At 70.1% G+C, this 57,047-nt stretch carries 49 protein-coding genes and 1 tRNA gene (1 of these 50 running past the window's edge); 26 read left to right on the forward strand and 24 right to left on the reverse strand.

All coding sequences use genetic code 11. The features are described from left to right. Positions 1 to 105: 105 nt before the first annotated feature. Positions 106 to 1,242 carry a hypothetical protein gene (locus ACQG07_RS17895; protein ID WP_426739013.1) on the forward strand — a complete coding sequence of 379 codons (1,137 nt, stop codon included), beginning with the start codon at positions 106 to 108 and terminating at the stop codon, positions 1,240 to 1,242. Between the two features lie 173 nt (positions 1,243 to 1,415). Further along, positions 1,416 to 3,944, forward strand: a complete 2,529-nt coding sequence (locus ACQG07_RS17900) for an ATP-dependent Clp protease ATP-binding subunit (protein ID WP_064294324.1) — start codon at positions 1,416 to 1,418, stop codon at positions 3,942 to 3,944. Positions 3,945 to 4,071: 127 nt separating this feature from the next. On the opposite strand, the gene ACQG07_RS17905 is transcribed toward ACQG07_RS17900, so the two are convergent. Further along, on the reverse strand, positions 4,072 to 4,998 hold the full coding sequence (locus tag ACQG07_RS17905; protein ID WP_064294323.1) for a Ppx/GppA phosphatase family protein: 927 nt from the start codon (positions 4,996 to 4,998) through the stop codon (positions 4,072 to 4,074). Between the two features lie 93 nt (positions 4,999 to 5,091). On the opposite strand from ACQG07_RS17905, the gene ACQG07_RS17910 reads away from it, so the two are divergent. From ACQG07_RS17910 to ACQG07_RS17930, 5 genes are all read left to right on the forward strand, one after another. Then, positions 5,092 to 6,468, forward strand: a complete 1,377-nt coding sequence (locus ACQG07_RS17910) for a glucose-6-phosphate dehydrogenase (RefSeq protein ID WP_426739014.1) — start codon at positions 5,092 to 5,094, stop codon at positions 6,466 to 6,468. A 248-nt stretch (positions 6,469 to 6,716) separates the two neighbouring features. Next, positions 6,717 to 7,235, forward strand: coding sequence for an amino-acid N-acetyltransferase (locus ACQG07_RS17915; protein ID WP_064294321.1), 519 nt, complete (start codon positions 6,717 to 6,719; stop codon positions 7,233 to 7,235). A gap of 260 nt (positions 7,236 to 7,495) precedes the next feature. Then, complete coding sequence (locus ACQG07_RS17920; RefSeq protein ID WP_426739015.1) at positions 7,496 to 12,409, forward strand: ExeM/NucH family extracellular endonuclease; 4,914 nt, start codon at positions 7,496 to 7,498, stop codon at positions 12,407 to 12,409. Positions 12,410 to 12,539: 130 nt separating this feature from the next. Beyond that, positions 12,540 to 13,205: a hypothetical protein gene (locus ACQG07_RS17925; RefSeq protein WP_426739016.1), complete on the forward strand. Its 666-nt coding sequence runs from the start codon at positions 12,540 to 12,542 to the stop codon at positions 13,203 to 13,205. 87 nt (positions 13,206 to 13,292) lie between these two features. Further along, complete coding sequence (locus ACQG07_RS17930) at positions 13,293 to 13,700, forward strand: SseB family protein (protein ID WP_079705172.1); 408 nt, start codon at positions 13,293 to 13,295, stop codon at positions 13,698 to 13,700. Positions 13,701 to 13,872: 172 nt separating this feature from the next. Here the strand turns inward: ACQG07_RS17930 and radA are convergent, their stop codons facing one another. After that, complete coding sequence (gene radA, locus ACQG07_RS17935; RefSeq protein WP_064294317.1) at positions 13,873 to 15,249, reverse strand: DNA repair protein RadA; 1,377 nt, start codon at positions 15,247 to 15,249, stop codon at positions 13,873 to 13,875. A 109-nt stretch (positions 15,250 to 15,358) separates the two neighbouring features. Here radA and ACQG07_RS17940 point away from each other — a divergent pair. Together ACQG07_RS17940 and ACQG07_RS17945 are read left to right on the forward strand one after the other, a co-directional pair. Beyond that, positions 15,359 to 15,448 (forward strand) — tRNA-Ser (locus tag ACQG07_RS17940). Between the two features lie 99 nt (positions 15,449 to 15,547). Then, a complete protein-coding gene (locus ACQG07_RS17945) occupies positions 15,548 to 15,820 on the forward strand; it encodes a hypothetical protein (protein ID WP_426739017.1) in 273 nt (90 codons plus the stop codon). A gap of 92 nt (positions 15,821 to 15,912) precedes the next feature. Here the strand turns inward: ACQG07_RS17945 and ACQG07_RS17950 are convergent, their stop codons facing one another. The 3 genes from ACQG07_RS17950 to ACQG07_RS17960 form a co-directional block, all read right to left on the reverse strand. Continuing rightward, a complete protein-coding gene (locus tag ACQG07_RS17950) occupies positions 15,913 to 16,200 on the reverse strand; it encodes a hypothetical protein (RefSeq protein ID WP_426739018.1) in 288 nt (95 codons plus the stop codon). Between the two features lie 24 nt (positions 16,201 to 16,224). After that, a complete protein-coding gene (locus ACQG07_RS17955) occupies positions 16,225 to 16,467 on the reverse strand; it encodes a hypothetical protein (RefSeq protein ID WP_229939431.1) in 243 nt (80 codons plus the stop codon). Positions 16,468 to 16,713: 246 nt separating this feature from the next. Then, entirely contained in the window at positions 16,714 to 17,670 is a 957-nt protein-coding gene (locus ACQG07_RS17960; RefSeq protein ID WP_426739019.1) for a ketopantoate reductase family protein, read from the reverse strand. A gap of 130 nt (positions 17,671 to 17,800) precedes the next feature. Here ACQG07_RS17960 and ACQG07_RS17965 point away from each other — a divergent pair, with 130 nt between their 5' ends. The 5 genes from ACQG07_RS17965 to ACQG07_RS17985 are packed head-to-tail and all read left to right on the forward strand — an operon-like array spanning position 17,801 to position 20,587. Beyond that, the gene (locus ACQG07_RS17965) at positions 17,801 to 18,766 is read left to right on the forward strand and encodes a nuclear transport factor 2 family protein (protein ID WP_274499474.1); all 966 of its coding nucleotides are present in this window, start codon (positions 17,801 to 17,803) and stop codon (positions 18,764 to 18,766) included. Positions 18,767 to 18,809: 43 nt separating this feature from the next. Further along, the gene (locus ACQG07_RS17970; protein ID WP_426739020.1) at positions 18,810 to 19,427 is read left to right on the forward strand and encodes a GNAT family N-acetyltransferase; all 618 of its coding nucleotides are present in this window, start codon (positions 18,810 to 18,812) and stop codon (positions 19,425 to 19,427) included. 9 nt (positions 19,428 to 19,436) lie between these two features. Further along, positions 19,437 to 19,805: a nucleotide pyrophosphohydrolase gene (locus ACQG07_RS17975; protein WP_229939433.1), complete on the forward strand. Its 369-nt coding sequence runs from the start codon at positions 19,437 to 19,439 to the stop codon at positions 19,803 to 19,805. 9 nt (positions 19,806 to 19,814) lie between these two features. Next, the gene (locus tag ACQG07_RS17980; RefSeq protein ID WP_086474529.1) at positions 19,815 to 20,078 is read left to right on the forward strand and encodes a DUF1653 domain-containing protein; all 264 of its coding nucleotides are present in this window, start codon (positions 19,815 to 19,817) and stop codon (positions 20,076 to 20,078) included. A 17-nt stretch (positions 20,079 to 20,095) separates the two neighbouring features. Continuing rightward, the gene (locus tag ACQG07_RS17985) at positions 20,096 to 20,587 is read left to right on the forward strand and encodes an SRPBCC family protein (RefSeq protein WP_124768758.1); all 492 of its coding nucleotides are present in this window, start codon (positions 20,096 to 20,098) and stop codon (positions 20,585 to 20,587) included. 13 nt (positions 20,588 to 20,600) lie between these two features. Here ACQG07_RS17985 and ACQG07_RS17990 read toward each other — a convergent pair whose 3' ends face one another. Further along, on the reverse strand, positions 20,601 to 20,918 hold the full coding sequence (locus ACQG07_RS17990) for a hypothetical protein (RefSeq protein ID WP_079705188.1): 318 nt from the start codon (positions 20,916 to 20,918) through the stop codon (positions 20,601 to 20,603). A 71-nt stretch (positions 20,919 to 20,989) separates the two neighbouring features. Between ACQG07_RS17990 and ACQG07_RS17995 the strand changes: the two genes are divergently transcribed. Together ACQG07_RS17995 and ACQG07_RS18000 are read left to right on the forward strand one after the other, a co-directional pair. Next, complete coding sequence (locus ACQG07_RS17995) at positions 20,990 to 21,340, forward strand: DUF6804 family protein (RefSeq protein WP_124768760.1); 351 nt, start codon at positions 20,990 to 20,992, stop codon at positions 21,338 to 21,340. Positions 21,341 to 21,396: 56 nt separating this feature from the next. Next, positions 21,397 to 22,680 (forward strand): FAD-binding protein, encoded by a 1,284-nt coding sequence (locus ACQG07_RS18000; RefSeq protein ID WP_426739022.1) that lies wholly within the window; start codon positions 21,397 to 21,399, stop codon positions 22,678 to 22,680. Positions 22,681 to 22,880: 200 nt separating this feature from the next. Here the strand turns inward: ACQG07_RS18000 and ACQG07_RS18005 are convergent, their stop codons facing one another. From ACQG07_RS18005 to ACQG07_RS18020, 4 genes are all read right to left on the reverse strand, one after another. Beyond that, on the reverse strand, positions 22,881 to 23,543 hold the full coding sequence (locus tag ACQG07_RS18005) for a pentapeptide repeat-containing protein (RefSeq protein ID WP_137242216.1): 663 nt from the start codon (positions 23,541 to 23,543) through the stop codon (positions 22,881 to 22,883). Between the two features lie 82 nt (positions 23,544 to 23,625). Continuing rightward, the gene (locus ACQG07_RS18010) at positions 23,626 to 23,931 is read right to left on the reverse strand and encodes a hypothetical protein (RefSeq protein ID WP_137242215.1); all 306 of its coding nucleotides are present in this window, start codon (positions 23,929 to 23,931) and stop codon (positions 23,626 to 23,628) included. A gap of 9 nt (positions 23,932 to 23,940) precedes the next feature. Further along, complete coding sequence (locus tag ACQG07_RS18015; protein ID WP_426739023.1) at positions 23,941 to 24,192, reverse strand: hypothetical protein; 252 nt, start codon at positions 24,190 to 24,192, stop codon at positions 23,941 to 23,943. Between the two features lie 34 nt (positions 24,193 to 24,226). Continuing rightward, entirely contained in the window at positions 24,227 to 25,720 is a 1,494-nt protein-coding gene (locus ACQG07_RS18020) for an SDR family NAD(P)-dependent oxidoreductase (protein ID WP_426739025.1), read from the reverse strand. Between the two features lie 192 nt (positions 25,721 to 25,912). On the opposite strand from ACQG07_RS18020, the gene ACQG07_RS18025 reads away from it, so the two are divergent. Together ACQG07_RS18025 and ACQG07_RS18030 are read left to right on the forward strand one after the other, a co-directional pair. Then, positions 25,913 to 29,536 carry an SNF2-related protein gene (locus tag ACQG07_RS18025; protein ID WP_426739026.1) on the forward strand — a complete coding sequence of 1,208 codons (3,624 nt, stop codon included), beginning with the start codon at positions 25,913 to 25,915 and terminating at the stop codon, positions 29,534 to 29,536. A 62-nt stretch (positions 29,537 to 29,598) separates the two neighbouring features. Then, positions 29,599 to 31,335, forward strand: a complete 1,737-nt coding sequence (locus ACQG07_RS18030; RefSeq protein ID WP_426739027.1) for a cation:proton antiporter — start codon at positions 29,599 to 29,601, stop codon at positions 31,333 to 31,335. A 242-nt stretch (positions 31,336 to 31,577) separates the two neighbouring features. Here ACQG07_RS18030 and ACQG07_RS18035 read toward each other — a convergent pair whose 3' ends face one another. The 9 genes from ACQG07_RS18035 to ACQG07_RS18075 form a co-directional block, all read right to left on the reverse strand. Beyond that, on the reverse strand, positions 31,578 to 31,817 hold the full coding sequence (locus tag ACQG07_RS18035) for a hypothetical protein (RefSeq protein WP_086474520.1): 240 nt from the start codon (positions 31,815 to 31,817) through the stop codon (positions 31,578 to 31,580). 113 nt (positions 31,818 to 31,930) lie between these two features. After that, positions 31,931 to 32,914, reverse strand: a complete 984-nt coding sequence (locus tag ACQG07_RS18040) for an SDR family NAD(P)-dependent oxidoreductase (protein ID WP_426739028.1) — start codon at positions 32,912 to 32,914, stop codon at positions 31,931 to 31,933. Between the two features lie 103 nt (positions 32,915 to 33,017). Then, positions 33,018 to 33,785, reverse strand: a complete 768-nt coding sequence (locus ACQG07_RS18045) for a polyprenol monophosphomannose synthase (RefSeq protein WP_079705198.1) — start codon at positions 33,783 to 33,785, stop codon at positions 33,018 to 33,020. A 77-nt stretch (positions 33,786 to 33,862) separates the two neighbouring features. Further along, the gene (locus ACQG07_RS18050) at positions 33,863 to 34,534 is read right to left on the reverse strand and encodes a class F sortase (RefSeq protein ID WP_274499481.1); all 672 of its coding nucleotides are present in this window, start codon (positions 34,532 to 34,534) and stop codon (positions 33,863 to 33,865) included. After that, positions 34,531 to 35,715: a glycosyl hydrolase family 8 gene (locus ACQG07_RS18055; RefSeq protein WP_426739029.1), complete on the reverse strand. Its 1,185-nt coding sequence runs from the start codon at positions 35,713 to 35,715 to the stop codon at positions 34,531 to 34,533. The genes ACQG07_RS18050 and ACQG07_RS18055 overlap by 4 nt, the downstream gene beginning before the upstream one ends. A gap of 2 nt (positions 35,716 to 35,717) precedes the next feature. Beyond that, positions 35,718 to 36,566, reverse strand: coding sequence for a DUF4397 domain-containing protein (locus ACQG07_RS18060; protein WP_159877868.1), 849 nt, complete (start codon positions 36,564 to 36,566; stop codon positions 35,718 to 35,720). A gap of 80 nt (positions 36,567 to 36,646) precedes the next feature. Then, positions 36,647 to 38,677, reverse strand: a complete 2,031-nt coding sequence (locus tag ACQG07_RS18065; protein WP_426739030.1) for an ArnT family glycosyltransferase — start codon at positions 38,675 to 38,677, stop codon at positions 36,647 to 36,649. Beyond that, positions 38,674 to 40,194, reverse strand: a complete 1,521-nt coding sequence (locus ACQG07_RS18070) for a glycosyltransferase (RefSeq protein WP_064294296.1) — start codon at positions 40,192 to 40,194, stop codon at positions 38,674 to 38,676. Before ACQG07_RS18070 ends, ACQG07_RS18065 begins: the two co-directional genes overlap by 4 nt. Continuing rightward, complete coding sequence (locus tag ACQG07_RS18075; RefSeq protein WP_426739031.1) at positions 40,194 to 40,859, reverse strand: GtrA family protein; 666 nt, start codon at positions 40,857 to 40,859, stop codon at positions 40,194 to 40,196. The genes ACQG07_RS18070 and ACQG07_RS18075 overlap by 1 nt, the downstream gene beginning before the upstream one ends. A gap of 296 nt (positions 40,860 to 41,155) precedes the next feature. On the opposite strand from ACQG07_RS18075, the gene ACQG07_RS18080 reads away from it, so the two are divergent. The 4 genes from ACQG07_RS18080 to ACQG07_RS18095 all read left to right on the forward strand — a co-directional run bounded on the left by ACQG07_RS18080 (position 41,156) and on the right by ACQG07_RS18095 (position 43,694). Next, the gene (locus ACQG07_RS18080; protein ID WP_079705204.1) at positions 41,156 to 41,518 is read left to right on the forward strand and encodes a hypothetical protein; all 363 of its coding nucleotides are present in this window, start codon (positions 41,156 to 41,158) and stop codon (positions 41,516 to 41,518) included. Beyond that, positions 41,515 to 42,348, forward strand: a complete 834-nt coding sequence (locus ACQG07_RS18085) for an SDR family NAD(P)-dependent oxidoreductase (RefSeq protein ID WP_426739032.1) — start codon at positions 41,515 to 41,517, stop codon at positions 42,346 to 42,348. The genes ACQG07_RS18080 and ACQG07_RS18085 overlap by 4 nt, the downstream gene beginning before the upstream one ends. Before the next feature lie 71 nt (positions 42,349 to 42,419). Then, on the forward strand, positions 42,420 to 42,593 hold the full coding sequence (locus ACQG07_RS18090) for a hypothetical protein (protein WP_161578549.1): 174 nt from the start codon (positions 42,420 to 42,422) through the stop codon (positions 42,591 to 42,593). A 111-nt stretch (positions 42,594 to 42,704) separates the two neighbouring features. Next, positions 42,705 to 43,694 (forward strand): NAD-dependent epimerase/dehydratase family protein, encoded by a 990-nt coding sequence (locus tag ACQG07_RS18095; RefSeq protein WP_274499487.1) that lies wholly within the window; start codon positions 42,705 to 42,707, stop codon positions 43,692 to 43,694. 102 nt (positions 43,695 to 43,796) lie between these two features. On the opposite strand, the gene ACQG07_RS18100 is transcribed toward ACQG07_RS18095, so the two are convergent. Next, entirely contained in the window at positions 43,797 to 45,401 is a 1,605-nt protein-coding gene (locus ACQG07_RS18100) for an AMP-binding protein (RefSeq protein WP_426739033.1), read from the reverse strand. Positions 45,402 to 45,473: 72 nt separating this feature from the next. Between ACQG07_RS18100 and ACQG07_RS18105 the strand changes: the two genes are divergently transcribed. Together ACQG07_RS18105 and ACQG07_RS18110 are read left to right on the forward strand one after the other, a co-directional pair. Further along, complete coding sequence (locus ACQG07_RS18105) at positions 45,474 to 46,376, forward strand: hypothetical protein (RefSeq protein WP_124768774.1); 903 nt, start codon at positions 45,474 to 45,476, stop codon at positions 46,374 to 46,376. 2 nt (positions 46,377 to 46,378) lie between these two features. Beyond that, on the forward strand, positions 46,379 to 47,071 hold the full coding sequence (locus ACQG07_RS18110; protein ID WP_274499489.1) for a TMEM175 family protein: 693 nt from the start codon (positions 46,379 to 46,381) through the stop codon (positions 47,069 to 47,071). A 98-nt stretch (positions 47,072 to 47,169) separates the two neighbouring features. Here the strand turns inward: ACQG07_RS18110 and ACQG07_RS18115 are convergent, their stop codons facing one another. Then, the gene (locus ACQG07_RS18115) at positions 47,170 to 47,943 is read right to left on the reverse strand and encodes a DNA-formamidopyrimidine glycosylase family protein (RefSeq protein WP_274499490.1); all 774 of its coding nucleotides are present in this window, start codon (positions 47,941 to 47,943) and stop codon (positions 47,170 to 47,172) included. 80 nt (positions 47,944 to 48,023) lie between these two features. Beyond that, complete coding sequence (locus ACQG07_RS18120) at positions 48,024 to 52,868, reverse strand: ATP-dependent helicase (protein WP_426739034.1); 4,845 nt, start codon at positions 52,866 to 52,868, stop codon at positions 48,024 to 48,026. A 152-nt stretch (positions 52,869 to 53,020) separates the two neighbouring features. On the opposite strand from ACQG07_RS18120, the gene ACQG07_RS18125 reads away from it, so the two are divergent. Further along, complete coding sequence (locus tag ACQG07_RS18125) at positions 53,021 to 53,590, forward strand: NUDIX hydrolase family protein (RefSeq protein ID WP_064294286.1); 570 nt, start codon at positions 53,021 to 53,023, stop codon at positions 53,588 to 53,590. A 106-nt stretch (positions 53,591 to 53,696) separates the two neighbouring features. Here ACQG07_RS18125 and ACQG07_RS18130 read toward each other — a convergent pair whose 3' ends face one another. Then, a complete protein-coding gene (locus tag ACQG07_RS18130; protein WP_079705213.1) occupies positions 53,697 to 54,191 on the reverse strand; it encodes a GNAT family N-acetyltransferase in 495 nt (164 codons plus the stop codon). Positions 54,192 to 54,300: 109 nt separating this feature from the next. Continuing rightward, positions 54,301 to 55,890, reverse strand: coding sequence for a DEAD/DEAH box helicase (locus ACQG07_RS18135; protein WP_079705214.1), 1,590 nt, complete (start codon positions 55,888 to 55,890; stop codon positions 54,301 to 54,303). 478 nt (positions 55,891 to 56,368) lie between these two features. Between ACQG07_RS18135 and ACQG07_RS18140 the strand changes: the two genes are divergently transcribed. Continuing rightward, a protein-coding gene (locus ACQG07_RS18140; RefSeq protein ID WP_426739035.1) for a glycoside hydrolase family 127 protein crosses the window boundary here: on the forward strand, positions 56,369 to 57,047 show its beginning. It continues 1,340 nt past the right edge of the window; 679 of the gene's 2,019 nt are visible here — the first part of the coding sequence; the start codon lies at positions 56,369 to 56,371; the stop codon falls past the right edge of the window.

The following is a 57,047-nucleotide window of genomic DNA, read 5'->3' on the forward strand; positions in this document are numbered from 1 at the left end:
GATGTGTATAAGAGACAGCTCCCTATACTGGGGTCAAGTCAGGCCCACGACGGCGTCGCCTGCTCCCGGTCGACCCTTCGCCTGACGCGATCGAAGGAGGCATCAGTGCACCACACCGATATTCCGACCCGCTCCGACATCGTCGAGCTCGCGACCGCTCGCGAGCCGGGCAGCGTGTCGATCATCCTCGCGACGAGCACCAACCCCTCGGATACGAGCCATATCCGCCTGGACCTCAAGAACCAGGTGAAGGTGGCGGTCGAGCAGCTGACGGCCGCGGGAGCAGACCGGGCGGCGATCGCGACGTTCACGCAGCAGGTCGACGACCTCCAGGAGGATCCGGACTTCCTCCGCTACCTGTCGTCGAGCCTCGCGCTGTACATCAGCCAGAGTCTCACACGCTACTTCCGTGTCCCGAACATCCTCCAGTCCTGCACGGAGGTCTCGGACCGCTTCTTCATCAAGCCGTTGATGCGTGCGCTCACCTTCCCGCAGTCGGCCTACGTCCTGGCGCTTGCGCAGAGCGGTGTGCGACTCGTCGCCGTCTCGCGCGATCTGCCGGCCACGAGCATCGAGCTCGAGGGCGTCCCCGCCGACGTTGCCGCGGCCGCTGGTGTCGACTCGATCCGGGGTCGCGGTTCCGACGGACGCAGCCCCCAGGGACGCATCCAGGGCTCCGAGGGACAGAAGGTCCGGATGCAGGAGTACGCGCAGGCGATCAACAAGGCGCTCGCCCCTATCCTCGCGAATTCGAAGGAGCCGTTGATCCTCGCCGGAGCCGAGCCGATGACCGGAATCTTCCGATCGGTGTGCACCTCGAAGCAGTTGGTGAAGCCCGAGATCGAGGGCAATCAGCAGGAGCGCTCGGACGAGCAGCTCGCCGCGGCGGCCCGCCCGATCCTCGACGAGCTGTACGCCGCCGAACTGCACGCACTGTGCGAGGAGTTCGGCACCCGCGCGTCGAACGGCCGTGCCGTGACCGACCTCGGCGACGTGGCACGCGCCGCGACGGCGAACGCGGTCGACACCCTGTTCGTCGACATCGACAGCAACCTGCCGGGCACGGTCGACGAGACCACCGGTGTCGTCACGCTCGCCGACGACGCCGACGCGACGAACTACGGCGTGATCGACGAGATCCTCCGCCGGGCGCTGCTGTCCGACGCTCGGATCCTCGCCGTCCGCGCCGACGACGTCCCCGGTGGGGGCGCCCTCGCGGCGACCGTCCGGTTCCCGGTCTGACCGAGCCTCTATCAGCCGACACCCGCAGCGCACGTGCCCGGTGCACGTGCGCTGCGGCGTTCCCGGTGGCCGCGCATCACGCCCACGGCGAACAGGGGCGAAGAGAGCTGCGGCGGTCGTTACGCTCCTACTAACGGCATCACCACCCTGCCCGGTGCCGGAGGAGAGTGATCATGTTCGAGAGATTCACCGACCGTGCGCGTCGTGTCGTCGTCCTGGCCCAGGAAGAGGCCAAGATGCTCAACCACAACTACATCGGGACCGAGCACATCCTGCTCGGCCTCATCCACGAGGGAGAAGGAGTCGCCGCCAAGGCGCTCGAGTCCCTCGGGATCTCCCTCGATGCCGTGCGCGAGCAGGTCACCGACATCATCGGCACCGGCCAGCAGCAGCCGACGGGACACATCCCGTTCACGCCGCGCGCCAAGAAGGTGCTGGAGCTGAGCCTGCGCGAAGCGCTGCAGCTCGGCCACAACTACATCGGCACGGAGCACATCCTGCTCGGCCTCATCCGCGAGGGCGAGGGCGTCGCAGCCCAGGTCCTCGTGAAGCTGGGTGCCGACCTCAACCGCGTGCGCCAGCAGGTCATCCAGCTGCTGTCCGGCTACCAGGGCAAGGAAGCAGCCCCGGTCGGCGGCAACCAGAGTGAGCAGCAGGCACAGGGCGGGTCGCAGATCCTCGACCAGTTCGGCCGTAACCTCACGCAGGCCGCGCGCGACAACAAGCTCGACCCGGTCATCGGTCGCGACAAGGAGATGGAGCGGGTCATGCAGATCCTCTCCCGTCGCTCGAAGAACAACCCGGTCCTCATCGGTGAGCCCGGCGTCGGCAAGACCGCCGTCGTCGAGGGTCTCGCCCAGGCGATCGTCAAGGGCGATGTCCCGGAGACGCTGAAGGACAAGCAGCTGTACTCGCTCGACCTCGGCTCGCTCATCGCCGGCAGCCGCTACCGCGGTGACTTCGAGGAGCGCCTGAAGAAGGTCACCAAGGAGATCCGCACCCGCGGCGACATCATCGTCTTCATCGACGAGATCCACACCCTCGTGGGTGCCGGTGCCGCCGAGGGCGCGATCGACGCGGCCTCCATCCTCAAGCCGCTGCTCGCTCGCGGTGAGCTCCAGACCATCGGTGCCACCACGCTCGACGAGTACCGCAAGCACTTCGAGAAGGACGCCGCACTCGAGCGTCGCTTCCAGCCGATCCAGGTCATGGAGCCGTCGCTGCCCCACACGATCAACATCCTCAAGGGGCTGCGCGATCGGTACGAGGCACACCACAAGGTGTCCATCACCGACGGCGCGCTCGTCTCGGCGGCGAACCTCGCCGACCGGTACATCTCCGACCGCTTCCTGCCCGACAAGGCCATCGACCTGATCGACGAGGCCGGTGCACGCCTGCGTCTGTCGATCCTCTCGAGCCCCCCGGAGCTGCGCGAGTTCGACGACAAGATCGCCGGCGTCCGCGAGGCCAAGGAGACGGCCATCGAGGAGCAGGACTTCGAGAAGGCGGCGTCGCTCCGCGACGAGGAGAAGAACCTCCTCGGCGAGCGTCTTCGCCTCGAGAAGCAGTGGCGCTCGGGCGACGTCAAGACGACCGCCGAGGTCGACGAGGGTCTGATCGCCGAGGTCCTCGCCCAGGCGACCGGCATCCCCGTCTTCAAGCTCACGGAAGAGGAGTCCTCGCGACTCGTCTTCATGGAGAAGGCGCTGCACCAGCGGGTCATCGGTCAGGAGGAGGCTATCTCGGCGCTCTCCAAGACCATCCGCCGCACGCGTGCCGGCCTCAAGGACCCGAAGCGTCCCTCGGGCTCGTTCATCTTCGCCGGCCCCACGGGCGTCGGTAAGACCGAGCTCGCGAAGGCGCTCGCCGAGTTCCTGTTCGACGACGAAGGCGCGCTGATCTCCCTCGACATGTCGGAGTACGGCGAGAAGCACACGGTCTCGCGGCTGTTCGGTGCTCCTCCCGGGTTCGTCGGCTTCGAAGAGGGCGGTCAGCTCACCGAGAAGGTGCGTCGCAAGCCGTTCAGCGTCGTGCTCTTCGACGAGATCGAGAAGGCCCACCCCGACATCTTCAACTCGCTCCTCCAGATCCTGGAAGAGGGCCGGTTGACGGATGGTCAGGGTCGCGTCGTCGACTTCAAGAACACCGTCATCATCATGACCACCAACCTCGGTGCTCGCGACATCGCCGGTGGTCCCGTCGGTTTCCAGATCGAGGGCAACGCCTCGACCGGGTACGACATCATGCGCGGCAAGGTGAACGAGGAGCTGAAGAAGCACTTCAAGCCCGAGTTCCTGAACCGTGTCGACGACATCATCGTGTTCCCGCAGTTGTCGAAGCCGGAGCTCCTGCAGATCGTGGACCTGTTCACGAAGCGTCTCTCGGAGCGTCTGCTCGACCGCGACATGACGATCGAGCTCACGCTGCCGGCGAAGGAGCGCCTCATCGAGGTCGGCTTCGACCCGACCCTCGGTGCTCGTCCGCTGCGTCGTGCGATGCAGCGCGAGGTCGAGGACCAGCTCAGCGAGCAGATCCTCCACGGCGAGCTCAACGCCGGCGACCACGTGCACGTCGACTTCGTGAACGGCGCGTTCGCCTTCACGACCTCGGCTCGTGGTGAGTCGGTCGGTGCCGGCGTCAACGCGCAGGCGTCGCTCGGTACGGGTTCGGCCACGCCGGACCTCGCCATCACGGGCGAGTAGTCCCGAGTCATCGAAGGCCCCCACTCCGCGGAGTGGGGGCCTTCGTCGTGTCTGGTCGTGTTCGTTCGCCCATCTTCGGGCGCGCGAGCACTGGAGCGCCCGAACCTGGGCGAGCGAACGGCGGCGGTCAGCCGAGGCGGTCGAGGTAGCGGAGGATGATGCCCTCGCGGAGCGCCCACGGGGAGACGTCAAGCTCGCGGACGCGGAAGGCGGCCATCGCCTCGGACAGGACGATGCCGCCGGCGACGATCTGGAAGGTCCGGTCGGCAGTGATCCCGGGGAGCGCGGGGCGGGCCTCAGCCGGAATGCGGGCGAGCCGGGGGATCCAGTCGTCGAGCTGGCTGCGCCGGAGCAGCGACCGTTCGGTGCCACCGATGCCGTCGGCCACCGATCCAGCGAGGCGTGCGAGGGAGCGGATGGTCTTGGACGACCCGACGACGTGATGGGCGTCGGGCTCCTCGGCGAACGCGGGGAGTGCTGCGGTGAGCACCTCGCGGGCGTGCAAGCGGAGCGCCTCCTGCTGTGCGGCGGTCGGTGGGTCGTCGTGGAGGAAGCCGACGGTGGAGCGTCCGGCGCCGAGCGGGAGGGAGATCGCGACATCGGGGTACTCGTCGCCGCCGGCCGCGATCTCGAGTGAGCCGCCGCCGATGTCGAGGAGGAGCATCTCGCCGGCCGACCAGCCGTACCAGCGGCGGACGGCGAGGAAGGTGAGCTTCGCCTCGTCGTCACCGGAGAGGACCTGCAGGGCGATGCCGGTCCGTTCCTCGACGAGGGCGAGGACCTCCGGCCCGTTCGTCGCCTCACGGATGGCCGAGGTCGCCATGGAAAGGAGCTCGTCGAGGCCGCTCTCGCGGGCGATCGCTGCGGCCGCACCGATCGACTCGAGGATGACCGCGACGCCCTCATCGCTGATCGATCCATCCGGCGTGAGGTATCGCATGAGTCGCAGCACCGACTTGTGCGACGACTGGGGGATCGGCCGTGCTCCCGGGTGGGCGTCGACGATGAGCAGGTGGACGGTGTTCGATCCCACGTCGAGGACTCCGAGTCGCATGCGCTCACAGTACTGCCTGCCCGCCCGGGTGAGGGGGCCCTCGGAGAGCGCAAGGCCGCGCGACCTCGTCGGCCCACCGCGTAGGATCGCCGCATGACCGCCGCCACCTCGGAATCCTCCGCCCCTCGAACCCTCGTGATCCTCGGTGCCGGGGGCGATCTCACGGCTCGACTCCTACTGCCCGGACTCGCGTCGCTCCTCGCCTCCCCGCGTGGCGAGGCGGTGCGCCTCATCGGGGTCGACCGCTCCGAGTCGAGCGACGAGGCCTGGCGGAAGCGCGTCGAGACCGCGTTCGCGGACACCCCGTCGAAGCTCGCTCAGACGATCGTCGCCGAGACCACCTACGTGCAGGCCGACGTCTCCGACCCGGCGTCGCTCGAACGCGTCCTTGCGGCCGCCGGAACGAACGTCGCCCTCTACTTCGCCCTGCCGCCCGCCATCACCCTGCTCGCGTGCAAGGCGCTGCGGAAGCTGGAGCTCCCCAAGGGCATCATGCTCGCCCTCGAGAAGCCGTTCGGCACCGACTACGCCTCCGCCCGCTCGCTCAACCGCCTGCTCCAGCACCTGGTGCCGGAGGAGCAGGTGTTCCGCGTCGACCACTTCCTCGGCAAGTCGACGGTTCTCAACCTGCTGGGCCTGCGCTTCGCGAACCGCATCTTCGAACCGCTCCTCTCCGCCGACAACGTCGAACGCGTCGACATCGTCTTCGACGAGCAGCTGGCCCTCGAGGGTCGCGCCGGATACTACGACCGTGCGGGCGCGCTGATCGACATGATCCAGAGTCACCTGCTCCTCGTCCTCGCATTCGCGGCCATGGAGCCACCGGCGAGCGTCGACGCCGAGGATCTGCGCGGCGGCATGGCCCAGGTGCTGCGGGCGACCCGTCCGTGGAAGGCGAACGGCACGGAGAGTCGGCGGGCACGCTACGGCGCCGGGACGATCGGCGACCGCAAGCTGCCCGCCTACATCGACGAGCAGGGCGTGGACCCGTCGCACCACACGGAGACGCTCGCCGAGATGACGCTCGCGATCGACAACTGGCGTTGGGCCGGTGTCCCGTTCGTGCTGCGGTCCGGGAAGGCGCTGTCGGACACCCGTCAGGAGATCGTCTTCACCTTCAAGCCGGTGCCGCACCTCCCGTCCGGCCTGCACGGCATGAAGACCCCCGCGCGCCTCCGCATCGGCCTGAAGCCGGCGTCGCTCGACCTCGACCTGATGATCAACGGCGAGGACGATCCCTTCGAGCTGGACCCGGTCGCCCTCCACGCAGAACTCCAGGCGGGGCAGCTCAGCGCCTACGGCGAGGTCCTGTCGAGCATCCTCGAGGGAGACCCGACCCTGTCGGTGCGCGGTGACGTGGCCGAGCAGTGCTGGCGGATCGTCGCGCCGGTCCTTAAGGCGTGGCGCAAGGATGAGGTGTCGATCGACACCTACCCGGCCGGTACCGCGGGTCCGAGGTCCTGGCACTGATCCGCCCCTTGTGATCCGGTGCCGTCACTCCGGTGTCCGGCGCCAGCGCGGTGCGCTGACGTGAGCGCGCCCCTCCGGACCGAGCGCGCCCCTCCGGAGGCCCGCGCTCACGCGGCTGGGTCGCGCTCACGCCGCTTCGGCAGCGCTCGCTCGAGCGCACCGCGCTGACGCCCACCAACCCGCGCTCGGTCGGGCGCACCGCGCTGGCGTCAGTAGACTTCTCGGAGGTTCTGACAGGAGGAGGCGGGATGGTCGAGCAGGCTCAGCAGGGGTATGTGGTCCGTCGCGCCCGCACGAGCGACGTCCGCCGCATCCAGGCGCTCGTGGAACCACTCGTGCAGCAGCGCATCCTCCTCGGCAAGGACGACGTCGTCTTCTACGAAGCGGTCCAGGAGTTCCGCGTCGCCGAGACACCCGACGGCGAACTCATCGGCTGCGGCGCGCTGCACGTCATCTGGGAGGACCTCGGTGAGGTCCGCACGCTCGCCGTCTCCGCAGACCACCTCGGCACCGGGGTCGGCCACGCGCTCGTCGAGCGCCTCGAGCACGACGCGATCGAGCTCGGCCTGCGTCGCCTGTTCTGCCTGACCTTCGAAACCGGCTTCTTTACGAGGCACGGCTATCAGGAGATCGGCGAGGAGATCGTCCCACCCGAGGTCTACGCACAGCTCGTGCGCTCGTCGGACGAAGGTGTCGCGGAGTTCCTCGACCTCGCGCGGGTCAAGCCGAATACGCTCGGTAACACCCGGATGCTCAAGCTGCTCTGAACCACAGCTTGAAGGTTGGCGCTCGTCGGAGTGACCGATGAGACCGTTCACAATACCTCGCTGATCAGCGATTTCGCACGTTTCCAACGCGAAGCCCGTGCTCAGATGAGCAGGCCCGGATTTACGTGCCGTTCACATTCGCGGTGGTCTTCCGTCACGCATGTCGGTTAGCTTGTGAGGCACTACCCATCGTCTGTGCCTCGAATGGGGGGTGTGTTGTCGCGCGCTCCGAACGAGGACGGCCCTCGATTCGGAGCCACATGTCGTTCAAACACCCGTGGAGGCTGTCCGCCTTCGCCGCCCTTGCCGGGCTCGTCGCCGCGCCCCTCGTGGCGACACCAGCCGTCGCCTCGACCGACGGCCTCGGTGTCGTCATCAACGAGGCCTACCTCTCGGGCGGGAGCGCGAACGCGCCCTACCTGAACAAGTTCGTCGAGCTCTACAACCCGAGCGACGCGGTGGTCGACGTCAGCGGCTGGTCGATCCAGTACCGCAAGCTCGACGGCGTCGGCGCCTCGTCCACCGTCGTGCCACTCACCGGCTCCATCGCGGCCGGCGGCTACTACCTCGTCTCCGGCTCCTCGAACGGCGCCAACGGCGTCGCCCTGCCGACCCCCGACGTCACGAGCACCCTCAGCCCCCAGGGCCAGAACGGCACGCTCGCGCTCGTCGCCTCGACCGCCGCGGTCACGCTCACCCCCGGCTCCGTCGTCGGCGACCCGGCTGTCGTCGACCTCCTCGGCTACGGCACGTCGAACACCTTCGAGACGGCCGCGTCGCCGTCCCCGTCGGGCAACACCGTTCCGCAGTCGATCGTGCGCACCACCTTCGCCGACACCGACAGCAACGCCGCCGACTTCACGCTCAGCGACACGGTCACGCCGCAGAACAGCGCCGGCGACACCCCGGTCGACCCCGAGCCCACGCCGGAGCCGACCCCCGAGCCCACCGACCCGACCACCCCGGTCGAGCCCGGCACGGCGACGATCGCGGAAATCCAGGGCACCGGTGCCGCGAGCACGATGGTCGGCCAGACGGTCACCACCACGGGCTTCGTCACCGCGAGCTTCCCGACCGGCGGCTTCAACGGCTACTACCTGCAGACCGCGGGCACCGGTGGAGCGATCGACCCCGCGACGCACCTCGCGTCCGACGGCGTCTTCGTCTACTCGCCGGCCACCGTCGGCTCCGTCGCCGTCGGCCAGTACCTGCAGGTGACCGGCGTCGTGGACGAGTACTACGGCCTCACGCAGCTGAAGGTCACCGACCCGGCCGCCGTCTCCGTGCTCGACGCCACCGGTGTCAGCGCTCCGACCGCCGCCAGTGTCGCCTTCCCGGCCACCGACGAAGAACGCGAGCGTCTCGAGGGCATGCTGCTCGACCCGGCCGGCGACTACACGGTCACCGACACCTACAGCACGAACCGCTACGGCGAGGTCGCGCTCGCGGCATCGACGACGCCGTTCGTCACGCCGACGGTCCTCGGCAAGCCCGGTTCCGCTGAGGCGCTCGCGGCCGCGGCCCGTGTGCCGGCGGAGAAGGTCGTCCTCGACGACGGCTCCACCGTGGACTTCTCGAAGGCTGAGAACACGGGCATCCCGCTCCCGTACGTGTCGACCACCGCGCCCGTCCGGGTCGGTGCCGCCGTCGACTTCACCGCACCGGTCGTCTTCGACTTCCGCAACAGCAACTGGAAGTTCCAGCCCACGCAGCACCTCACCGGCGCCAACGCCGCGGATGTGCAGCCGGCGTCCTTCGAGAACACCCGCTCCACCGCGCCTCGCGGGGTCGGCGGCGACGTGTCCCTCGCGACCTTCAACGTGCTCAACTACTTCGCCACCACCGGCGACTCGCGCACCGGCTGCACCTTCTTCACCGACCGTGAGGGCGGCAAGACAACCGTCGACGACTCCGACGCCGCCGGTTGCGGCGTCCGAGGAGCGGCGACGGCCGAGAGCCTGGCGCGTCAGCAGGCGAAGATCGTCTCGGCGATCAACGCCCTGGACGCGGACGTCGTCTCGCTCGAGGAGATCCAGAACTCCGCTTCGATCGGTCTCGACCGTGACGACGCGCTGAAGACCCTGACCGCGGCGCTCAACGCCGATGCCGGTGCGGGCACCTGGACGTTCGTCCCGTCGCCCGCGAAGGTCCCCGCGGACGAGGACGTCATCCGGACGGCGTTCATCTACAAGTCGGCCGTCGTCGAGACCGTCGGCGAGTCGCGCATCCTGCTCGACGAGCCCGCATTCGACAACGCCCGCGAGCCCGACGCGCAGGCGTTCAAGCCCAAGGGTGCGGACGACGCGGCCACCTTCCTCGTCATCGCGAACCACTTCAAGTCGAAGAGCACCTCGAAGGCCGCGACGGGCGACAACGCCAACACCGGTCAGGGCGCCTTCACCGGCGACCGCACGCGTCAGGCCAAGGCCCTCGTGACCTTCGCCGACACGGTCTCGAAGGACATCGGCACGAAGAAGGTCTTCCTCGTGGGCGACTTCAACTCCTACGACGCCGAGGACCCGCTGGACGTGCTCCGCGACGCCGGCTACATCAGCCAGGAGGCCAAGACCGGGGAGTACACCTACGCGTTCGACGGTGCGGTCGGGTCCCTCGACCACATCTTCGCGTCGCCGGAAGCAGACCAGAGCGTCACCGGTGCCGACGTGTGGAACATCAACTCCGTCGAGTCGATCGCCCTCGAGTACTCCCGCTACAACGCGAACGTGACCGACTTCAACGTGCCGGACATGTTCCGCTCGAGCGACCACGACCCCGTGATCATCGGCATCAGCGCCGACGCGAGCGAGTCTGCGACCGTCAACCTGCTCAACATCAACGACTTCCACGGTCGGATCGACGCCAACACGACGAAGTTCGCGGGCACGATCGAGCAGCTCAAGGCGATGTTCGCACCCGACCAGACGGCGTTCATCTCCGCTGGTGACAACATCGGTGCCTCGCTCTTCGCTTCGTCGTCGCAGCAGGACCAGCCGACGATCGACGTGCTCAACGCACTCGGCCTGAAGGCGTCCGCGGTGGGCAACCACGAGTTCGACCAGGGCTACGGCGACCTCGTCGACCGCGTCATGGCCGACGGGAAGAACGCGGCCTGGCCGTACCTCGGGGCCAACGTGTACGAGAAGGGCACGAAGAAGCCCGCGCTCAAGGAGTACACGATCCTCGACATCGACGGAGTGAAGGTCGCCGTCGTCGGCGCCATCACCCAGGAGACGCCGACGCTCGTGTCGCCCGCCGGCATCGCCGACCTCGACTTCGGGGACCCGGTCGAGGCCGTGAACCGCGTCGCGGCGCAGCTCACCGACGGCGACGAGTCCAACGGTGAGGCGGACGTCATCGTCGCCGAGTACCACGAGGGTGCCGGAGCAGGCACGCCGGACGGCGCGACCCTCGAGCAGGAGCTCGCCGAACAGAGCGCCTTCACCGAGATCGTCACCACGACGAGCGCGGACGTCGACGCCATCTTCACCGGCCACACGCACAAGCAGTACGCGTGGGACGCTCCGATCCCCGGCGTGACCGGCAAGACCCGTCCTGTGCTCCAGACCGGCAGCTACGGCGAGTTCATCGGTCAGATCACGCTGACCGTCGACCGCGCGTCGGGTGACGTCACCGCCTACACGGCGAAGAACGTCGCACGCACCACCGTTGCCGAGGCCGACCTGGTCAAGCAGTTCCCCGCGGTCGCGACGGTCAAGACGATCACCGACAAGGCCCTCGCGGTCGCGGCGGAGATCGGCAACCAGAAGATCGGTGAGGCGAAGGCCGACATCACCCGCGCGTTCAACAACGGGGTGAAGGACGACCGCGGCGCCGAGTCGACGCTCGGTGCGCTCGTCGCCGACTCGCTCCGTGCCTCGCTCTCGAGTGCCGACCGGGGCGGAGCCGACATCGGCATCGTCAACCCGGGTGGCATGCGTGAAGAGATCCTCGCGGGCGACATCACGTACGCCGAGGCGAACGCGGTGCTGCCGTTCCTCAACAACCTGTGGACGACCTCGCTCACGGGTGCACAGTTCAAGACCGTGCTCGAGCAGCAGTGGCAGCTCGACGCGGCCGGGAACGTCCCGTCCCGTCCGTACCTGCAGCTCGGACTGTCGTCGAACGTGCAGTACACGTTCGACCCCACGAAGGCCCAGGGACAGCGGATCACGAGCATCACGGTGAACGGTGCGCCGATCGACCCGAGCAAGAGCTACCGGATCGGCTCCTTCAGCTTCCTGCTGCAGGGTGGCGACAACTTCCGTGAGTTCGCGAACGGCACGGACACGCGCGACTCCGGTCTCGTCGACCGCGACGCGTGGATCGCCTACCTGACGGCGAACAGCCCGGTGTCCCCGGACTTCGCCCGCCAGAGCGTGCAGGTCACGAACGCGCCGACCGCAGCGGTCGCCGCTGGGAAGACGGTCTCGTTCGACGTCGCGAAGCTCGACCTCACCTCGACCGGCAGCCCGGTGAACACCTCGCTGGCGATCGAACTCAACGGCTCGCCGATCGGGACGGTCCCGGTCACCGCGGGGGCCGCGACGGTCTCGTTCACCGTCCCGGCGGGTACCGCTGACGGCGCGGCGACGGTGCGCCTCACGGCACTCGAGTCGGGGACGACGCTCACGGTGCCGCTCACGGTCGCGACGCCGCCGGTGGTCACACCGCCGACGCCCGCGCCGGAGTCCGCGCTCATCCAGGCGCTCAAGGACCTCATCAAGGCGATCACCGACTTCATCATCGGCAAGCTCGCCACGATCCACGTCGGCAAGGAGTACGCCGGCACCTGGGTCAGCGTCTGGCTGCACTCCGACCCGATCCTCGTCAGCGACGGCCTCGTGCAGGTCGACGCGGACGGCAACGTGCAGGTCACGGTTCCTGAGGACGCGCCGGTCGGTGCCCACCGCCTCGTCGTCCAGGACGCCGACGGCAACGTCATCGGCTGGCAGGACATCGTCGTGCAGGCTGCGGCGGTCGACCCCTGCACCGACCCGGGCACCCAGCCCGGTGCGGGCGGCGGGACCGGTTCGGGAACGGCCGGCGGCAGCCAGGACGGCAGCCTGAGCAAGACCGGTGCCGAACCGTGGGGGAACGCGGCGCTCGCCGCACTGCTCCTCGTCGGTGGCCTCGCGCTCGTGATCGCCCGTCGTCGCTCGGCGCAGCAGCTCTAGGCGCTCGCACCACTCAGCACCACCGAGCACCACCCAGCACCATCCCGATGCCTCGTCATCGGTCGGACCACGGTCCGCACCGACGGCGGGGCATCGGGCGTTTCCGCGCCACTGCACTTAATCTGTGAGCATGTCGAGCCTCACGAATCCCCGCGGACCGGAGCGGCCCGCCGTCTACTGGCGACGCAGGTTGATCGTGTTCGGCGTCCTGCTCGCCGTCATCGTCCTGGTCATCGTGCTCATCGTCCGGCTCGCGTCGGGTCCGGGCACCGAGAACACCGCCGCGACGCCCACCCCGACGCCCACAGCGACCCCTGCGCCGACCCCGGCTCCCGAGGCGTCGACCACCGCACCGATCGATGAGGCCGCGACCACCGACCCCGGTTCGGCGGCCGCGTGCACGGCCGACCAGATCCGCGTCGAGGCCGTCGTGAACGGGACGAGCTTCGCGGCGGACGAACTCCCGCAGCTGTCGCTGAGCGTGACGAACACCGGGCCGGCCGCGTGCACGATGAACGCCGGCACGAGCCAGCAGGTCTTCACGGTCTCGAGCGGTGATGAGCCCTACTGGACGTCGACCGACTGCCAGACGGCACCGAGCGACCAGCAGGTGCTCCTCGAGCCGGGGAAGACGGTCTCGTCGAACCCGCCGATCACCTGGGACCGCACGCGGTCGGCGCCCGACACCTGCGATCAGCCGCGCGACCCGGTGCCCGCCGGTGGCGCCTCGTACCACCTGAACACCTCGATCGGCGGCTTCGCCTCCGCCGACAGCGCGCAGTTCCTGCTCAACTGACGGAACCTGCTCGCCGAGCCGCCCCGGTCACTGAGCCTGTCGAAGTGCTCGACCCGCAGCCCCGCACCGGCCTGCGACAATGGACGCATGGCGAAGCAGAAGCGACCCGAGTTCCGTTCCGAGCCCCTGGCCGCGGCCCTCGCCGCCGGCGACATGGTTGCCGTGGCACTCGCCCTGCGGAACGGCCGCTTCGTCGTCCCGCTCATGAAGCCGGGTAACCCCGACAAGCCGACGGAGACCGGCGAGGTCTGGATGTTCCGCCAGCCTGAGACCGCGAGGCTCGCGCTGCTCCTCTTCTCCGACGCGAAGAACAAGCCGGCCGCCCTGCCGCCCTACGTCGGCCTGCACGACGGCACCTGGCTGGCAAGCTTCCTCCGCACCTACGGCGACGACATCGAGACGGTGCTCTTCGACGTCGCCGGTCCGCACTCGCTGCAGGCCTCGCCGGAGGAACTGCTGCGGGTCCTCGAGCTCGAGGCGCCGGCCGCCGAATAGCCCGACCCCGACCGCAAGTCCCGCTCTCTGCGTCGTCCGCGGTTCACAACTCCTGCACGTCGTCCTCCGAACCCCGGCAGGTCCCGTTCTGGGGCCCTGCGGGACCAGTCCGCAGGAGTTGTGAGCAGCACGCCCCCGGGGCCTGGTTCGTGGAGCAGGTGCGCGGGCGCGCTCAGAAGGCGGCGTCGAGCTCGCGTTCGCGTCGGGCGGGCCGTGCGGCCTCGGCTGCGGTCTTCGCGATGCCCAGCACCGACTTGAGGTCGTTGCTGACGTCGGAGTTGAGCAGCAGCTTGTAGCCGAGTCGGTTGCCTTCCGAGCCGCGCTGCTTCGCGACGCTCACCGGGCGCACTTCGCCGCTGAGGCTGATCTCGCCGTAGGCCGCGAGGTCGCGGGGGAGGGCCAAATCGCGGATGACGGAGACAAGGGCGAGGGCGATCGCGAGGTCGGCTGCCGGTTCGCTGATCTTCACGCCGCCGACGGTGGAGATGTAGACGTCGTGGTCGGTGAGGTCGTAGGAGTAGCGGCCGTGCAGCACGGCGAGGATCATCGCGACACGTGAGGGGTCGACGCCGTTGGTGACCCGGCGGGGGTTCGGCGCCTGCGTCTTGTTGATGAGCGCCTGGACTTCGACGGGCAGTGCGCGGCGTCCCTCCATGACGATGGTGACGCAGGTGCCGGCCACGGGTTCGTTCTGGCTGAGGAACAGGGCGCTCGGGTCGGGGACCTCGGCGATGCCGTCGCCGGCCATCTCGAAGCAGCCGACCTCGTCGGTGGCGCCGAAGCGGTTCTTCTGTGCGCGGAGGAAGCGGAGCGCGGTGTGGCGGTCGCCTTCGAACTGGCAGACGACGTCGACGAGGTGCTCGAGGAGCCGGGGGCCGGCGATCGATCCGTCTTTCGTGACGTGGCCGACGAGGAGGATCGGGAGGTCGCGTTCCTTGGCGATGCGGGTGAGCACGGCGGAGACCTCGCGGACCTGGCCGGGTTGTCCGGCGAGGCCGTCGGACTGCGAGGAGGACACGGTCTGGACGGAGTCGACGATGAGGAGCTTGGGCTGCACCTGGTCGATGTGGCCGAGGATGGTGGCGAGGTCGGTCTCGGAGGCGAGGTAGAGGTCGTCGTGGAGCGCGCCGGTGCGTTCGGCGCGGAGGCGGACCTGGCTGACCGACTCCTCGGCGCTGACGTAGAGGACGCGGGCGCCGGTCTTCGCGGCGCGGGACGCGACCTCGAGCAGCAGGGTCGACTTGCCGACGCCCGGCTCACCGGAGAGGAGGATCGCGGCGCCGGGGACGATGCCGCCGCCGAGCACCCGGTCGAACTCGGCGATGCCGCTCGACCAGCGTGGAGCCTCGTCGGCGCTTGCCTGCGTGATGGGGCGTGCGGCGCGCTCGTCGGTGGCGCGGATCGGCGTCAGTTTGCCGAGGACACCGGTGGGAGCCGACGCTTCGACGACCGTGCCCCACTGCTGGCATTCACCGCATCGGCCGGCCCACTTGGCGGTGGTCCAGCCGCATTCGGTGCAGCGGAATGCGGGGGAGGGTGCCTTGGCCATGCGGCCAGCCTAAGCGCGGCCGCCGACACCGCCGGCCCTCCGCGCCGCCTGTGGATGACCGGCATCGCTCAATTCGCGTCGGCGCTCGTCTTCTATTACACTCGACCCCGGTACCGTGTCCGAGCGGCCGAAGGTGCAACTCTCGAAAAGTTGTGTGCTTGAAAGAGCACCGTGGGTTCAAATCCCACCGGTACCGCCACGAAGAACCCCCCTCCATCCCCGAGTAACACTGGGACGGAGGGGGTTTTTCGTCGTCATGCCCGTCCGTCGGCAGGCACGGGCGGCATAGCATCGAAGCGTGCAGACGGGGGAAGACGCGGAGTTCGAGGTCGAGCCTCGCTGGAAGGAAGAGGTCGTCTACTGGGAGGGGGCCGAGGGCTTCGTCTTCGACGCCGGGTGGGGCGTGGATCCGCCCGTGCTCTACATCCCGTTCCCAGAGGAGTGGGACGCGGTCACTGCGCCATGGATGAATGGCCGACGCGATGAGATCGTGGAAAGGCTACGTCGAGAATCCCGGCATCGGATCGAGCCCGGGCCCTATCCCGGCCAGGGGCGCCGGGTCACACGCTGACCGAGCTGAGTGATCGCCTCGTCTCGAACGTGGGTACCGTTCCTACCCGAGTACGTTGCAGATCGGCGTCAGTGAACGGAGCCGCGGCTCGTTCACCACGATCGAGTCCCGTCGACGCCAGCCTGGCGAGATGAAGAGCGCGACAACCATTTCGTCGCCTGCTCTGCGACAGCGGACAGCACCAGCCCGGGCGTCATGATCAGTGCTACCGCCGCGATGCCGATGAGCGACACGAAGGCATCGGAATCCGTCGCCGCTTCCCACGCACCAGCGGGGATCTCGCGCAGCATCGCGTTCCGGAGCGTCTGCCAGAGGAGGTAGCCGACTCCGAGACCCAGCAGACCGCCGAGGGTGCGAGCGAGCGCGTACCGGTTCAGCATGCACGGAGCCTCTCGTTGAATCGATCAGGAATCATCGCGGGTCCGGGACGCCTGGATCGCGTCTGCGACCTCGTGCTCGGAGAAGCCGTCCTCGAACAACTGCGCCCGGAGCTCGGCGTCGGCACGCGCGAGCTTGCCCTGCGGCCGTCGGCGGCGCATCCGCCAGTACTGGGTGCCCAGGGCGAGGACGAGGAAGAGCACGAGCCCGGCGAGCAGGAGTCCGAGCGCCAGCAGCAGCCCACCACCCACGTCTTCAATCAGGCTCACGATGCACCCCCCCCGGATATCACGATCGTTGCACCAGGGTAGAGGAAACGATTCGGAAGATTGGGGCGTATCGACCGTGCCCAGAACGAGTGCGGCCTCTACTCGTGTCGGGCAGCGGCTCAGAGCGTCTGAGGTCCGCGTTCCCGTCGCGCTCGCTGGAGTAGGCGATATCTGACGCGCGGATTCAGCACGGCGCCGGGGCTGACGAGTCCTGCGTCCGACCGCGCGACGCCTCGCGGTGTCAGGTCAGTTCGCCGGATCCAGCCGGTCGATTTCCGCCGCACGGAGGCGCACGAGGGTCAGATCGAGCAGCGGCGTCGGGATCTCGAGATCGCGTGCACGGTCTGCCAGGTCGCCGAGGATGTGTTCGCCCTCCGTCGAGTGCCCCGCCTTAAGGTCGCGGAACAGCGATGAGGTGAAGGTCGAGCCGGGTTCGGCCAGAATCTGGACGGATTGTGCATGAGCAGCCGCGCGCGGCGGATAGCCGGCCGCGATGGCGACAGCCGCTGTCTCCGCGATCGCCGCATCGATGTACCTGCGGCCGCCGGCTTCCTGGATCCGACCAACGGTGTTGTCGAACAGGCAGGTGATGATACCTGCCGCTGCGATGAACGCCCACTTCTCCCAGAGACGCAGTCGGATGTCCTCCGCGTCGATGACGGTCAGGCCCGGCACGTCGAGCAGGGTGGCGATCGGTCCCAGCGGTGAGTCCGAGGAGAGCGACCCGATGGTGATCTCGGCCAGCGGGGCCATCTGCACGGCGCCGCCTTCCTCATCCACGGTGGCGACGATCTTCATGAGGCCGCCGGCGACCCGTGCTGGATAGCGATCGGAGAGGACGTCGAGGTGTCGCAACCCGTTGAGGAGCGGAACGATGACCGTCGTTGGGCCGACGGCGGGAGCGAGGTCTTCGACCACCGCGGCGAGTGCGCTTGCTTTCACCGCGACGATGATCAGGTCGAAGGGGCCGGTCAGCGCGTCGGCAGTGACCGCGGAAGCATCGAGCATGTGCTTTCCGGCGGGTTCGGTCAGCGTCACCCCGTACCGCTCGAGTCGTCGTCGACGCTCTGGTCGAACCAGGTAGGTGACATCCCGACCTGCTTCCGCCAGTCGAGCCCCGACAGCTATTCCTGTTGCGCCGGCTCCGACGATCAAGATCTTCATCCGACTATCGTCGCGTGGACGGTTTGCCACCTGACGCATAGAAGGCCAGAATCGAAACCTCGAAGACGAAGAGTCTCGACGAGGCGCCGCAGAACTGAAAAACACGGATTCCCAGCGAAGCCCAGGGACACCTCACCTGAGGTTCAGAACACCGTCGCACAGTGATTCCATGACCAGATCACGTGCCTTCGTCGTTCCCCTCGTCCGCACCGCCGCCGTCCTCGCCGGCGTCTCACTGCTCGCGGGGTGCCAGGCCACCTCGGCAGCCGTGCCCGATCCGTCGTCCTCGGTCTCGACAGCGCGGAAGGGAAGTGCCGACGGCGGCTCGACGGGCGACCGCAGCGACTCGAAGACCGAGCAGAAGAACCTCGCCGCCGTGCTCAAGCTCTACACGGACGCCTTCCCCGACCCCGCCTCCTCGAAGGCGGTGGCCACGACCGACAAGCTCGTCGCGGCCGACGCCGTCGCGCACGGTTCCGGGCAGAAGTCCGGTCCGAGCGGGCTCCTGGCGGAGTTCACCGCCGACCGGACGCGGGTCCCCGGGGCGCAGGCGGTCGTCAAGCACACCGCGGCCGACGGCGACCTCGTCGCCGTGCACTACCAGGTCGCCTCCGACCCGGCCGACGAACGGACAGGCGAGGCCGCCGTCGACCTGTTCCGGGTGCGGGACGGCGCCGTCGTCGAGCGCTGGGCGTTCGATCAGCCGATCGCGACCGGGACGCCGGCGAGCGGGAACACCAACACGATGTTCAGCGACCTCTACAACCCGGCGAAGCCCGCGGTCGCGCCGTCGGAGTCGCAGGAAGAGCAGAACCGGACGTTCGCGGTGAGCGCGTACAACACGCTGTTCCGCGACCAGGACGTCTCGATCCTCGACAAGGCCTTCGACCCCGCCTACCTCCAGCACAACCCGGTCGCACCGAACGGAACGGCGGCGCTCAAGTCCTTCTTCTCAGGTTCCGCGACCTTCCCGCCGCAGGAGTCGGTCATCTCGCTGAGCGACGGCGACCTCGTGTGGACGTTCTCGCAGAGCGTCGGCGCGAAGGCCGACGACCCCGTTCTGGCGGCGGACATCTTCCGGGTCGACGACAAGCTCATCCGCGAGCACTGGGACGTGGTACCCACCGCCGGGTGAGTGCTTGGCCGATGGGCGAGCCTCGCCTCTACGATGGGGCACCGTGACGACCATCGATCCGCATCCGTTCGCGATCCGCCCCTCCGAGCCGACCGACGAACCATCCTGGGTGCGTTGCCGAGTGCTCGCCTTCCTCTCGACGCAGTATTACGACGACGTGTGGCCTCGCCGCCCCGATGTCGTGGCGCCGTCGTTCGGGCTGGTCGCGGTCGACACCGACGGACGGGTGCTCGGCCTGCTCGACGTCAGGGTCGACGGTGATGAGGCCACGATCGACTCGGTCGCGACACATCCCGATCATCAGGGCAGGGGGATCGGCACAGCTCTTCTCGAAACAGCTGTGGAGCGACTGGTCGAGGCGGGTGCCACGAGTCTCGATGCGTGGACCCGCGAGGACCAGGCAGCGAACTCCTGGTACCGGCGCAACGGCTTCTCCGAAGCGTTCGAGTACCTGCATGTGCACCTGGAAGACGGAGACGATGCCGAAGGGTTCACGACTCCGCCCGGGTTCAGCAGCCCGGTCCGCGCGTTCGTCCATGCGGGCATCGAGCGCGAGCAGGAGCTCAGGGAACGTTTCGCTCGGGTGTATGTGTGCCGCCAGTACGTCCGGGACCTTTCCGCCGGAACGCCGATCGAGACAGGTGTCGAAAGCGCTCATTAGGCTCTGGGGATGACTCAGGACTTCGCGACGCTGAACGCCCACGCGATGGAGGTCGCCGCCGCCTACGACGATCTCAGCACGAAGCGGATCGGACGCCCGTGGACGAACCAGGAGGTCGCCCTCGGCTTCGTCGGCGACGTCGGTGACCTCGCCAAGATCGTGATGACGCTCGACGGGACGCGTCGCATCGACGGCATCGGACTCGAACAGCTCGAGCACGAACTGTGTGATGCCATCTGGTCGTGTCTCGTGCTCGCCGACCGGTTCGGCATCGACATCGGCGAGGCGTTCCCCCGTCAGATGCAGGACTTGGTGCGGCACGTGTCCGAGCTCCGGGCCGACGAAGCGAGCACTGACTCCGCGACGCCCGCTGGCTAGAATCGCGACATGAGCGACGACAGCACGGCCAGCACCGACGACGGCGAGTCCTTCGGCGTCGAGCCCGGCACCTACCGGCACTTCAAGGGTGCGCGCTACGAGGTCATCGGCGTCGGACGCCACAGCGAGACCGAGGAGCCGTACGTCTTCTACCGGACGACCACGACCCCGCCGACGTCGTGGGTGCGACCGCTCGCGATGTTCGTCGAGCCCGTCTCGCGCGACGGCTACGAGGGACCGCGTTTCGCCCGCGTCGAGGACGACGCCGACTGACCACGGAGGAGCACCGCATGAGCGACACCGATCACACCCAACCCGAACCGGCCGACGAGCGCGACCTGTTGGTCGAGCGCATCATCCACGCGCCGCGATCGGCCGTCTGGGCGGCGTGGACCGACCCCGCGACGCTCGGGCAGTGGTGGGTGCCGTCGCCGGCGGTGTGTCGGGTCGTCGAGTTCGAGTTGCGACCCGGCGGGTCCTTCCGCACCGAGTTCAGTGAGGACGGCGTCGACTTCGTGCCGCAGATCACCGGATGCGTGCTGGAGGTCGTTCCGGAGCAGCGTCTCGTCTGGACGACGGCGCTGACCGCAGGCTGGCGGCCAGCCGAGCAGCCGTTCATCACCGCCGTGATCGACCTCGCTGACCACCCCGACGGCACCCGCTACCGAGCGACCGCGCTCCACAGCGGGGTCGCCCAGCGCGACGAACACCTCGAACTCGGCTTTCACGCCGGCTGGGGGATCGTCACGGAGCAACTCGCCGCGCTGGTGGAGCAGCGCTGAGCAAGCCCTCCACTCACGCCGTCTCCGGATCGGTCGCAGTGCTGGGTTCTGGCGTCAGCATCATGCCGCCCGGGGTGTAGGAGGAGTCGAGCAGGGCGCGCACCCACGCCTGGTTGACCGGCGGCTCCGGCTGCGCGAACCGGAACTGCAGCGGGACGTCGCTCGTGATCCAGAGGCTCACGCGCCCACCGCCGTCCACAGCCCCCTTCGTCCACTCGACGAAGAAGGACTCCCGACGACGCAGCTTGTTGCCGATCGCCGCCCTGAGGTGGGCGAGCACGCGGTCGTCGAAGTCGTAGTGACTTCCGGCACCGTAGATGAGAACCCCCATGCAGCGATTGTGCCGCATCGGCCCCGCCGCACCGCTCGGCGACGCCCCGCCGCTCCACGTAAACTCGTGGGATGCCGAGTCCGACCCCCGCACCCGCACCCTTCGCCCTTCGCCCGGCGCTCATCCCGGGCATCATGGGTGCGGTCGCGCTCATGCTCGGGCTCGCACTGCTCGAACTCGACGCCTTCACGATCGTGTTGTTCGTGGTGAGCATCCTCGCGCTCATCATGGCCGTGTTCGCCTGGCAGGCCAAGCAGCCGCTCTGGATGATCCCGACGCTGCTCGTCGCGATCGTGTGGAACCCGGTCCTCCCGCTCCCGTTCAGCGGCATCCCCTGGATCATCGCGCAGTTCCTCGGCGCGGTCGTGCTCGTCTCCGTCGGCATCCTGCTCGAGAACAAGCACGCCGCCCCGCCCGCCTGATCGGAAATGTTTCGGGAACGCCTGCGGGTCGTCCCGGCTCTGGCAAGCTTGCGCTCATGACGCTTGAACGCAACTGGGCCGGCACGCACACCTTCGCAGCGCCGCGGATCGTGAACGCCACGTCGATCGACGAGGTCCGCGCACTCGTCGCGGAGGCCGCCAGGACGGGCACGCGTGTCCGCGCCCTCGGCACCCGGCACTCGTTCACGGACCTCGCCGACTCCGACGGCACGCTCATCACGGTGCTCGACATCCCCGCCGACCCGGTGTTCGACGAGGCCGCCGGCTCGGTGACGATCGGGGCCGGGACGCGCTACGGGATCGCCGCCGCCTGGCTCGCCGAACAGGGCCTCGCCTTCCACAACATGGGCTCGCTTCCGCACATCTCCGTCGGCGGTGCGATCGCGACCGGCACCCACGGATCCGGCAACGACAACGGCATCCTGTCCTCAGCCGTCAGCGGTCTCGAGTACGTCGACGCCGCGGGCGAGCTCGTCCACGTCCGTCGTGGGGACCCCGGTTTCGACGGACTCGTCGTCGGGCTCGGCGCGTACGGCATCGTGGTGCGCGTGACGGTCGACGTGCAGCCCGCCTATCGTGTGCGCCAGGACGTCTACCGCGACGTCCCGTGGGACGCCGTCCTCGCCGACTTCGAGGGTGTCACCGGTGGTGCCTACAGCGTCAGCATCTTCACGAACTGGCTCGGCGACACCGTCGAGCAGATCTGGTGGAAGACCCGCCTGGTCGCCGGTGACGACGAGCTGCCCGTGGTCCCGGAGTCGTGGCTCGGCGTGCAGCGGGACTCCCTGACCGCCGGCAACCTCGTCGAGACGGACCCCGACAACCTCACCCTGCAGGGCGGTGTCCCCGGCGACTGGTGGGAACGGCTGCCGCACTTCCGGCTCGAGTCGACGCCGAGCAACGGTGACGAGATCCAGACCGAGTACTTCATCGACCGCGCCGACGGACCCGCCGCGATCACGGCCCTGCGTGCGCTCGGCGACCGCATCGCTCCGCTGCTGCTCGTGACCGAACTGCGCACGGCGGCGCCCGACAAGCTCTGGCTGAGCGGTGCGTACCACCGGGAGATGCTCGCCGTGCACTTCACCTGGCGCAACCTGCCCGAGGAGGTCCGGGCGGTGCTGCCCGCGATCGAGGAGGCGCTCGCGCCCTTCGGTGCCCGCCCGCACTGGGGCAAGCTCAACCTGCTGACGGCCGAGCGCATCGCCGAGGTCGTGCCGCGGCTCGCCGACGCGCGGGACCTCTTCGAGGAGTTGGACCCGGCAGGGACCTTCTCGAACGCACACCTGGAGCGCATCGGGGTCCGCCTGCCCCGGTAGCGGGTAACGGTGGCTCGGGCGTCAGCGCGGTGCGCTGGCGCGAGCGCGGGTCATCGGGCGTCAGCGCGGGGCGCTGGCGCGAGCGCTGGGGAACCGGCGTGGGCGCGGGGCACACGCGTGAGCGCGGGTCTCCGGAGACCCGCGCTCACGCGTCAGACCCGCGGTGACGTCAGCGCACCGCGCTGGCGAAACGGGGGAGGTCAGTCCTCGACTCGGATGCCGAACTGCTCGGCGAACATCGCCGCGAGCTCGCCGACCTGGAACGGAGTCATCGTCGCGCCCCGCAGATGCTCGATGCCGGCGATGCGCCGGAGCTCGAGCGTCCGGAGGTCGACGTCGGTGAGCCTCGCCCGCGTGACGTCGAGACTGTTGAGGGTGCAGTCGACGAAGCGCACCCGGGTGGCCGTCGCATCGGCGAGGTCGAGTTCGTCGATCGTGCAGTCCTCGAACAGGACGTCCTGCAGCACGGCCCCGCGCAGGTTGACGAACCCGAGCTTGCACCCGGTGACTCGCACCGACTGCCAGTTCGCGTCGTAGCAGTCGGCGGAACCGACCCGTGACCCCTCCAGTTCGACGTCGCGCAGCCGAATCCGTGGGGCGAGGAGGATGGGCGCGTCCCACCGCTCGAGCCGGGAGTCGAGGAACGACGCCGCCCGGAAGTCGGTCTGGTCGGCTCGAATGCCGGTGAGCAAGGACTCGGAGATCGTGATGCCCGAGAGGTCGCGGTGCGACAGGTCGAGGTCGGCGAACCGCAGGCCTTCGACGCTGTCATGTGCGTCGAGGGCGCCCTCGTCGCCGTCGGTCAATCCGAGGAGACGGACGGGGTCGAGCCGTGGTGCCGTCGTTCCGGTGCGTTTCGCCATGCCGTGTTCTCCCGATGCCCGTGCGTGATGGGGTGATCCGGCCAGCCTAGGGGCGGCCGCCGACGGGCTTCCGAGCCAGTGCTCAGCTCGCTGTGAACCGACCGGGGAGGAACGGCAGGAGTGGAGCGCGGTACACGAGCGACGTGTCGACACCGGCGGTCAAGGTGGTCCTGGCCGCGCCGTACCGCCAGACCCGGTTGAAGAGGAAGACCTCGAAGGAGACGTCCGTCCCGCCGACCTGCCAGCTCCCCGTACCCCACTGCGCCGGCTGGCCGCGCCCGTCGAACACCACCGTCGGACGCTGGAAAGCGCCGTACCAGGGACGTCGGAGTGTCACTTCGACGCGATGCTGCGTCGGCGACGGGTCCTGGGTGACTTCGCTGCTCATCGGCCCAGCCTAGGGCGAGCGGCGACGTTCCCGTGGTGCCGGTGCCGGCGGGACGGGCTTCGCCGCGATGACGTCGGCATCGGCGACCACGACCGGTCCGCGATTGGTCTCGACCGTGCAGCCCGTCGCCGACCGCTCGACGAGCTCGCCGAGGGCGTCGGTCGCACCCGCCTCGGCGCCCTCGGGCAGTGCGAAGCGCACGACGACCCGCGAGCCGAGCGGTGCCTCCCTGAGGAAGCTGACGGCCGCCGGTCCGATCATCGCCGGGTCCTCGACCACGACCGCGAGTCGAAGCTCACCAGGAGCTCGGGCGGTAGTCCTTGAGGAAGACGCCGAACAGGTTCTCGCCGGCCTCGCCGCGGACGATCGGGTCGTACACCCGCGCCGCGCCGTCGACGAGGTCGAGCGGGGCGTGGAAGCCCTCCTCCGCCAGTCGCACCTTGGTCGGGTGTGGGCGCTCGTCGGTGATCCAGCCGGTGTCGACGCTCGTCATGAGGATGCCGTCGGTCTCGAACATCTCCCGCGCGCTCGTCCGGGTGAGCATGTTCAGCGCGGCCTTCGCCATGTTCGTGTGCGGGTGGCCCGGGCCCTTGTACCCGCGGCCGAACACGCCCTCCATCGCGGAGACGTTGACCACGTAGGTGCGCGGGAAGTCGGACGCGGCCATCGAGGCTCGCAGCCGGCTGATGAGGATGAACGGCGCGGTCGCGTTCGCCAGCTGGACCTCGAGCATCTCGATGGGCTCGACCTGGTCGACGTTCTGCACCCAGCTGTTGCTGTGGTCGACGTCGGGCACGAGCCCACCGGCGTCGATCGCGGTGCCGGCGGCGAGGCGTTCGAGCGAGGACGACCCGGCCGTCATGGCGGCCTCGGTGAGGGCGTCGGCCTTGGCGGCCGCAGCGGCGAGGATCGGGTGGGCGGACACCGACGCCGCGAGCGACAGCGGGTGCGCGTCGTTCGTGTGGCCGAAGGTGACGAGCTCGGGCAGTGGGCCGTCGGGCAGTGGGGCGAGCTCCGCGTCGACGAGCGGCTGGTACGCGCCCTTCGTGCGGCGGACCGTCTGCGCGGCGTTGTTGATGAGGATGTCGAGCGGACCTTGCTCGGCGACGGAATCCGCGAGGGCGATGACCTGGGCCGGGTCGCGGAGGTCGATGCCGACGACGCGCAGGCGGTGCAGCCACTCGGCGCTGTCGGGGAGCGCGCTGAAGCGTCGGACAGCGTCGCGGGGGAACCGCGTCGTGATGGTGGTGTGGGCGCCGTCGCGCAGGAGTCGCAGCGCGATGTACATGCCGATCTTCGCGCGGCCGCCGGTGAGGAGGGCGCGCTTGCCGGTGAGCTCGGTGCGGGCGTCGCGCTTCGCGTGGCTCATCGCCGCGCACTGCGGGCAGAGCTGGTGGTAGAAGGCGTCGACCGTCGTGTACGGCTGCTTGCAGATGTAGCAGTTGCGCGGCACCAGCAGTTCGCCGGCGGTCGGGGCCGTCGTGGTGGTGGCGAGCGGGATGCCCCGCGTCTCGTCGTCGATGCGGTCGGGGGCGCCCGTCGCGGTGGCGGCGATCACGGCGCGGTCGGCGTCGGCGATCCGGGCCCGACGGTCGAGTCGGCGCTCCTTCTTGACCGCCTTGAACATCTTGGCGGTGGCTCGGCGCACCTGGAGGTAGTCGGGGTGCTCCTCGTCCATCGTCGCCATGGTCTGGAGGACGCGCAGCGTGACCTCGAGATCGGTGGGATCGATGCCCGCGTCGTCGCCGGGAGCGTGGTTCGCAGGCTCGTCGTGGGGGAGAGAGGTCATTGCTTCATTCTACGAGCCGCCGGACGTGCCTCGGTCGGTGCTGTGGTCAGCGCGGGGCGCTGGTCCGACCGCGACCCACAGGCGTGAGCGCGCCCCTCCGGAGGGGGCGCTCACGTGGGAGACCCGCGCTCGCGTCAGCGCACCGCGCTGGTCCGAGGGAAGGGTGTCCGTCGTGCGTGAGACCATGGGGCGATGACTCCCGAGCCCGCACCACTGGTCGACGTGGCCGACCTCGTCCGGCTCGTCGGGCGGGTGGCGTTCGACCGCGGCCGGGTCTACGCGAGGGACGGCCGGGTCACCGCCGCCGATTGGGACCCCGACAAGCGTCGGCTCCATGGGATCGTCGAAGGCTCCGCCGACGTCCCGTACGCCTGCATCATCGACCTCGGCGACGACTCGGGCGGGTTCGCTCGGATCGAAGGAAGCGCGTGCTCGTGCCCCTTGCGCGGCGACTGCAAGCACATCGTCGCCACCCTGCTGCACAGCAACGCGGCCCACCTCCGGGCCGAGGGCCGCTCCGACCGATGGGTGGCCCCACAACGGCCGCCTTCGGGGAAGGAGGCGTCCTGGCGTTCCGACCGGCGTTGGACCGCGCCCATCAACGACCCCGCGCTCGACGAACCGGCCGAGCACCAGCCGATGTACGCCCTCGACGAGCTCGACGACCTCCCTGACGCCTGGCGTCCGGAGGCGCAACGGCGAACAGCGCGATGGACCCCGAGTCCGCAGGCACCGCCGACGCCGCCCAGCTGGCGGAACCGACTCGACTCCCTCGCCGGCGACGCCGGTCGCGCCACGGCACCGACGGCCATGGGCCTGCAGTTCGAGGTCCGCGAGAGCATCCCGCGCACCGCCGAACGCTGGCGCGGACCGACCTCCCGCACTGCCGACGGCCCGCCCGAGCCGCGGCACCCCCGCCGGATCGCCGTCCGACCCGTGGTCAGGAAGGCCGGAGGCGGCTTCGTGAAGTCGACGATCTCCTGGACCTCGTTCACGCACCAGGGCCACCGGCTGTCGCTCGATCCGGCGCACCAGCAGTGGTTCACGCAGTTCCAGGCGCTCCTGCGTGCCACCCGTCCGCCGGCCGGTGCCTACGCCGGCGCCGGTGACTCGGACTGGCTCGTCCTCGACGACTTCGGCAGCCCCGTCCTCTGGCATCTGTTCGAGGAGGCGGCCCAACTCGGGATCGAACTCGTCGGCACGCGCAAGGGCACGGTCACCCTCGGCACCACAGCCGCCATCCGGCTGGACGCCGCGCACGACGACGAGGGCGTGGTCCTCCGATCCGTCGTGACGATCGACGGCACCGACGTCGACGCCGCCACGAGCGGAGCCCTCGGCGACCACGGGCTCTACCACTACACGCTCGAACCCCAGCAGGCGATCGTGCTCGCACCGCTCGCCGAACCGCTGACGGACGAGGCCCGCGGACTCCTCGGGCCAGGCGAGCCCGTCGTGGTCCCCGAAGCCGAGGTGGCGGAGTTCCTCGAGCACTACGTCCCACGACTCCGCCGCAGCATCTCGCTGAGTTCGACGGACGGCACCGTCGCCCTCCCCGAGATCGTGCCACCGGTGCTCGTGCTCTCGGCCTCGTTCGAACCGAAGCAGACCCTTCGCCTCGCCTGGTTCTGGCAGTACGCCCCGGCGCAGCGCGTCCCGATCGGTGGCGGCACCCCGGCGCTCGCCGCAGGACGACCGCTCGTGTCGACGGTGCCGCACGGCGCGCCGACCGACGCCGTCACCGGAGCTGCCGCAGCGGAGGTCCTCCGCGACGAACGCTCGGAGCGGGCCATCCTCGAGCGGGTCGGGGCCGCCATCGCCGCCGCAGCGGAACCGGAACGCCGCGCGCTCGCCGCCGGCTCGTTCGACGAGCTCACGACCCCGGGCGTCTGGCCGCCCAGGCCGCAGGTCCTGACGGAGTTCGACGCGGCACTCGTCACCGAGCGCACCCTGCCCGTCCTCGAATCGCTCGACGACGTCCTCGTCGAGGTGTCCGGCGACCGCCCCGAGTACCGCGAGCTCACCGGCACACCTCACATCTCGGTCACCACGGTGGAGACGGAGCAGCGCGACTGGTTCGACCTCGGGATCGTCATCCACATCGGCGAGTACAGCGTCCCCTTCGAGCCCCTCTTCAAGGCCCTCTCGAAGGGGCGCACCAAGCTGCTCATGGTCGACCACACCTACCTCTCGCTCGAGCACCCCGCCTTCGACCGCCTGCGCGAGCTGCTCACCGAGGCGGCCGCGCTCAAGGAGTGGGAGACGAAGCCGAGCATCAGTCGCTACCAGGCGAGCCTCTGGGCCGACTTCGAAGACCTCGCGGACGAGACCGAGCAGGCCGTCTCCTGGCGCGAGGCTGCCGCCGGACTCAACGCGATCGAAGCGGTCCCCGACACCCCCTTGCCGTCGGGACTCCGCGCCGACCTCCGGCCCTACCAGGTCGAGGGCTTCCGCTGGCTCGCGTTCCTCTGGCAGCACGGACTCGGCGGCATCCTGGCCGACGACATGGGGCTCGGCAAGACGCTGCAGACCCTCGCCCTCGTCGCCCACGCGCGCGGGACGACCGGGACCACGGCACCGCCATTCCTCGTGGTCGCCCCGACGTCGGTCGTCTCCAACTGGGTCGCCGAGGCCACGCGCTTCGTGCCCGGCCTCGTCGTCCGCAGCATCACGGCCACGCAGGCGAAGGGCAGCGCTTCGATCGCGGACCTCGCGGCGGGCGCCGACATCGTGGTCACGAGCTATGCGCTGTTCCGGCTCGATGCAGCGGCGTACCAGGCGGTCGAGTGGTCGGGGCTCATCCTCGACGAGGCGCAGTTCGTGAAGAACCACCGCGCCAAGCTGCACGAGTGCGCGCTCGACCTCAGAGCACCGTTCAAGCTCGCGATCACCGGCACGCCCATCGAGAACACCCTCATGGAGCTGTGGTCGCTGCTGTCGATCGTCGCGCCGGGCCTGTTCGCCTCGGCGCCGCGCTTCACCGAGCACTACGTCAAGCCGATCGGCAAGGGGCTCGACTCGAGTCGGCTGCAGACCCTGCGCCGACGTATCCGACCGCTGCTCATGCGCCGGACGAAGGAGATGGTCGCGCCCGAACTGCCGCCGAAGCAGGAACAGGTGCTGCGCATCGAGCTCGCACCGGCCCACCGCAAGCTCTACGACCTCGTCCTCCAACGCGAACGGCAGAAGCTCCTCGGACTCGTCGACGACCTCGACCGCAACCGGTTCATCGTGTTCCGCTCGCTCACGCTCCTCCGCATGCTCAGCCTCGACGCGAGTCTCATCGACGCCGAGGAGCACGCGGGCATCCCCTCGAGCAAGCTCGACGCACTCCTCGAACAGCTCGACGACGTCGTCGCCGAGGGGCACCGGGCGCTCATCTTCAGCCAGTTCACGAGCTTCCTCGGCACCGCCGCTCGTCGGCTCGAGGAGCAGGGCATCGCGTACGAGTACCTCGACGGGTCCACCCGTCGTCGGGGAGAGGTCATCGATCGCTTCCGCACCGGTGACGCCCCCGTGTTCCTCATCAGCCTGAAGGCCGGCGGGTTCGGCCTCAACCTGACCGAAGCGGACTACGTCTTCCTGCTCGACCCGTGGTGGAACCCGGCCGCAGAGGCGCAGGCCATCGACCGCACGCACCGCATCGGCCAGACGGAGAACGTCATGGTCTACCGACTGGTCGCCGCCGACACGATCGAGGAGAAGGTGATGGCGCTCCAGGCGAAGAAGTCGGAGCTCTTCGCCGCGGTCCTCGACGACGACGCGGTGTTCAGTCAGGCGCTCACCGCGGAGGACATCCGGGGCCTGCTCGAGTAGGCTCCGGCACCCACGACGCCCGTCGGGATGGGGTCGGTCGAGCGACCGATAGCCTGATCGCTATGGAACTCGGGGTGTATGCGGTCGTCGGCATCGCGGTGATCGTCGCCGTCGCGGCCTTCTCCCGCAAGCTCGGCGTCGCCGCGCCGATCATCCTCGTGATCGTCGGTGTCGGGCTCTCGTACCTCCCGGGCGTGCCCGAGATCGAGGTCGAGCCGGAACTCGTGCTCGACGTCGTCCTGCCACCCATCCTCTACGCCGCGGCGATCAGCGTCCCGATCATGGACTTCCGCCGCAACCTCGCCACCATCACGAGCCTGTCCGTCGTGCTCGTCATCGTCACCGCGTTCGGTGCCGGCTTCCTCCTCTTCAGCCTCCTGCCCGACCTCAACCTCGCCGCCGCCATCGCCCTCGGCGCGATCATCAGCCCGCCCGACGCGGTCGCGGCGACGTCCATCGGACGCCGTCTCGGCCTCCCGCCCCGCCTCCTGACGGTGCTCGAGGGCGAGGGGCTCGTGAACGACGCGACTGCGCTCGTGCTCCTCCGATCGGCGAGCGCTGCGGCGGCCGGCGGCATGCTCACGCCGTGGGCGACGGTCGGCGACTTCGTCTACGCGGTCGTCCTGGCGATCATCGTCGGCTTCATCGCCGGATACGTCACCGTCTGGCTGCGGTCGAAGCTCGACGACTCCGTCCTCGACACCGCGATCTCCATCGCCGTCCCGTTCGTGGCGTTCATGCCGACCGAGGCGCTCGGTGGGTCCGGCGTGCTGGCCGTCGTCATCGCCGGCCTGTACACGGGCCACGCGAGTTCGGCCGCGTTCTCGGCGCAGGCGCGGATCAGCGACCGCATCAACTGGCGGACCATCCAGTTCCTGCTCGAGAACGCCGTGTTCCTCCTCATCGGACTCGAGATCCGGACGCTGATCGGCGCCGTCGACGCCGAGATCCTGTCCGTCGAGGAGTCCATCGGGATCGGTCTCGTCGCGACGGCCGCGCTCATCGCGCTGCGGTTCCTGTGGGTGGGCCCGCTGGTGCTCGGGCTCCGTGCACGAGAACGCTGGGCTGAGCGGCAGACCCTGCAACGGTGGCTGTCGATGGGGTACTCGGAACGGTTCCCGAGACAGAACCGCCGATGGCATCGACGGCGGCGTCGGGAGCGCGCCTACGAGCGGCAGCGCGCCGACCTCGAGCAGCTGCGGCTGGAGCAGATCGACTGGCGGGGTGGCGTCATCCTCAGCTGGTCTGGCATGCGCGGCGTCGTGACGCTCGCCGCCGCACAGTCACTGCCGCAGAGCACCCCGTACCGCGAGCAGCTCGTCCTCATCGCCTTCACGGTCGCCGTCGTGACGCTCGTCGTCCAGGGCGGCACGCTGCCGTGGCTCATCCGGCTGCTCAAGGTGCAGGGGATCGACGAGTCCGAGGACCGTCGACAGCTCGCGACCCTGCTCGACGAGATCAGCTACGCGGGCATCAGTGTGCTGGAGGATCCGGCGTCGGCGGTCGGCATCGAGGAGGAGATCGACCCCGATCTGCTCGAACGCGTCCGGCAGTCGACGTTCCTGCGGGCCGAAGCCGCCTGGGAACGCTCGCGCGAGTCGGTCTCGCCGAGTGAGACGCACGCCGAGACACCGCACCGGCTCTACCGCCAGCTGCGCCTCGCCGTCGTCCAGGCCGAGCGTGAGCGGCTCCTCGACGCCCGGGCGCGCGGTGCGTACCCGTCGCGCATCCTCGCCGAGGCGCAGACGATGCTCGACATCGAGGAGACGCGCCTGCGGCCGCCTCGTGCCGACCACTAGAGCTGGGTGACCTTTCTCAGGAGTCCTCCGGTGCGCCGCCCGGTGGGCGGATCGACGCGCCGGCGAACTCCTGAGAAAGGGTCGTTGCGGTCAGGAACTTGGGCCGGGGTTGGTGATGTCGGCGACGCACTCCGCCTCGCGCCGACCACTAGAGCTGGGTGACCTTTCTCAGGAGTCCTCCGGCGCGCCGGCCGGCGGGCGGACCGACGCGCCGGCGAACTCCTGAGAAAGGGTCGTTGCGGTCAGGAACTTGGGCCGGGGTTGGTGATGTTCGCGACGCGCTCCGCCTCGCGCTCGGCCGCAGCGTCGCGTTCGGTCTCCGAACCGGGGTTCGTGATGTCGGCCTCGCCGCTCGCCGCGGGGTCGTCGGCGGCGACGTGCGGGCCGGGGTTCGTCGTGGAGGCCACGCGCTCGGCCGCCGCGTCGTCGACGGCCTCGTCGTGTGGGCCCGGGTTGTTGATGTCGGCGTTCTGGTCACTCATGGGGTGCTCCTTCCGAGATCCGCCTGGGCGGTCTCCGTCTCGCGCATCGTCGCGCTGATCCGCTCTCACGGTAGGTCCGTGGGCGGGTGGCTGCAAGGGGTGGCGCCGGCCGATCAGTCGCGGGCGGCGAAGGCGTCGACCCCGGTGAATTCGGCGGAGAGCGCCCAGAGTCGGGCCGCCTCCTCCGGATCGGTCGCGTGGTCGGCGACACCGGAGGCCGGGGAGACCGCGGTCTCGGCCGGGCCGGCGATGTCGCAGTCCTCGCAGAACACCCCGCCGAGGCCGTCGAGCGACGGCGAGGTCGCGGCCCAGACCTCCGTTGCAGCACCCTGCTCGGGCGACTTGAACCCCGAGACGAGGAGGTTGCCGTCGGCGTCGACCCAGCCGAGCGCCATCATCTCCTCGCGGGGCAGGTGCCGCTGCAGCGGCGTGAGGATGCCACCGGGGTGGACGGAGAACGCGCGGACACCCTCCTCGGCGCCGAGCGTATCGAGCTGGAGGGCGAAGAGCGCGTTGGCGGTCTTCGCCTGCCCGTAGGCCTCCCACTTGTCGTAGCCGTGCTCGAACTGGACGTCGTCCCAGCGGATCCCCGAGCGCTTGTGGCCGCTGGAGGACAACGCGACGACCCGCGAGGAGCCGCCCTTCACGATGGCGGGCCAGAGGCGGTTGACGAGGGCGAAGTGGCCGAGGTGGTTCGTCGCGAACTGGAGTTCCCAGCCGGGGCCGACGCGCGTCTCGGGAGCCGCCATGACGCCGGCGTTCGTGATGACGAGGTCGATGCCCCGGCCCGTGGCGAGGAAGCGGTCGGCGAACGCCTCGACGCTCGCGAGGTCGGCCAGGTCGAGTTCGTCGACCTCCACGCCGTCGATGCCAGCGAGTTCCTCGCGAGCGGTCTCCGGGCGCCGCGCGGGGACGATGACGTGGGCGCCCGCGCCGACCAGGGCACGGACGGCCTCACGGCCGATACCCGAGTAGCCGCCGGTGACGATGGCGAGCTTGCCGGTGAGGTCGATGCCCTCGAGCACCTCCGCCGCGGTGCTCGAGTGGCCGAAGCCGGAACCGATGGGGTGCTGCGGGGTGCGCGTGCGATTGGTCATGCCCTCACGCTACGACTCCGGGGAGGGCGGCGGAACCGGAAGGACCTGGGAAGATGTGCAGCCCTCGTCAGCCCGTGGTCGTCGCAGCCCGCACCACCTGGTCTCAGCGGGTGGACAGCACGCGCACGGATGGGAGCGGGTGGCCGTGCAGCAGCGCACGGACCTCCTGCAGGCGGCGACGCACGCCCCACATCGTGACCTTCTTGAGCGACTCGGAGACGATGCCGCCGCTCATCTTCGACTCGCCAGACACCCGCTCGGTGAAGACGATGGGCGTCTCCACGACCCGGAGCCCGCGTTGCAGCGCCCGCCAGAGGAGGTCGACCTGGAAGCAGTACCCCTGCGACGCGACGTCGGCGAGGTCGATGCGGCGCAGTGCCTCGCTGCGGAACGCGCGGAACCCGCCGGTCGCGTCGGCGACACCGATCCCGAGGGCGAGTCGCGTGTAGAGGTTGCCGCCGCGACTCAGCGCGAGCCGATGCGCGGGCCAGTTCTCGACGACGCCACCCGGGACCCAGCGCGAGCCGAGCGCGAGGTCGTGGTCGTCGAGGAGTCCGATCAGGCGGGGCAGGTCCTCGGGGTGGTGGGATCCGTCCGCGTCCATCTCGACGATGACCTCGTAGCCGCGCGCGAGCGCCCAGGCGAAGCCCGCGAGGTACGCCCCGCCGAGTCCGTCCTTCACGGCCCGGTGGAACACGTGCACCTGCGGGTGCTGCGCGGCGAGCTGCTCGGCGAGGAACCCGGTGCCGTCGGGGGAGGAGTCGTCCACGACGAGGATGTCGACCCCGGCGACGGCGAGCGTGCGGTTCACGATCGGCTGCAGGTTGTCGAGTTCGTTGTAGGTGGGGATGACGACGAGGGAGCGGTTCACGTCGGTTCCTTTCGGGTCGTTGGGAGTGGTTCGGAGCGGGGCGGCCCCTCGACAGGAGCCAGGGGTGGGGAGCGGCGCTACGGGGTCGTGCCGACGAGCGACGCGAAGACGACGTAGTTGTTCGCGTAGGTGTTCGCGGCGTCGTCGAAGGGGCCGTTGCAGGTGATGAGCCGGAGCTGCGCGTCGGGCGTCGGTCCGTAGACCTCCTCGGTGGGGAAGGTCTTCTTCTCGACGTCGATGGCGCGGTCCACGGCGTAGGTGGCGGTCGAGCCGTCGGACATCGTGACCGTCACCTGGTCGCCCGCCACGAGCTGCTTGAGGTGGACGAACACCGCCTCGCGGAGGGTCGTGTCGAGGTGACCGGCGATGACCGCGGGCCCCACCTGACCGGGCAGGACGCCGGCGCGGTACCACCCGGCGTCCTCCCACTCGACGGGCGGCAGGAGGACACCGGACGCATCGCGCTCGAGCGGTTCGACCGCCGCGTCGACACCGATCGACGGGATCTGCACCCGGCTCACGCTCAGTGCGCTGACATCGGCGGCCGGCGCCTGGGCGACCGGGTCCTGCTTCGCACCGGCGGCGCCACGGTCGGTCGCCTCCGAGGAGGTGATGGGCCCGTCGGCGGCGTTCGGCGAGGTCGGCGTCTGCCCGGTGTGCGTCGTGGCGCAGCCCGAGAGGGCGAGCGCCGTGAGGAGTGCTCCGGCCGCGGCGAGCGTGCCGATCGTCCGGCGGTGTGCGCCGATCATGAGGTGGCTCCTTCGGTGAGCGGCGGGCACCCGTCCAGCTCACCGGTCGTGAGCATCATGGGCGCGAGGGCTGCCCAGGCGGCGCCGAAGTAGCTCGGCACCTCCTGCGCGAGTTCGTCGGCGGCACGGAGGTCGTCAGCCGACTCCGGCAGGTTGCCGACGGCTGCGCGCGCGGCTGCTCGGGCCTGGAGGGCGAGCGGGTGCACGTCCGAGGTCAGTGGTGATCCGCCGAGGTCGGTCTCCGCCCGCAGCTCCTTCGACCGCGCGAGGGTCGAGGCGAGGCGGGCGGCCGTCGCCTGGTCGGCGGTGTCGCAGGACTCGGCGTAGCGGATCGGGAGTCGGGCCGCGTCGTAGCCGTAGCGGACGCTCTGCCCGGTCCCTGCCGCGCCGGGCATGGCGTCGACGGAGCCGTCGGCGTGGACCTGCGCCCAGTCCGGCGGCAGCGGGCTCTCGTCGAGCAGGGTGGTCGTGACCGCTGCGGAACCCGCCTGCAGTTCGGCCCACCGCGGGTCACCCGTCGCCGCACCCAGCACCGAGAAGGCGACAGGGGAGGCGTAGGACGGGTTGTACGCGTAGGGCTCGGTCGATGCGGCCCAGACACCGGGCAGGAGGATCCGGCCCGCGGCGGTCTCGGCGGTCATGCGGTCCGCGATCACACCGGCAAGCGTGACGCCGGCCTCGGTGAACCGCGGCTCGTCGAACCGGGTGCCGGCGATGACGAGGGCGCGGGCGGCGTCGAGGTCCGCATCGCTTGCGGGTTCGTCATCGACGACCTCGCCATCGCTCCACCGCCAGGCGAGCAGTCCGTCGGGGCGCTGCAGGTGCTGCTCGGTCCAGTCCCAGATCTCGGTGAAGGACTGCTCGTCCCCGACCCCGGCCGCGACGAGCAGTCCGTAGGCCTGCCCTTCGCTGACCGTGTCGTCACCCTGGTCCCGGCGCACGACGCGGCCGTCGTCGACCCAGTCGGCGAGGAACGCGTCTGCGGCCTCGGTGGTGGTCCGGTCCGTGACCGTCGAGGTCGGGCCAGGCTGTCCGTCGGCGTCGGTGGAGCCGGGTGACGCCGCGGTCGGACCCTGGAGGAGGTTCGCCGGGAACCCGGTCGCCAGGGAGGCGATCACGGCGGTCGCGGTGACCGCGGCGACCGCGGTCGCGGCGATGCCGATCGTCTTCGTGGCGCTCATGGTCAGCTCACCGCCGTCCCGAGGTCGCGCACGAGCCGGGCGAGCTTCGCGTCGAGGTCGTCGAGGACGCCCCGCAGCGTCGACGACTCCTTGGCGAGTCCACCGCCACCGGTCTCCACCGGACCCTCGGGAGCGTCACCCGCCGCTGAGCTGTCGAGGACGGGCATGAGGGTGACGCCACCTGCGGCGTTGTCGAGCACGAAGAGCGTGCTCACGGTACCCGGCGCGAGGTTCACAGAGGCTTCCGCCGCCTGCTTGCCGCCGGTCAGCTCGAGATCCCATGGGCCGGCGGGGACGCTCGCGTAGTCGGTCGCTGTGCCGGTGGTGGCGCCCTTCGCGATGGGCATGCCGGTCGAGGTGCTGACGTCGACGCTCTTCACATCGGTCGACGCCTGGATCAGCCGGATGCGCGCCGCACCCTCGGCCGGACCGGTGAGGTCGTCCTCGAACACCTTCGTCTGCAGGTCCTTGTTGGGACCGTAGGCGGCGACGGTGGCCGCTTCCCCGGCCGTGATGGTCACGTTGGTGCTGATGACCGGCTTCGTGCTGTCGGGAGCCCCGGCGGGCACCATCGACACCACGTAGGTGCCGGCGGCGAGGTCGGTGTAGGGGGAGACCTGGCCGTAGGCGACGTCGTCGAGTTCGAACACGGTCGCGCCGCCGGAGAGCGCCGACAGCTTCACGTCGACGGTCTTGGTGTCGGCCGAGAGGTGCCCGACGCGGATCCAGCCGGTGCCGGCGGCATCGGTGGTGGCGGCGCTCGCGGCGGTGGTGCCGAAGCCGATGAGTGCTGCCGTCGCGACGGCGGCGAGGCCGCTGAGGGCGAGTCGCCTCGTGGTGGTGGTTCGCATGGTGGAACTCCTGTTCTTCGGGTGGTTCGGGGGTTCGGGTGGTTCTGGCGTCCGGCTCGAGCCGGTGCTCGGGACGGTGGTCAGCGGACGACGTCGGGTTCGACGACCGAGTAGGTGACCCGCACGCCGGCCGCCGTCTGCTCGACGCGGTCGGCCGCGTAGTCGCCCTGGATCGAGCGGATGGAGTCGGCCAGACGGCCGTCGCCCGCCTCGGTGCCGGTGCGGAGCACCATGGTCCGGCGCACGTCGCCCGTCTCACCGTCGAGCACCGGGGTGCTCTCGAGCCGGACCGGCGTCGTGGCGAGCACCTGTCCGAGGGCGAGCAGGGCGCGGGAGTCGAGCTGGCCGTCGCTCACGGTCTGCGCGGCCTCCGCCGAGACGCTGAGCGAGGGGTTCAGCAGGAGCTGCGCGCCGAGCGCTGCCCGAGCCGCCGTTCGTCCGGCAGCCTGCTCGGCTGCCGCGTCGACACCGTCGGCGTCGATGCGGCGGACCTCGACGGCCTGCGTCCCGGAGCCGAAGGTCGCGACGAGCTCGGAGTTGTCGATCGCACCCTTCACCTCGGGGAAGGTGGTCGGGAAGGTCCGCATCGAGTCGGTCGTGACGATGTAATCGGCGTCGCGCCAGCCGTTGGGCGACTGAGCCTGGACGGCGGAGTCGGTGTCCATCTTGTAGTACCAGATGACGTTGTCGCGATCGAAGCCGCTCTCGACGAGGTCGACCCACATCGCGTCGTCGACGATCACGCGGGACTCCTTCGGCACATTGGTCTGGACCCATTGCTGGGCTTGCCGGACCGGCTTGTCGAGGTCGGCGAGGAGGAAGCCGCGGAGCTGGGTCGCCGTGTTCGGGACGGCGACGACGGCTGCCGCGAGCACGGCGGCGACCCAGACAGCTCCGGCCGCGCGTCCGCCGAGGAGACGACGGCGCGGTGCACCGGCCTCGACGGTCGAGCGGCGACGGAACTGTCGGATGGCCGCGCCGGTCACTCCCATGATGAGGATCGTCATGAACGGCAGCAGCATGATGACGTACGGCACCGGCAGGTAGCCGCCTGGGCGCAGCATGAAGAGGCCGAGGAAGACGGTCATCGCGGCGATGACACGCAGTCGCGAGATGAAGAGCCCGGCGACGGCGGCCACCGCTCCGGCGACGAGGAGTGCCGCGTCCAACTGCCACCACATGCCGAGGGTCTTCGCCGACAGGCTCTCCGGGTCGAACAGCGACCCGCTCGCGACGCGGGATCCGAGCTGGAAGAAGACGCCGCCGAGGAGGCTCACCCGGTCAGGGCCGGGGATGAGCTCGCCCTTGATGGCGGCGAAGAGCACGTACGTGAAGCCGATGACGACGACGATCGTCGCGGCGACCGGCAGCGTGTACCGGCGGGTCTCCTTCCGAGCCGCGCGCCACATGGTCCAGGCGAGGAAGGGCAGGGCGAGCAGGAAGGTCTCCTTGCTCAGCACGGCGATGCCGAACGCGGCGGCGGAACCCGCGAAGCCGACGAGCTGGTGCTTGCGGCTCGTCGCGAGGATGAAGGCACCGAGGAGCCAGGGCACCGCGACGTTGTCGAGGTAGACGGTGCGGTGGAACTGCACGGCGAGCGGCGAGATCGCGAACACGAGTGCGGCGACGGCGGCCATGGCCCGGCTGAGGTGCAGGCGGCGGGCGAGGACCCACACGAGCACGACGGCGATGAGCGTCGCGACCAGCATGGCCTCACGTGCCGCGACCACGGCGATGTCGTAGCGGTCGAACGCGCCGGTCAGCCCCGTGTAGGCCGCGATCTGCAGCCAGCCGAGCGGCGGGTGGTCGTACCAATAGGTGTAGTGGGCGAGTTCGCCGAGCTTCAGCACGCTCCACGCCTGGGCGGTGTAGGTGCCCTCGTCGTCGATGCGCTGCGGGGATCCGCCCAGGTTCATGGCCTGCACGACGGCGGCGATGGCGAGCACGGGCAGGAGGAAGGCCAGGGTGCGACCGTGGCGCGAGAGCCAGCGGCGCACGACGCCGGGGCCTCGCTGTGCCGGTGGCCCTGAGGTGAGCCAGCCGAGGCGGTCGCTCTCCAGGTGGAGCTCTGGTCGGCCGGGGGCGGCCGGTCGTTCGAGGATGCCGGTCATCGGGTTGCTCCGTTCTGGAGGACGAGCTCGGGTGCGCGGTCGGGCAGGTCGACGGAGACGGGAGCGGCCTCGGTGGCCTCGGCGACCTCCTCGCTGCGGTGGGCGCCGGTGTGCTCCGTCTTCTCCCAGGAGTGGTCGCCCTTCCACTCGCGGAAGACGGAACGGACGGCGGCCAGGCCGAGGAAGATCTGGTACGGGAAGGTGCCGAGGATCAGCCGGGCGTAGTCGCGGAGGCGGACCTTCTGGCCGTAGAGGCGGCCGAACTCACCGAGCCCGGAGGCCTCCACCGCGAGGGTGACGATCGTCGGCGCGAGCGGGATGAAGGTGAGGAGCGCGATCGGCGCGGGGACCTTCGCGAACAGCACCAGCAGGACCGAGACGGGGATGAGGAGGCCGGTCGCCGCCTGGAGGAACGGCATCGACAGCAGGTAGCGGGCGAACATGCGCTGACGGAACGTCGGCAGCTTGCGCCACTCGCCCTTCTTCAGGACCTGCAGGAACCCCTGGTTCCAGCGCGTGCGTTGCTTGTAGAGCGACTGCAGGGTGCCTGGCGTCTCCTCGCGGGTGACGACCTCCGGGCTGTAGGCCACGACGACCGTCGCGCCGGCGCTCGAGAGTCGGACGCCGAGCTCGCAGTCCTCGGCGAGGCAGCCGTCGTCCCAGCCTTCCGACCAGTCGAGCCAGGTCTTCTTCACGAACACCGTGTTGCCGCCGAGCGGGATGAAGCGGGAGTTCGCGTGGAAGTGCAGGCGCGACCGGAACCAGAAGTAGTACTCGAGCACGTTCCGGAGCGACCACCAGCTCGACTGGAAGTTCATGAGCTGCACGCCGCCCTGGACGACGTCGGCGCCGCTCTCGGTGAAGCGGGAGTCCACGAGCGTGAGCAGGCGCGGATGCACCTCGTCCTCGGCGTCGAACACGCCCACGACGTCGCCACGAGCGATCTGCAGCGCCCGGTTGAGGGCCTTGGGCTTGTTCTTCGGCACGCTGTCGTCGACGACCACTTTGATGAGGTCGGGGTGCCGGGCGGCGGCCTCCCGGACGACGCGCTCGGTCCCCGGGTCGTCGTGGCCCACGATCGCGATGATCTCGAAGTCGGGGTGGTCCTGTTCGGCGAGGCGGTCGAGGGTCTGACCCATGACCTCCTCCTCATGCCGACCGGGGACGAGCAGGGTGAAGGAGTGCTTGGCGGGCAGCGGGACCGCGGCGAACCCCGTGTTCTTCAGGTGGCCGGTCGACCGCCAGGCGTGGAGCATCCAGTAGAGCGTGGTGACGGCGATGATCGTCAGCGCGGCGGCGAACAGCAGCATGGTGCCGTAGCCGAGCCACTCACCGATGCTCCAGGAGCCGGGGTCGGCCGCCGACGCCGGGTCCACCAGGGTGCCGCGGTTCGGCAGCGGTTCCGTGGGTGCCGCGGGCTGCGGGGTCAGCAGGGGAGCGGGCTCGTCCGCGGCGGCGAACGGGCGGGCGGGGATGAGCGCGAGCGCTCCGAGCAGCGGTGCGAGTGCGGGTGCCATCAGGACAGGCCTCCAGAGGTCGGCAGTGCGTGGGTCGGTGCGGATCGACGAGGGGTCGTGGTGCGCGGTGCGGCGGCGGGTGCCGATGCGGCCGGGCTCGAAACGGTCGTCTCCTGCGGCGTCGTGCTCCGACGGCGATCGGTCGCCGACTCGGCGGGTCGGAAGACGACGAAGCGGTAGGCGAGGAAGCGGAACACCATGCCGAGGACGAGACCGACGCCGTTGCCCGCGATGTTGTCGGCGAGGGGCGTGGTGTAGCCCAGGACGTAGTGCGAGACGAAGAGACACCCCGCCGCGATCCCGAGGCCGAGGACGTTCATGAGCGCGAAGAGGGCGCCCTCCTTCCATACCGCGCGGCGGTGCTCGGTCCGGAACGTCAGCGCCCGGTTGCCGAGCCACGCGACGATCGTGGCGACGGCGACGGAGATCACCTTCGCGCCGATCGGCTTGTCGTCGAGCACGGTGAACCGGAGGAGGTTGTACACACCGACGTCCACGACGAACGCGGTGCCACCGACGAGGCCGAAGGTGACCAGCTGGGAGACGAGCTTGGGGAGACGCAACGGCTGGCGTGCACGGCGGGGACGCGTTCCCGGTACGACGGATCGTTCGGGGACGGACGGCTGGCTCGGGTGCACGACGGAAGATTCGGGCTTCACGGTCATGCACGCCGTTCGGGGGCAGCGCGAACCGCGGTTTGGTCGATTCCGCCGCCGCCCAGGGCTTTGCCAGGTTCACGAAACAGGGCTGAAATCCCTTGATTTTCCGCGGAAGTTGACGTATTCGCGAGGGCATGGGGGACAACACCGAGGCCCCCTGAACTGGGCCTTCGCCCGCCCGTCAACTGGCACGACGGCGATCCTTCGGTCGCCTACGATGGGGGCAACGCCCGGTGTGCTCGGGCGTCGTGATGCCCTGATTCGAGGGTGCGCGAGACGACCGGCACAGAGGGAGACATCTGGTGGGAAAGCTGATCTACGGGAGTTCATCGCGAGAACTCGAACTCGACGACCGGATGCTCGCGCACGTGAAGTCGATCGCGGTCATGAAGCTGCGGCGCAACGAGTCCTTCACGATCTCCTGGCCGCGCTCGCTCGAGACCGGTGGCGGACGCGTGACGATCTGGGTGCACCCCTCGATCTCGTTGCAGTTCGAGTTCGACCAGGAGGAGCGTCCGGAGCTCAACCGCAGCTGGCTCGAGTCGATGATGCAGGACGCCAACAAGACCGGCGACCTCGCCATCGGACGTGAGGTCCCCGACATCGACCAGCGGGCGCGCCCGACCAACGTCAGCGAGCCCCGCCCCCGGAAGTCCTCCGCGTGAGCGACCGGGTGATCGTCCTCACCGGCGCCAGCGACGGCATCGGTGCTGCGGCCGCGAAGGCGTTGACGGACGCGGGCGAGCAGGTCGTGGTGGTCGGGCGGTCACCGGAGAAGACCGCGGCCGTCGCGCAGCGGATCGGGGCTGCCTCGTTCATCTCCGACTTCGCCGAACTGGCGCAGGTGCGGCTCCTCGCCGAACAGCTCCTCGAGCGGTACCCGCGGATCGACGTCCTCGCCAACAACGCCGGCGGGATCTTCGGCGCCGACCGCCGGGTCACGGCCGACGGCCACGAACAGACGTTCCAGATCAACTACCTGGCACCCGCGCTCCTCACCCACCTCCTGCTGGACCGCCTCATCGAGTCCGAGGCGACGGTCATCAACACCTCGAGCGTCGCCAACCGCCTGTTCGGGAAGCTCGACCTCGACGACCTCGACGCCGAACGCTCCTACTCGCCCACGCGTGCCTATGGCAACGCGAAGCTGGCGCAGATCCTGTTCACGAAGGAGCTCGACCGCCGGTACGGCCCGCGCGGACTGTCCGCCGCGGCGTTCCACCCGGGCGTCATCTCGACGAACTTCTCCAGCTCGCCCGACGGCGCGATGCGGTTCCTCTATGCGAACCCGCTCGGTCGTCGCCTGCTGAACACCCCCGAGGAGGGCGCCGACACCCTCTTCTGGCTCGCCGAGAGTCAGCCGGGCCTCGACTGGACCTCGGGCGGCTACTTCGTGAAGCGGAAGCCCGCACGCACCAACAAGCTCGCCGACGACGTCGCCCTGGCCCGTGGGCTCTGGGAACGGACCGAGGAGCTGCTCGCCGAGCACCGCTGAGCGGTCCCGTCGGCCCGTCTCAGTGACTCCCGCGTCGCCGTTTCGTGGTGACGGGAGCCTAGGCTGGTGGAATGCGATGGAACGAGTGGACGACGGCGCTCGTCGTCGCCGGGGTCCTCGCGCTCGCCGCGCTGCTGATGCTCCTGGTCCTCGGACCCGAGGCACCGGTCGTGTGGGGACTCGTCTCCGGGGTGCTGCTCGCCCTCGTCGTCGGTGCCATGGCGTTCGTCAAGCGCGAGCGCTGACCCAGTCCGGGTAGACCTCTCCGGTCACTGAGCTTGTCGAAGTGCCAGAAGGGACCTCCCTATCCTGTCCAGGCCTGGGCGAGTCGGTCTCGGGTGCGCGAGGATGGACCAATGACGACGAAGCGCATCCTGTTCATCGGCGGCAGCGGCATCATCTCCTCAGCGTCGGTCGCCAGAGCGGTGTCGCTCGGCCATGACGTCACCGTCCTGAACCGCGGCCTGTCCCACGTCCGCCCCCTCCCCGAGGAGGTCGAGCTCCTCCGCGCGGACGTGCGCGACACCGACGCGGTGACCGAGACGCTCGGCTCGCGCGAGTTCGACGTCGTGGCGCAGTTCACCGCGTTCACGCCACCGCAGGTGCAGGCGGACATCGACCGCTTCGCCGGTCGGATCGGCCAGTACGTGTTCATCAGCTCCGCTTCTGCCTACCAGAAGCCGCCACAGCGCCTGCCCGTCGTGGAGTCGACGCCGCTCCGGAACCCGTTCTCCCAGTACGCGCGCGACAAGATCTCCTGCGAGGACGTCCTCGTCCACGCTTACCGCGAGCAGGGTTTCCCGGCGACGATCGTGCGCCCGTCACACACCTACGACCGGACGCTCATCCCCACGATGGGACGGCGCACCGACCTCGACCGCATGCGCGCGGGCAAGCCGGTGGTCGTCCACGGCGACGGGACGACCCGCTGGACCATCACCCACACCGAGGACTTCGCGGTCGGGTTCGTCGGCCTGCTGGGTCGCCGCGACGTGCTCGGGGAGGCCTTCCACATCACGGGCGATCACGCACCGAGCTGGAACGACATCACCCGGTGGATTGCTGAGGCGGCCGGCGTGGAGGCCGACATCGTGCACGTGCCGTCCGACGTCATCGCGGAGGTCCACCCGCCGCTCGGGCCGACGCTCCTCGGCGACAAGGCGTTCCCGATGGTCTTCGACAACACGCGCATCCGCAGTCTCGTGCCGGAGTTCCGGCCCACCATTCCGTTCTGGGACGGCGCGGCGGAGATGGTCGCGTTCCACGACGCGAACCCGCACTGGCAGCCGGCCGAGCCGGAGCTCGACGCCGCCTTCGACCGGATGGTCGCCGCCGTCGGTCGCTGAGCGATCCTCGGTCCCTGAGCGATCTGCGGTCCCTGAGCTTGTCGAAGGGCGGCCCTCGGCCAATCACAGGAACCGGGACACCGGTCACGCCCTTCGACAGGCTCAGGAACCGGCGGGGGCGGCCTCCGCGGCCCGGAGGTCCTTCCGGAGGATCTTCCCCGATGCCGACTTCGGGATGGCGTCGACGAACGCCACGCGCCGGATCTTCTTGTGCGGGGCGACCCGCTCCGTGACCCACGCCATGAGTGCCTCGGCGGTGACGTCCTGGCCCGGTTGCAGGACCACGAACGCCTTCGGCACCTCTTGGCCCTCGTCATCGAGCACCCCGATGACGGCCGCGTCGGCGATCGCCGGGTGTCCGAGCAGTAGCGCCTCGAGCTCCGCCGGCGCCACCTGGTAGCCGTGGTACTTGATGAGCTCCTTCAACCGTTCGATGATCCGCACGGTGCCGTCACCGCGGACGGTCGCGATGTCGCCGGTGTGGAGGAAGCCGTCGGCCTCGAGGGTCTCGCGGGTGGCCTCCTCGTTGCCGAGGTACCCGAGCATGACGTTCGGCCCGGCGCAGAGCAACTCGCCCGCCGCGCTCTCCTCGTCCGAGCCCTCGGCCGGGTAGTCCACCTCGGCGCCGGTCTCGGGATCGACGATCCGGCACTGCATGTTTGGCAGCGTCGTGCCGACGCTGTCGAGGGACGCCCCCTCGGCCTGGAACGTGATCGCGTGACTGACCGGGCTGAGTTCGGTCATGCCGTAGCCCTGCCGCATCCGACAGCCGAGGCGCTCCTCGACCGCCCGCCCGAGCGTCGCGTCCAGGGGCGCGGCACCGGAGAAGATCGTGTGGACGCTCGAGAGGTCGAACTCGTCGACGAGCGGGTGCTTCGCCAGGGCCACCGCGATCGGCGGGGCGATGAACACGTAGCTGCAGCGGAAGTCCTGGATGATCCGGAGGAACTCCGCCAGGTCGAACCGCGGCATGGTCACGAGCGAGGCGCGCCGCGACAGCGCGAGGTTGAGGAGCACCGTCATGCCGTAGATGTGGAAGAACGGCAGGACCGCGAGGATCCGGTCGTCGGCGACCATGCCGAGCTGGGGGATCGACTGCTGCACGTTCGCGACGAGGTTCCGGTGCGAGAGCATCACGCCCTTCGGCCGACCAGTCGTGCCGGAGGAGTAGGGCAGCACCGCCACGTGCGTGGCCGGGTCGAACGAGACGTCCGGCGCGGGGAGGCGGCGCAGGAGGAGGTCGCTCAGGGACGCGTGCCCCTCCGCGCCGTCGAGGACGACGACGCGGTCGGAGGGGATCCCGCAGGCGCTCGCCGCAGCCCAGGCCTGGGGGAGCAGCGGGGAGACGGTAAACAGCATCGTCGCACCGGCGTCGCGCAGCTGCGCCTCGATCTCCTCGGCGTTGTAGAGGCCGTTCACCGTCGTCGCCGTCGCGCCCGCGCGCAGGATGCCGTGGAACACGGTCGCGAAGGCGGGCACGTTCGGCGCGTGGAGGGCGACGACGTCGCCGACCCCGATTCCGGCCGCCGCGAGGGCGCCGGCCAGGGCGTTGATCTGGCCGATGAGCTGTCGATAGCTCGTCTCGGCACCGGTGGTGCCGTCGCGGAGGGCAATGCGGTCGAGGTCGCTCGGGGCGATGCCGCCGAACAGGGTGTCGTAGACGCTCAGGTCGGGGATCTCGACGTCGGGATGCGGGCTGATGAACACGAGTGATCTCCTTCGAACACCGGTGATGGTGGAGTGAGTCTATCCACGCCGGGGGCTCGTTAGGCTGAACCCGTGAACGCGTCCCGCCCCATCCTCGGTCTCCTGCTCGACGTCGACGGCCCCATCGCCAGTCCGATCACTCGGACGATCAACCTCCCGAGCATCGCGCAGGACCTCGCGACGCTCGCGAACGCCGGGGTCCCGATCGCCTTCAACACCGGGCGGAGCGATGCGTTCCTCCGCGAGGTGGTCGTCCCACCGCTCCTGGCCGCCGGGCTCGCGGACGATGTCCGGCTCTACGGCATCTGCGAGAAGGGCGCCGTGTGGTTCGGCTTCTCGGCGGCCGGGGTCGACGAGCTGAGCCTCGATCAGGACGTCGCGATGCCGGAGGGCTACGGCGACGTCATCGAGCGCCTCGTCGACGAACGGTACGCCGAGACGGTGTTCTTCGACCACACCAAGCGCGCGATGGTCTCGGTCGAGCAGCACGTCGAGGTGCCGGCCGCGGACTACGCGGTCGTGCGGAAGCACTTCGACGACGACGCCCGGGCCGAGCTCGCCCGTCGCGGGTTCGGGGTCGAGCACGCGCCCGGCCGCTACCCGGACGACGCCGGGCTCGTGCAGTACCGCATCGACCCGACCATCATCTCCACCGACATCGAGTCGGTTCGGCTTGGCAAGGACCTCGGCGCCGAGCGCGCGCTCGAACTCCTCGAGGCCGACGGCGGTGCGCTCCCGCTCGCCTGGCGCACGGTCGGCGACTCCCGGAGCGACTACGCGATGGCCGACTGGTTGTTCGAGCACGGGTTCGAGGTCGCGCACGTGGACGTCCGTCCCGCCGACGGCGTCCCCGAGAAGCCGTACCCGGTGCTGACCCACCCGACGCTCATCCACGACGAGGCTGGTGCGGCATTCCTGGCCCGCTGGGTCGCCATGGTGCAGGGGACCGCGACCGACGACGCCGACGTGAGCTGACGATGGCCGGCGAGGAGGGGCGTCCGACGGGCCGCCGTCGACCCGGTCCGACGACGGAGCGCGGGCTCGACCGCGTCGTCAACTTCAGCGACGCCGTCGTCGCCATCGCGATCACGCTGATCATCCTGCCGCTCGTCGACCTCGCGCAGGAGGACGACGGCGGCCCCGTGGCTGTGTTCCTCGGCGACAACTGGACCGGGCTCGCCGCAGCGGCGCTGAGCTTCGTCGTCATCGCCAACTTCTGGCGCGACCACCACCGCCTGTTCGAGCGCACCGCCAAGTACTCGACGCGGCTCGTGACCTTGAACTTCCTCTGGCTCGCCGGGATCGTGTTCTTGCCGCTGCCGACGGTGCTCCTCTTCGACGGGACGGGTGACGACCGCGGCGCACCGACGCTCTACATCGCGACGATGCTCGTGTCGATGGTCGCGGTGCGACTCCAGCAGGTGGTCGTCGAGCGGGACGGGCTGCTCAGCGACGAAGCGGCAGCCGTGCCGCGCCAACCGTGGGTGCTCGTGTGGTTCCCGATCGGCCTGATGCTGCTCGCCGGGATCCTGGCCGCGACGGTGCCGGGGCTCGGTGCCCAGGCGCTCTACCTCCTGCTGCTGTCGATCCCGATCGGCTGGATCGGTGGTCGGCGGCACCGGGGCGCCCCTTCGACAAGCTCAGGGACCGGGGAACCTTCCGGTCCCTGAGCTTGTCGAAGGGTGGGGTGCGTCGGGTGGGGCTGCACTTCGACAGGCTCAGTGACCGGTGGTGAAGGTGGCTCAGGGACCGGAAGCTTGCCGGCGGGTCAGGTCTGGCAGTGGGGACACCAGTAGGTGTCGCGGAGCGCGGTGGGGTCGGCACCGAGTTTGCCCCGCTGGATCCGGGTGCCGCAGCGCAGGCAGCGTTGACCGTCGCGTGAGTACACCCAGGTCTTCCGGCCGGGCCTCGTGTCGCCCGTCGTGACGCGGTTGCGGCGGTCGCGATTGGCGTTGATGAGCCGGTAGCCGAGGCGTACGGCGCCCGGCAGGTCGACCTCCGCGGTGGGCCTCGTCGGGAGGACCCCGCGGATGAAGCAGAGTTCGTTGACGTACTCGTTGCCGAGCCCCGCGAGGTTGCGCTGGTCGAGCAGCGCGACGTGGATCTCGCGGCCGTCGGCCTCGAGGTTGTGGATGGCACGCTCCTCGTCCCAGTCCGGTCCGAGGAGGTCGGGACCGAGCCAGCCGAAGCGCTCTTCGTCCTCGCGCGAGGGGAACACCTCGACGAGGCCGAGTTCGAACCCGACCGTCACCCAGTGCTGCGTCGACACGATCGCGCGCGCCTTCCAGGCCGGCCGCCGCCAGTGCTCGCCCGGCTGGTAGACGTGCCACAACCCCTCCATCTTGAGGTGCGTGTGGAGCGTGTGGTCGCCGATGTGGTGCAGGAGGTGCTTGCCACGTGGGATGACGTCGTGGACGACGTCGCCCCTCAGGTCGATGGTCGCGAAGGCGGGCACCCGCAGGTCGAAGCCGGTGACGACCTCGCCGGCGAGCGCCTGCCGCAACCGGTGCGCGGCTTGGAAGACCGTGTCACCCTCTGGCATGAACCGCTCCGTCCGTTCCGGCTACGGTGCCACCGGCAGGGTGTCCGGCGCAACCCGTGGCGGGACGGCCGCGAGCCGGTTCACCCACGCCGGAGCCGCAATCCACGCGGCGTCTCGACGAATCCGGCGTCGCGGAGGGCGTGGCCCGTCGGGGTGCCGAGCACGAAGGCGCCGTTGACCTGCTCGATGCCGAGCTTCTCGATGCGACCAGCGCGCACCGTGGACGCCAGGGAACGCGCCCCGGCGCGGAGCTGGTCGTCGTCCTCAGAGAACACGAGCGCCGTCTTGCCACCGCGTTCCAGGTAGTAGACCGGCGCTCCGTCGACGAGGACGACGAGCGCACCCGCCTTCCGCCCCGGCCGGTGCTTCACCCCGGTGACCTCCTGGCCCGGCCAACCGAGGGCGGCGCCGTAGGGGTTCGCCGGGTCGGTCGCGGCGAGGGTGACGGCGTCGAGCGGTGGCTCGTCGTCGGTCCGGATGAACCCGCGCAGGCGGTCGACGGTGCCGGAGGAGGCGAACTGCGCCCCGCCGAGGCGTTCCACGAAGTATCCGCGACGGCAGCGACCGTTCTCCTCGAACTGCTTCAGCACGCGGTAGGCGAGGGCGAAGCCGCCAGTCACGCCCTCCGCGACGACGGACCCGCGCGTCACGACGCCGTACCGCTCGAGCAGGGTCTCGCCCGTGGCGACGGCACGGATGGTGGCGTCCTGCTCGGCCAGCGGCAGGATCGACCACCGGCCGCCGAGGGTCTGGCTCGCCCGCGTCGACATCGAGGGGCGCTGCAGGTTGCGGCCACGGTACAGCTTCGATCGCGGGGTCTGCCGTTGCACCCGGTGCGCCGAGTTCCCCGAGCCGGAACCCACCAGGGTGCGGAGCGGTGAGAAGGTGTCGTTGGTGACGAGCCCGGCCCACACGAGCTCCCAGAGGGCGTCGACGAGGAGCTTGTCGTCCGTCGAGCCGACCGACTCCGCGAGCTGCCGGAAGAAGTACGCGCCGCCCCCGCCGAGCGTCGCGAGCAGTTCGGTCTGCAGGGCGTCCGGGGTGTGCGGCGTCGGAGCGAGGGGCAGCGTGAGGGGCGCCGTGTCGGCGAGGTGGAGCGCGACCCAGCCGTCGTTGCCGGGGATCGAACCGCTACCCGACCACACGACCTCGCCCGTCGCGGTGAGTTCGTCGAGCATGGCGGGACTGTAGTCGGCGACGCGCGAGGGCAGGATGAGCGACTCCCAGGCCGACGCCGGGATGGGCGCGCCGGCGAGCTGGTCGATGACCGTCGCGACGCCGTCGACGCCGCGGAGCGTCCCGCCGAGGTGCTGCCACACCGGCAGGAACCGGGCGAACGCCTGCTGCTCGACCGGCTCGACCTCGTGCCGCAGCGCGGCGAGCGAACGGATGCGGAGCTTGCGCAGCACGCCGGCGTCGCACCACTCCGTCGCATCGGTGGGGCTGCGGTCGGCGTCGTCGTCCTCGCCCACCTGCTGCCGGCCGGCGGGGAGGAACTCGCCCTTGACCACGCGGCCGGCGTCGGCCAGCCGGGCGAGCGTGTGCTGGACCACCGCGGTCCCGAGACCGAAGCGCCTGGCCGTCTGCCCGGTCGTGAACGGCCCGTGCGTGCGCGCGTGGCGGGCGAGGAGGTCGCCCAACGGATCGGCGACCGGCTCGGTGAACGCGACCGGTACGCCGATGGGCAGCGGGGTGCCGAGTGCGTCGCGGAGTCGGCCTGCATCCTCGATCGCGGCGAAGCGCTCCTCGCCGGCGATCGGGACGCGGATGACGCGCTTCGAGCGTTCGAGTTCGGCGACGGCGGCCGCCGAGCGAGCCGGATCGGGGGCCCAGGCTTGCGGGTCGTCGCCACGACTCGCCTCGCCGTCGGCGGAGACGGTGACGCCGTCGAAGGTCGTCCGGGCCGCGATCTCGTCGATGGTGAGCGGGCCGAGCATCCGCAGCGCGTCGGCGACGCCCTCGACCCCCTTGAGTCGACGCTCGGGGTCGAGACGCTGCAGCTCGAGCGCGGTCTGCTCGATGACGCCGGGGTCGAGGAGCTCGCGGAGTTCCACCCGACCGAGGAGTTCGCCGAGCATGGTGCTGTCGACCGCGAGCGCCGCGGCCCGACGCTCGGCCAACGGGCTGTCGCCCTCGTACATGAACGCGCCGACGTAGCCGAACAGGAGCGAACGGGCGTAGGGCGAGGGCTGATCGGTCGTGGTCTCGACGATGCGGATCGCGCGCGACTGCAGCTCACGCGCGAGGTGGTCGAGGGCCGGGAGGTCGTACACGTCCTGGAGACACTCGCGGAGCGTCTCGAGGATGATCGGGAACGTCGGGTACTGCTTCGCGACCTCGAGGAGCTGCGCCGACCGCTGGCGCTGCTGCCAGAGCGGCGAGCGTTTCTGCGGCGAGTAGTTCGGGAGCAGGAGGGCACGGGCGGCGCACTCGCGGAACCGCGAGGCGAACAATGCCGACCCGCCGACCTCCTGCGTGACGAGGGCGTCGAGCTCCTCCGGTTCGAAGACGAAGAGTTCGGCTCCCGGCGGCTCGCTCTCGGTGTCGGGCAGGCGGACGATGATGCCGTCGTCGCTCGCCACCGCCGAGCCGTCGACCCCGAGGCGCTCCTGCACCCGAGCGCCGACCGCGAGCGCCCAGGGAGCGTGCACACGGAGTCCGTAGGGGGAGTGGAGGATGACCCGCCAGTCGCCGAGTTCGTCGCGCGAGCGTTCGACGACGAGGGTCGTGTCGTTGGGGACGACACCCGTCGCCTCGCGCTGCTCGCGGACGTAGGCGACGAGGTTGCTGATGGCCCGCTCGTCGAGGCCGGCTGCTTCGAGACGTGGGGTGGAGCCCGTGCCGGTGGTGTCGAGCTCGCGCACGAAGGCGCCGATGGCGCGACCGAGCTCGGCCGGGCGACCGATGCCGTCGCCCTTCCAGAACGGCAGTCGCCCCGGCTGGCCGAACGCCGGCGTCACGAGCACGCGGTCGTGGGTGATCTCCTGGATGCGCCAGCTCGTGGCGCCGAGGGCGAAGACGTCGCCGACGCGGGACTCGTAGACCATCTCCTCGTCGAGCTCGCCGACGCGCGCGCCGGCGCCGGACTCGCCGACCATGAACACGCCGAAGAGCCCGCGGTCGGGGATGGTGCCGCCGCTCGTGACGGCGAGGCGCTGCGCCCCCGGCCGACCGGTCAGGACCCCGGCGTCGCGATCCCAGACGATCCGCGGCCGCAGTTCGGCGAAGGCGTCGGAGGGGTAGCGTCCGGCCAGGAGGTCGAGTGTCGCCTCGAAGGCCGAGCGGGGCAGGGAGGCGAACGGGGCACTGCGCTTGACCGTCTCGAACCAATCCTCCACGCCGAGTTCGTCGAGCGCGACCGCCGCGACCGTCTGCTGCGCGAGGATGTCGAGCGGGTTGGAGGGGACTTCGATCGACTCGATGAGCCCGGCCTCCATCCGCTCGGTCGCGACCGTGGTGCTGATGAGGTCGGCGCGGTGCTTCGGGAACAGGACGCCTCGGGAGACCTCGCCCACCTGGTGGCCGGCGCGGCCGACCCGCTGCAGGCCGCTCGCGACGCTCGGCGGGGACTCCACCTGGATGACGAGGTCGACCTCGCCCATGTCGATGCCGAGCTCGAGGCTCGAGGTCGCGACCACGCAGCGCAGGCGTCCGGACTTGAGGTCCTCCTCGATGCCCGCGCGCTGCTCCTTGGAGACGGATCCGTGGTGGGCGCGTGCGAGGAGGGGGATGTCGTCGTCGCTCTCCTCGGTGGCCGGCCGGGCGGCTGCGGCCGCGACGCTCGTCGATCCGCGGGTCTGGCCGCTCTGGGCCATGAGCTGCGCCGGTGGACGCCCGGCACCGGGGGTCGTGAGAGTGGCGTCGCTGAGTCGGGCCTCGTTGATCTCGTTGAGCCGGGCCGTGAGCCGCTCCGCCAACCGACGGGAGTTGGCGAACACGATGGTGGAGCGGTGCGCGAGCACGCGGTCGACGATCGCCTCCTCGACGTGGGGCCAGATGCTGCCGACGCGGTCTTCACCGCCGCCGTCGCTGTTCGGGGTGTACCCGGTGAACCCGCCGCCACTGCCGTCGTCGTCGGCCTCACCGGGCGTTCGCATGCCGGCGTCGGGGTCGGTCATGTCGTCGACCGGGACGACCACGTGCAGGTCGAAGGTCTTCGCGGCCGGCGGGGCCACGATCTCGACCGGTGCGCGGCCGCCGAGGAACCGCGCGACCTCCTCGGCGGGGCGCACCGTGGCGGAGAGCCCGATGCGCTGCACCGGCTTCTCGAGCATGGCGTCGAGCCGCTCGAGCGACACCGCGAGGTGGGCGCCGCGCTTCGTCGAGGCGACGGCGTGGATCTCGTCGATGATGACGGTGTCGACCGTGCGGAGGGTCTCGCGTGCCGCACTCGTGAGCATGAGGAAGAGCGACTCGGGCGTGGTGATGAGGATGTCCGGTGGCTCTTTGGCCATCGCCCGGCGGTCGGCGGACGGGGTGTCGCCCGAGCGGACGCCGACACTGATGGTGGGTGGTTCGGTGCCGAGGCGGCGCGCCGCCTGGGCGATGCCGACGAGCGGGGTGCGGAGGTTGCGCTCGACGTCGACGCCCAGGGCCTTCAGCGGCGAGATGTAGAGGACGCGGGTGCCGCGGGAGCGCTCGCGCTGGGCGGCGGCGGCCTCCGCTTCGTCGGCCTCGAGGCCGGTGAGCGGGACGCCGGTGCGCGGCCGCACGGCGTGTTCGGCGATGGCCTCGGAGAGCAGGCGGTCGATCGACCAGAGGAACGCGGACAGGGTCTTGCCCGAACCGGTCGGCGCGACGACGAGGGCGTTGGCGCCGCGGGAGATCGCATCCCAGGCACCCGCCTGCGCCGGCGTGGGCGCGACGAAGGCCCCCTCGAACCAGTCGCGCGTCGCGGGGGAGAAGCGCTCGAGCACCTCGGTCATGGGTTCCATCATCCTGCACCCCACCGACACCGCGACCGGCGTCGCGCGCGGTCGCGTGGCCCCGTATGATCCCGCCGCGCGTCGGGCGCGGTGTCCGGTCGAACCGCCGCCCGCCTGGATCGCCGCTCGGCTCCATACGGTATGAAGGAGCTATGAGCGTTCGTACCCCTGATCCCAACCCGGAACCCGATCTCCCCGGCAATTCCAATCCGGGCTGGCTGTCGGACGTCGAACTCGAGGAGATCCGCCGCCGGCTCCCGCTGCTGTACGTGGAGGCCGTGCCGGTCCGCGTCGACGGCTTCGGCGTCGTCACCGAGGTGGGCGTCCTGCTCCGGGCCACGGCGCTCGGCGAGATGACGCGAACGCTCGTCTCCGGTCGCGTCATGTACGGCGAGACGATCCGCGACGCGCTCTTCCGCCACCTGGAGAAGGACCTCGGTCCGATGGCGTTCCCGCTGCTCCCTGCGTCGCCCGTGCCGTTCCAGGTGGCCGAATACTTCCCATTGCCCGGCCTCTCGCCGTACTCCGACGACCGGCAGCACGCCGTCGCACTGGCGTACGTCGTCCCCGTGACCGGCACCTGCGAACCCCGCCAGGACGCGCTCGAACTCACGTGGATGACACCCGAGGCGGCGTCCTCCGACGCGATCGCCGCCGAGATGGAGGGCGGCCGCGGCACGCTCCTCCGCGCGGCCCTCGCCTCCGTCGGACGGCTGCGCTAGCCCTTCGACAGGCTCAGGGACCGGGTACGGGCTCAGGGACCGGGGGAGTGGCTCAGGGACCGGGGGAGCGGCTCAGGGACCGGATAAGGGCTCAGGGACCGATGCGTCAGCGGGTGTAGCGGACCTCGTCGATCATCTCGCCGAGGAACGGCTCGGTCTTGGCTCCACCGTCGAGGACGAACCCGTTGCGCTGGTAGAAGCGGTGCGCACGCGGATTGTCCGCGGCGACCCACAGGAATGACGGCTGACCGTCGGGGATGGCGGCGTCGAACAGCTGCTGACCGATGCCGGTCCCGTGGAACGCGTCCAACAGGTAGATGAAGTACAGCTCGCGCTCACGGGGTGCGTCCTCGTCGCGGGCTGGGCCCGAACCCGAGAAGCCGACGATCTCGCCGTCGACGAGCGCTGCGAAGTGCGTGTACTCGGGACCCTGCGCGGCCCAGTGGGTCCACAGCTCGGCCATGCGGCGTGGTGACAGCTTCGCGAGGGTGGCCGAGCTGATGAGGTGGTCGTAGGTCTCGTGCCAGCACGTGGCGTGCACACGCCCCAGCGACTCGGCGTCGACGTCTCGGATGGGGCGGACGACTGCGGTGGCGTTCATGGTGGAACCGTATCCCGAGCGCCCCCGTCTCGCGAAATCGAGTGGGTCCGCGAACGGCGAAGCGCCGCCCACCCTGCGGTGGACGGCGCTTTCCTCGAGCGGTTCGCTGCTAGTTGCCGCTGGACGCGCGACGGTTGGTCCGGGGGCGCGAGGACTCGGCGGGAGCGCCCGAGTTCGCGGCGTAGCCGGTGCTGTAGTGCGTGCGGCTGCCACCGGTGGCGGCACCGGCGCCTGCACGCGCGCCGCCCGAGCGACCGGCGCCGGAGCGCTGTCCGCCCTGACCACCGTTACCGCCGGCGGGACGACCGCCACGACGACCGCCGCCGCCCTGGCCGCCCTCGCGAGGAGCGCTGTCGCGGCTCGCGCCGGCGCGGGCACCGTCGCGGTCGCGGTGACCGTTGCCGAGGCCGTTGCCGTCGCGGGCTGCACGCTTACGCTGCGCGTTGGCACCCTGCGAGCGACCACCACCGCCACCACCCTGCTGCTGCACGGCAGCACGCGGCGCGGGCTTCACGTAGGCGGCGACGTCGCCGATGAGCTCGAGGACCGCCGGAGAGGTCGCGGTGACCGCCTGCGGGGTGACGTTGATCTCGGCCTTGCGGAGGAGCTTCTTGAGGTCCTCCATCTGGCCGGGGATCGCGAGGGTGACGACGTCACCGGCGCTGCCCGCACGAGCCGTGCGGCCCGAGCGGTGCAGGTACGCCTTGTGCTCGGTCGGCGGGTCGACGTGGATGACGAGTTCGACGTCGTCGACGTGCACACCGCGGGCGGCGACGTCGGTGGCGACGAGGACCTTGGCGGTCCCGGCGCTGAAGGCCGCGAGGTTGCGGTCGCGGGCCACCTGCGAGAGGTTGCCGTGCAGGTCGACCGCGGGGATGCCGGAGTCGGTGAGCTGCTTCGCGAGCTTCTTGGCGTGGTGCTTCGTGCGCATGAAGAGGATGCGTCGGCCACTACCCGAGGCGAGGGCCTGGATGAGGTCCTTCTTCGACTCGACCGAGGGGGTCGTGAAGACGTGGTGCGTCATCGCGGCGACGGGCGAGTTCGCCTCGTCGACGGAGTGGAGCACCTCGTTCTGCAGGAACTTGCGGACGAGCTTGTCCACGCCGTTGTCGAGCGTCGCGGAGAACAGCAGACGCTGCCCGCCGCGAGGCGTCTTGTCGAGGATGCGCGTGACGACCGGCAGGAAGCCGAGGTCGGCCATGTGGTCGGCCTCGTCGAGGACGGTGATCTCCACGGCGTCGAGGTTCACGAAGCCCTGCTTCATGAGGTCCTCGAGGCGGCCGGGGCAGGCGATGACGATGTCGACGCCGGCGCGGAGCGCCTCTTCCTGACGCTTCTGCGAGACGCCGCCGAAGATCGTGGTGGTCTTCAGCGAGTAGGCGTCGGCCAGCGGCTGCATGACCGCGGCGATCTGGGTGGCGAGCTCGCGCGTCGGTGCGAGGACGAGTCCGAGCGGGCGACCCGGGCGGCGCTTGCCACCGGCGAGGGCGCCGCCGAGACGGGCGACCATCGGGATGCTGAAGGCCAGGGTCTTGCCGGAGCCGGTCTTGCCGCGGCCGAGGACGTCGCGTCCGCCGAGGGTGTCGGGGAGCGTGTCGATCTGGATGGGGAACGCGCTCGTCTTGCCGTCCTTCGCGAGGGAGGCGACGAGCGGTGCCGGGACGCCGAGGGCGTCGAAGGTGATGGTTGCTTCGGTCATGGGTGTGTGTCTCTTTCAGGCACGGCCACGAGCTTCGATGACGGCTGCCGGCGCACTCGTGTGCGGTAGCGGGCACTGCCGGGATGACCACGCACGTGATGACTCACGTGGATGGTACGGCGTGCTTCCGTCGGCGTCGTCGCTGGTGGGAGGTGGCGAAGGCGCAGGTCGCGCATCCGTTCGCCGTATGAAGTGTCATCGACCCTGGCATGCACCGCTGGGTGCCGTGCAGGGGAGAGAGGGAGCGTTCTACGACGCAAGCGAGTACCGCGCCGGATGGCGCGATCGCACGCAAGTTCCTCCAGCGTAGCGCATCAGGCGAGGAGTCTGCTGGGAGTGGCGCGTTACGGCTGTGTTTCCATCTCCTGGAATCGGTCGTCGGCGCTTGACAGTCCGCTGGAGCAGGTGAGTAATGTGTCACCCACCACAAACCCGGATCCGTGTACTGTGTCACACGGTACAGAAAGGCCTGTCGCCCATGAGCTTCGACGAAGACGCCCGAGCAGCGAGCACCGCGGTGCACGCGGGAGGCCGTTACGCCGCCGTCGCACCGATCGCGGGAGTCCGCATCCCGCTGGGCGCCCGACAGGTCGCGCTGGGAGCTGGCGAGCTCGGTGCGTGGCAGCGTCGGAACCGCGACGCCACCGTCCCGCACTCGATCGAGCAGCTCCGCCTCGCCGGCAACCTCGACAACCTCGCCCGGATCTCCGACCCGGGGGACGGCACGTCACGCTTCCGCGGGCGCTACCCGTTCCTCGACACGGACGTCTTCAAGACCCTCGAAGGCCTCGCCTACCTGCTCGCCGAGGACGAGGTCGTCGGGGCGGCACCCGGCGACGTCCGCGACTTCTACGAGGAGGCCGTCGGCGTCATCGAAGCCGCGCAGCGCGAGGACGGGTACCTCAACTCCTACTTCCAGGCTCCGGAGATCGAGAAGGAACCCTGGGAGGACCTCGCCTGGGGCCATGAGCTGTACAACCTCGGGCACCTCATCCAGGCGGCGGTCGCCGCGAAGCGTCGTCTCGGCGACGACCGTCTGCTGATCGTCGCCCGGGCGTTCGCCGACCTCGCCGTCGAACGGTTCGGACCGGACGGCGACCCGCAGGTGTGCGGGCACCCCGAGGTCGAGATGGCCCTGGTCGAGCTGTTCCGTGAGA

The organism is Plantibacter sp. 2H11-2 (genome assembly GCF_050031945.1).
GTDB classification, from domain to species: Bacteria; Actinomycetota; Actinomycetes; order Actinomycetales; family Microbacteriaceae; genus Plantibacter; species Plantibacter auratus.

Coding starts and splice junctions, on each gene's coding strand:
- ACQG07_RS18115 (WP_274499490.1), bottom strand. CDS start 47,943: ATGCCAGAGGGTGACACGGTCTTCCAAGCCGCGCACCGGTTGCGGCAG.
- ACQG07_RS17980 (WP_086474529.1), top strand. CDS start 19,815: ATGAGCGACGACAGCACGGCCAGCACCGACGACGGCGAGTCCTTCGGC.
- ACQG07_RS18010 (WP_137242215.1), bottom strand. CDS start 23,931: ATGAGCAGCGAAGTCACCCAGGACCCGTCGCCGACGCAGCATCGCGTC.
- ACQG07_RS18075 (WP_426739031.1), bottom strand. CDS start 40,859: ATGACCGTGAAGCCCGAATCTTCCGTCGTGCACCCGAGCCAGCCGTCC.
- ACQG07_RS17990 (WP_079705188.1), bottom strand. CDS start 20,918: ATGGGGGTTCTCATCTACGGTGCCGGAAGTCACTACGACTTCGACGAC.
- ACQG07_RS18060 (WP_159877868.1), bottom strand. CDS start 36,566: ATGCGAACCACCACCACGAGGCGACTCGCCCTCAGCGGCCTCGCCGCC.
- radA (WP_064294317.1), bottom strand. CDS start 15,249: ATGGCCAAGGCACCCTCCCCCGCATTCCGCTGCACCGAATGCGGCTGG.
- ACQG07_RS18040 (WP_426739028.1), bottom strand. CDS start 32,914: ATGACCAATCGCACGCGCACCCCGCAGCACCCCATCGGTTCCGGCTTC.
- ACQG07_RS18000 (WP_426739022.1), top strand. CDS start 21,397: ATGACGCTTGAACGCAACTGGGCCGGCACGCACACCTTCGCAGCGCCG.
- ACQG07_RS18125 (WP_064294286.1), top strand. CDS start 53,021: ATGAGCGTTCGTACCCCTGATCCCAACCCGGAACCCGATCTCCCCGGC.
- ACQG07_RS18050 (WP_274499481.1), bottom strand. CDS start 34,534: ATGATCGGCGCACACCGCCGGACGATCGGCACGCTCGCCGCGGCCGGA.
- ACQG07_RS18005 (WP_137242216.1), bottom strand. CDS start 23,543: ATGGCGAAACGCACCGGAACGACGGCACCACGGCTCGACCCCGTCCGT.
- ACQG07_RS18020 (WP_426739025.1), bottom strand. CDS start 25,720: ATGACCTCTCTCCCCCACGACGAGCCTGCGAACCACGCTCCCGGCGAC.
- ACQG07_RS18065 (WP_426739030.1), bottom strand. CDS start 38,677: ATGACCGGCATCCTCGAACGACCGGCCGCCCCCGGCCGACCAGAGCTC.
- ACQG07_RS17985 (WP_124768758.1), top strand. CDS start 20,096: ATGAGCGACACCGATCACACCCAACCCGAACCGGCCGACGAGCGCGAC.
- ACQG07_RS17910 (WP_426739014.1), top strand. CDS start 5,092: ATGACCGCCGCCACCTCGGAATCCTCCGCCCCTCGAACCCTCGTGATC.
- ACQG07_RS18030 (WP_426739027.1), top strand. CDS start 29,599: ATGGAACTCGGGGTGTATGCGGTCGTCGGCATCGCGGTGATCGTCGCC.
- ACQG07_RS17915 (WP_064294321.1), top strand. CDS start 6,717: ATGGTCGAGCAGGCTCAGCAGGGGTATGTGGTCCGTCGCGCCCGCACG.
- ACQG07_RS18120 (WP_426739034.1), bottom strand. CDS start 52,868: ATGACCGAGGTGCTCGAGCGCTTCTCCCCCGCGACGCGCGACTGGTTC.
- ACQG07_RS18055 (WP_426739029.1), bottom strand. CDS start 35,715: ATGAGCGCCACGAAGACGATCGGCATCGCCGCGACCGCGGTCGCCGCG.
- ACQG07_RS18070 (WP_064294296.1), bottom strand. CDS start 40,194: ATGGCACCCGCACTCGCACCGCTGCTCGGAGCGCTCGCGCTCATCCCC.
- ACQG07_RS17925 (WP_426739016.1), top strand. CDS start 12,540: ATGTCGAGCCTCACGAATCCCCGCGGACCGGAGCGGCCCGCCGTCTAC.
- ACQG07_RS17950 (WP_426739018.1), bottom strand. CDS start 16,200: ATGCTGAACCGGTACGCGCTCGCTCGCACCCTCGGCGGTCTGCTGGGT.
- ACQG07_RS17960 (WP_426739019.1), bottom strand. CDS start 17,670: ATGCGTCAGGTGGCAAACCGTCCACGCGACGATAGTCGGATGAAGATC.
- ACQG07_RS18090 (WP_161578549.1), top strand. CDS start 42,420: ATGCGATGGAACGAGTGGACGACGGCGCTCGTCGTCGCCGGGGTCCTC.
- ACQG07_RS17905 (WP_064294323.1), bottom strand. CDS start 4,998: ATGCGACTCGGAGTCCTCGACGTGGGATCGAACACCGTCCACCTGCTC.
- ACQG07_RS17965 (WP_274499474.1), top strand. CDS start 17,801: ATGACCAGATCACGTGCCTTCGTCGTTCCCCTCGTCCGCACCGCCGCC.
- ACQG07_RS17930 (WP_079705172.1), top strand. CDS start 13,293: ATGGCGAAGCAGAAGCGACCCGAGTTCCGTTCCGAGCCCCTGGCCGCG.
- ACQG07_RS18130 (WP_079705213.1), bottom strand. CDS start 54,191: ATGAACGCCACCGCAGTCGTCCGCCCCATCCGAGACGTCGACGCCGAG.
- ACQG07_RS17995 (WP_124768760.1), top strand. CDS start 20,990: ATGCCGAGTCCGACCCCCGCACCCGCACCCTTCGCCCTTCGCCCGGCG.
- ACQG07_RS17975 (WP_229939433.1), top strand. CDS start 19,437: ATGACTCAGGACTTCGCGACGCTGAACGCCCACGCGATGGAGGTCGCC.
- ACQG07_RS17920 (WP_426739015.1), top strand. CDS start 7,496: ATGTCGTTCAAACACCCGTGGAGGCTGTCCGCCTTCGCCGCCCTTGCC.
- ACQG07_RS18015 (WP_426739023.1), bottom strand. CDS start 24,192: ATGATCGGACCGGCGGCCGTCAGCTTCCTCAGGGAGGCACCGCTCGGC.
- ACQG07_RS18035 (WP_086474520.1), bottom strand. CDS start 31,817: ATGAGTGACCAGAACGCCGACATCAACAACCCGGGCCCACACGACGAG.
- ACQG07_RS18025 (WP_426739026.1), top strand. CDS start 25,913: ATGACTCCCGAGCCCGCACCACTGGTCGACGTGGCCGACCTCGTCCGG.
- ACQG07_RS17900 (WP_064294324.1), top strand. CDS start 1,416: ATGTTCGAGAGATTCACCGACCGTGCGCGTCGTGTCGTCGTCCTGGCC.
- ACQG07_RS18110 (WP_274499489.1), top strand. CDS start 46,379: ATGGCCGGCGAGGAGGGGCGTCCGACGGGCCGCCGTCGACCCGGTCCG.
- ACQG07_RS18135 (WP_079705214.1), bottom strand. CDS start 55,890: ATGACCGAAGCAACCATCACCTTCGACGCCCTCGGCGTCCCGGCACCG.
- ACQG07_RS18095 (WP_274499487.1), top strand. CDS start 42,705: ATGACGACGAAGCGCATCCTGTTCATCGGCGGCAGCGGCATCATCTCC.